This is a genomic window from Bradyrhizobium sp. BWA-3-5 (assembly GCF_032917985.1).
GTDB lineage: Bacteria > Pseudomonadota > Alphaproteobacteria > Rhizobiales > Xanthobacteraceae > Bradyrhizobium.
Genome location: NZ_CP136626.1, coordinates 7,582,677 through 7,639,346, shown reverse-complemented (window position 1 = coordinate 7,639,346; position 56,670 = coordinate 7,582,677). Strand labels below are relative to the sequence as shown.

At 63.6% G+C, this 56,670-nt stretch carries 53 protein-coding genes and 1 pseudogene (2 of these 54 running past the window's edge); 28 read left to right on the top strand and 26 right to left on the bottom strand.

Features of this window, described 5'->3' with window-relative positions:
* The 4 genes from RX331_RS36660 to RX331_RS36645 all read right to left on the bottom strand — a co-directional run.
* Positions 1-1,266, bottom strand: partial view of a benzoate-CoA ligase family protein gene (locus RX331_RS36660; protein ID WP_317254423.1) — the 5' portion only. 348 nt of this gene lie to the left of the window's left edge; 1,266 of the gene's 1,614 nt are visible here — the first part of the coding sequence; its start codon is at positions 1,264-1,266; its stop codon lies off the left edge, out of view.
* Positions 1,263-2,402: an FAD-dependent monooxygenase gene (locus RX331_RS36655; protein WP_317254422.1), complete on the bottom strand. Its 1,140-nt coding sequence runs from the start codon at positions 2,400-2,402 to the stop codon at positions 1,263-1,265. Before RX331_RS36655 ends, RX331_RS36660 begins: the two co-directional genes overlap by 4 nt.
* 227 nt (positions 2,403-2,629) lie before the next feature.
* Complete coding sequence (locus RX331_RS36650) at positions 2,630-2,842, bottom strand: hypothetical protein (RefSeq protein ID WP_317254421.1); 213 nt, start codon at positions 2,840-2,842, stop codon at positions 2,630-2,632.
* A 151-nt stretch (positions 2,843-2,993) separates the two neighbouring features.
* On the bottom strand, positions 2,994-3,218 hold the full coding sequence (locus RX331_RS36645) for a hypothetical protein (RefSeq protein ID WP_317254420.1): 225 nt from the start codon (positions 3,216-3,218) through the stop codon (positions 2,994-2,996).
* A 147-nt stretch (positions 3,219-3,365) separates the two neighbouring features.
* Between RX331_RS36645 and RX331_RS36640 the strand changes: the two genes are divergently transcribed.
* Positions 3,366-3,725 (top strand): hypothetical protein, encoded by a 360-nt coding sequence (locus RX331_RS36640; RefSeq protein WP_317254419.1) that lies wholly within the window; start codon positions 3,366-3,368, stop codon positions 3,723-3,725.
* 41 nt (positions 3,726-3,766) lie between these two features.
* On the opposite strand, the gene RX331_RS36635 is transcribed toward RX331_RS36640, so the two are convergent.
* A complete protein-coding gene (locus RX331_RS36635; protein WP_317254418.1) occupies positions 3,767-4,588 on the bottom strand; it encodes a hypothetical protein in 822 nt (273 codons plus the stop codon).
* A gap of 299 nt (positions 4,589-4,887) precedes the next feature.
* On the opposite strand from RX331_RS36635, the gene RX331_RS36630 reads away from it, so the two are divergent.
* Together RX331_RS36630 and RX331_RS36625 are read left to right on the top strand one after the other, a co-directional pair.
* Positions 4,888-5,994, top strand: coding sequence for an efflux RND transporter periplasmic adaptor subunit (locus RX331_RS36630; RefSeq protein ID WP_317258334.1), 1,107 nt, complete (start codon positions 4,888-4,890; stop codon positions 5,992-5,994).
* Between the two features lie 9 nt (positions 5,995-6,003).
* The gene (locus RX331_RS36625) at positions 6,004-9,168 is read left to right on the top strand and encodes an efflux RND transporter permease subunit (RefSeq protein WP_317254417.1); all 3,165 of its coding nucleotides are present in this window, start codon (positions 6,004-6,006) and stop codon (positions 9,166-9,168) included.
* A 162-nt stretch (positions 9,169-9,330) separates the two neighbouring features.
* Here the strand turns inward: RX331_RS36625 and RX331_RS36620 are convergent, their stop codons facing one another.
* Positions 9,331-10,332, bottom strand: a complete 1,002-nt coding sequence (locus RX331_RS36620) for an NADP-dependent oxidoreductase (RefSeq protein WP_317254416.1) — start codon at positions 10,330-10,332, stop codon at positions 9,331-9,333.
* 223 nt (positions 10,333-10,555) lie between these two features.
* On the opposite strand from RX331_RS36620, the gene RX331_RS36615 reads away from it, so the two are divergent.
* Both RX331_RS36615 and RX331_RS36610 read left to right on the top strand, forming a co-directional pair.
* Positions 10,556-11,845 (top strand): dicarboxylate/amino acid:cation symporter, encoded by a 1,290-nt coding sequence (locus tag RX331_RS36615; RefSeq protein WP_317254415.1) that lies wholly within the window; start codon positions 10,556-10,558, stop codon positions 11,843-11,845.
* A gap of 11 nt (positions 11,846-11,856) precedes the next feature.
* Entirely contained in the window at positions 11,857-12,795 is a 939-nt protein-coding gene (locus RX331_RS36610; protein ID WP_317254414.1) for an amino acid ABC transporter substrate-binding protein, read from the top strand.
* Between the two features lie 115 nt (positions 12,796-12,910).
* On the opposite strand, the gene RX331_RS36605 is transcribed toward RX331_RS36610, so the two are convergent.
* Both RX331_RS36605 and RX331_RS36600 read right to left on the bottom strand, forming a co-directional pair.
* Positions 12,911-14,224: a bifunctional folylpolyglutamate synthase/dihydrofolate synthase gene (locus RX331_RS36605; protein ID WP_317254413.1), complete on the bottom strand. Its 1,314-nt coding sequence runs from the start codon at positions 14,222-14,224 to the stop codon at positions 12,911-12,913.
* Positions 14,224-15,222, bottom strand: coding sequence for a hypothetical protein (locus tag RX331_RS36600; RefSeq protein ID WP_317254412.1), 999 nt, complete (start codon positions 15,220-15,222; stop codon positions 14,224-14,226). Before RX331_RS36600 ends, RX331_RS36605 begins: the two co-directional genes overlap by 1 nt.
* Before the next feature lie 290 nt (positions 15,223-15,512).
* On the opposite strand from RX331_RS36600, the gene RX331_RS36595 reads away from it, so the two are divergent.
* The 4 genes from RX331_RS36595 to RX331_RS36580 all read left to right on the top strand — a co-directional run bounded on the left by RX331_RS36595 (position 15,513) and on the right by RX331_RS36580 (position 20,627).
* Complete coding sequence (locus tag RX331_RS36595; RefSeq protein ID WP_317254411.1) at positions 15,513-16,286, top strand: ferredoxin--NADP reductase; 774 nt, start codon at positions 15,513-15,515, stop codon at positions 16,284-16,286.
* A gap of 233 nt (positions 16,287-16,519) precedes the next feature.
* Positions 16,520-17,407: a patatin-like phospholipase family protein gene (locus RX331_RS36590; protein ID WP_317254410.1), complete on the top strand. Its 888-nt coding sequence runs from the start codon at positions 16,520-16,522 to the stop codon at positions 17,405-17,407.
* A gap of 182 nt (positions 17,408-17,589) precedes the next feature.
* Positions 17,590-19,221, top strand: a complete 1,632-nt coding sequence (locus RX331_RS36585) for an FMN-binding glutamate synthase family protein (RefSeq protein WP_317254409.1) — start codon at positions 17,590-17,592, stop codon at positions 19,219-19,221.
* A gap of 98 nt (positions 19,222-19,319) precedes the next feature.
* The gene (locus RX331_RS36580) at positions 19,320-20,627 is read left to right on the top strand and encodes a hemolysin family protein (RefSeq protein ID WP_317254408.1); all 1,308 of its coding nucleotides are present in this window, start codon (positions 19,320-19,322) and stop codon (positions 20,625-20,627) included.
* 263 nt (positions 20,628-20,890) lie between these two features.
* Here the strand turns inward: RX331_RS36580 and RX331_RS36575 are convergent, their stop codons facing one another.
* The 3 genes from RX331_RS36575 to RX331_RS36565 all read right to left on the bottom strand — a co-directional run bounded on the left by RX331_RS36575 (position 20,891) and on the right by RX331_RS36565 (position 24,608).
* Positions 20,891-22,927, bottom strand: a complete 2,037-nt coding sequence (locus RX331_RS36575; RefSeq protein WP_410708348.1) for a carbohydrate porin — start codon at positions 22,925-22,927, stop codon at positions 20,891-20,893.
* A 471-nt stretch (positions 22,928-23,398) separates the two neighbouring features.
* Positions 23,399-23,665, bottom strand: coding sequence for a hypothetical protein (locus tag RX331_RS36570; RefSeq protein WP_317254406.1), 267 nt, complete (start codon positions 23,663-23,665; stop codon positions 23,399-23,401).
* Between the two features lie 136 nt (positions 23,666-23,801).
* Positions 23,802-24,608 (bottom strand): creatininase family protein, encoded by an 807-nt coding sequence (locus RX331_RS36565; RefSeq protein ID WP_317258333.1) that lies wholly within the window; start codon positions 24,606-24,608, stop codon positions 23,802-23,804.
* Between the two features lie 166 nt (positions 24,609-24,774).
* Here RX331_RS36565 and RX331_RS36560 point away from each other — a divergent pair, with 166 nt between their 5' ends.
* The 6 genes and pseudogenes from RX331_RS36560 to RX331_RS36535 all read left to right on the top strand — a co-directional run bounded on the left by RX331_RS36560 (position 24,775) and on the right by RX331_RS36535 (position 30,303).
* Positions 24,775-25,794: an ABC transporter substrate-binding protein gene (locus RX331_RS36560; protein ID WP_317254405.1), complete on the top strand. Its 1,020-nt coding sequence runs from the start codon at positions 24,775-24,777 to the stop codon at positions 25,792-25,794.
* Positions 25,795-25,800: 6 nt separating this feature from the next.
* On the top strand, positions 25,801-26,613 hold the full coding sequence (locus RX331_RS36555) for an ABC transporter ATP-binding protein (protein ID WP_317254404.1): 813 nt from the start codon (positions 25,801-25,803) through the stop codon (positions 26,611-26,613).
* Between the two features lie 23 nt (positions 26,614-26,636).
* The gene (locus RX331_RS36550; protein ID WP_317258332.1) at positions 26,637-27,398 is read left to right on the top strand and encodes an ABC transporter permease; all 762 of its coding nucleotides are present in this window, start codon (positions 26,637-26,639) and stop codon (positions 27,396-27,398) included.
* Complete coding sequence (locus RX331_RS36545; RefSeq protein WP_317254403.1) at positions 27,398-28,387, top strand: 2-hydroxyacid dehydrogenase; 990 nt, start codon at positions 27,398-27,400, stop codon at positions 28,385-28,387. The genes RX331_RS36550 and RX331_RS36545 overlap by 1 nt, the downstream gene beginning before the upstream one ends.
* Positions 28,387-29,088 (top strand): AprI/Inh family metalloprotease inhibitor, encoded by a 702-nt coding sequence (locus RX331_RS36540; protein WP_317254402.1) that lies wholly within the window; start codon positions 28,387-28,389, stop codon positions 29,086-29,088. The genes RX331_RS36545 and RX331_RS36540 overlap by 1 nt, the downstream gene beginning before the upstream one ends.
* Positions 29,089-29,173: 85 nt before the next feature.
* Positions 29,174-30,303, top strand: a pseudogene (locus tag RX331_RS36535) (threonine synthase).
* A 6-nt stretch (positions 30,304-30,309) separates the two neighbouring features.
* Here the strand turns inward: RX331_RS36535 and RX331_RS36530 are convergent.
* A complete protein-coding gene (locus RX331_RS36530) occupies positions 30,310-30,822 on the bottom strand; it encodes a GDSL-type esterase/lipase family protein (protein WP_317254401.1) in 513 nt (170 codons plus the stop codon).
* Between the two features lie 202 nt (positions 30,823-31,024).
* Between RX331_RS36530 and RX331_RS36525 the strand changes: the two genes are divergently transcribed.
* The 6 genes from RX331_RS36525 (at position 31,025) to RX331_RS36500 (ending at position 36,535) form a co-directional block, all read left to right on the top strand.
* On the top strand, positions 31,025-31,423 hold the full coding sequence (locus RX331_RS36525; RefSeq protein WP_317254400.1) for a YciI family protein: 399 nt from the start codon (positions 31,025-31,027) through the stop codon (positions 31,421-31,423).
* A gap of 31 nt (positions 31,424-31,454) precedes the next feature.
* Entirely contained in the window at positions 31,455-32,729 is a 1,275-nt protein-coding gene (locus RX331_RS36520) for an RNA polymerase sigma factor (RefSeq protein ID WP_317254399.1), read from the top strand.
* A 220-nt stretch (positions 32,730-32,949) separates the two neighbouring features.
* Entirely contained in the window at positions 32,950-34,035 is a 1,086-nt protein-coding gene (locus tag RX331_RS36515; RefSeq protein ID WP_317254398.1) for a cytochrome-c peroxidase, read from the top strand.
* A gap of 27 nt (positions 34,036-34,062) precedes the next feature.
* Entirely contained in the window at positions 34,063-34,383 is a 321-nt protein-coding gene (locus RX331_RS36510; protein WP_317254397.1) for a plastocyanin/azurin family copper-binding protein, read from the top strand.
* A gap of 33 nt (positions 34,384-34,416) precedes the next feature.
* The gene (locus tag RX331_RS36505) at positions 34,417-36,075 is read left to right on the top strand and encodes a methyl-accepting chemotaxis protein (protein WP_317254396.1); all 1,659 of its coding nucleotides are present in this window, start codon (positions 34,417-34,419) and stop codon (positions 36,073-36,075) included.
* Positions 36,076-36,157: 82 nt separating this feature from the next.
* On the top strand, positions 36,158-36,535 hold the full coding sequence (locus RX331_RS36500) for a hypothetical protein (RefSeq protein ID WP_317254395.1): 378 nt from the start codon (positions 36,158-36,160) through the stop codon (positions 36,533-36,535).
* A 12-nt stretch (positions 36,536-36,547) separates the two neighbouring features.
* Here RX331_RS36500 and RX331_RS36495 read toward each other — a convergent pair whose 3' ends face one another.
* Positions 36,548-37,156, bottom strand: coding sequence for a helix-turn-helix domain-containing protein (locus tag RX331_RS36495; protein ID WP_317254394.1), 609 nt, complete (start codon positions 37,154-37,156; stop codon positions 36,548-36,550).
* A 119-nt stretch (positions 37,157-37,275) separates the two neighbouring features.
* On the opposite strand from RX331_RS36495, the gene RX331_RS36490 reads away from it, so the two are divergent.
* Together RX331_RS36490 and RX331_RS36485 are read left to right on the top strand one after the other, a co-directional pair.
* Positions 37,276-37,746 carry an ester cyclase gene (locus RX331_RS36490; protein ID WP_317254393.1) on the top strand — a complete coding sequence of 157 codons (471 nt, stop codon included), beginning with the start codon at positions 37,276-37,278 and terminating at the stop codon, positions 37,744-37,746.
* Positions 37,747-37,766: 20 nt separating this feature from the next.
* Entirely contained in the window at positions 37,767-38,261 is a 495-nt protein-coding gene (locus tag RX331_RS36485; protein ID WP_317254392.1) for a DUF3237 domain-containing protein, read from the top strand.
* Positions 38,262-38,273: 12 nt separating this feature from the next.
* Here the strand turns inward: RX331_RS36485 and RX331_RS36480 are convergent, their stop codons facing one another.
* The 6 genes from RX331_RS36480 to RX331_RS36455 form a co-directional block, all read right to left on the bottom strand.
* Entirely contained in the window at positions 38,274-38,942 is a 669-nt protein-coding gene (locus RX331_RS36480; protein WP_317254391.1) for a DUF6064 family protein, read from the bottom strand.
* Positions 38,942-39,853, bottom strand: coding sequence for an aldo/keto reductase (locus RX331_RS36475; protein ID WP_317254390.1), 912 nt, complete (start codon positions 39,851-39,853; stop codon positions 38,942-38,944). The genes RX331_RS36480 and RX331_RS36475 overlap by 1 nt, the downstream gene beginning before the upstream one ends.
* A gap of 336 nt (positions 39,854-40,189) precedes the next feature.
* Positions 40,190-40,315, bottom strand: coding sequence for a hypothetical protein (locus tag RX331_RS36470; RefSeq protein ID WP_317254389.1), 126 nt, complete (start codon positions 40,313-40,315; stop codon positions 40,190-40,192).
* Between the two features lie 152 nt (positions 40,316-40,467).
* Positions 40,468-41,181: a RadC family protein gene (gene radC, locus RX331_RS36465; protein WP_317254388.1), complete on the bottom strand. Its 714-nt coding sequence runs from the start codon at positions 41,179-41,181 to the stop codon at positions 40,468-40,470.
* A 55-nt stretch (positions 41,182-41,236) separates the two neighbouring features.
* Positions 41,237-42,061 (bottom strand): type I methionyl aminopeptidase, encoded by an 825-nt coding sequence (gene map, locus RX331_RS36460; protein ID WP_317254387.1) that lies wholly within the window; start codon positions 42,059-42,061, stop codon positions 41,237-41,239.
* 121 nt (positions 42,062-42,182) lie between these two features.
* Positions 42,183-43,499, bottom strand: a complete 1,317-nt coding sequence (locus RX331_RS36455; RefSeq protein ID WP_317254386.1) for a mechanosensitive ion channel family protein — start codon at positions 43,497-43,499, stop codon at positions 42,183-42,185.
* A 216-nt stretch (positions 43,500-43,715) separates the two neighbouring features.
* On the opposite strand from RX331_RS36455, the gene RX331_RS36450 reads away from it, so the two are divergent.
* Positions 43,716-45,509: a potassium/proton antiporter gene (locus RX331_RS36450; protein ID WP_317254385.1), complete on the top strand. Its 1,794-nt coding sequence runs from the start codon at positions 43,716-43,718 to the stop codon at positions 45,507-45,509.
* 17 nt (positions 45,510-45,526) lie between these two features.
* On the opposite strand, the gene RX331_RS36445 is transcribed toward RX331_RS36450, so the two are convergent.
* Complete coding sequence (locus tag RX331_RS36445) at positions 45,527-45,751, bottom strand: dodecin (RefSeq protein ID WP_317254384.1); 225 nt, start codon at positions 45,749-45,751, stop codon at positions 45,527-45,529.
* 255 nt (positions 45,752-46,006) lie between these two features.
* On the opposite strand from RX331_RS36445, the gene RX331_RS36440 reads away from it, so the two are divergent.
* The 3 genes from RX331_RS36440 to ilvD all read left to right on the top strand — a co-directional run bounded on the left by RX331_RS36440 (position 46,007) and on the right by ilvD (position 50,382).
* Positions 46,007-46,936: a glycine reductase gene (locus RX331_RS36440; protein ID WP_317254383.1), complete on the top strand. Its 930-nt coding sequence runs from the start codon at positions 46,007-46,009 to the stop codon at positions 46,934-46,936.
* Between the two features lie 269 nt (positions 46,937-47,205).
* Positions 47,206-48,399: a CoA transferase gene (locus tag RX331_RS36435; protein ID WP_317254382.1), complete on the top strand. Its 1,194-nt coding sequence runs from the start codon at positions 47,206-47,208 to the stop codon at positions 48,397-48,399.
* 138 nt (positions 48,400-48,537) lie between these two features.
* Positions 48,538-50,382 (top strand): dihydroxy-acid dehydratase, encoded by a 1,845-nt coding sequence (ilvD, locus tag RX331_RS36430; RefSeq protein ID WP_317254381.1) that lies wholly within the window; start codon positions 48,538-48,540, stop codon positions 50,380-50,382.
* 163 nt (positions 50,383-50,545) lie between these two features.
* Here ilvD and modC read toward each other — a convergent pair whose 3' ends face one another.
* The 6 genes from modC to RX331_RS36400 all read right to left on the bottom strand — a co-directional run bounded on the left by modC (position 50,546) and on the right by RX331_RS36400 (position 55,455).
* On the bottom strand, positions 50,546-51,205 hold the full coding sequence (gene modC, locus RX331_RS36425) for a molybdenum ABC transporter ATP-binding protein (protein ID WP_317254380.1): 660 nt from the start codon (positions 51,203-51,205) through the stop codon (positions 50,546-50,548).
* A 2-nt stretch (positions 51,206-51,207) separates the two neighbouring features.
* Positions 51,208-51,903: a molybdate ABC transporter permease subunit gene (gene modB / locus RX331_RS36420; protein WP_317254379.1), complete on the bottom strand. Its 696-nt coding sequence runs from the start codon at positions 51,901-51,903 to the stop codon at positions 51,208-51,210.
* The gene (gene modA, locus RX331_RS36415) at positions 51,903-52,682 is read right to left on the bottom strand and encodes a molybdate ABC transporter substrate-binding protein (RefSeq protein ID WP_317254378.1); all 780 of its coding nucleotides are present in this window, start codon (positions 52,680-52,682) and stop codon (positions 51,903-51,905) included. The genes modB and modA overlap by 1 nt, the downstream gene beginning before the upstream one ends.
* Positions 52,683-52,882: 200 nt before the next feature.
* Complete coding sequence (locus RX331_RS36410; protein WP_317254377.1) at positions 52,883-53,404, bottom strand: Spy/CpxP family protein refolding chaperone; 522 nt, start codon at positions 53,402-53,404, stop codon at positions 52,883-52,885.
* Between the two features lie 23 nt (positions 53,405-53,427).
* Positions 53,428-54,378: a penicillin-insensitive murein endopeptidase gene (gene mepA / locus RX331_RS36405; RefSeq protein WP_317254376.1), complete on the bottom strand. Its 951-nt coding sequence runs from the start codon at positions 54,376-54,378 to the stop codon at positions 53,428-53,430.
* Positions 54,379-54,468: 90 nt separating this feature from the next.
* Positions 54,469-55,455: a tripartite tricarboxylate transporter substrate binding protein gene (locus tag RX331_RS36400; protein ID WP_317258331.1), complete on the bottom strand. Its 987-nt coding sequence runs from the start codon at positions 55,453-55,455 to the stop codon at positions 54,469-54,471.
* A 129-nt stretch (positions 55,456-55,584) separates the two neighbouring features.
* Between RX331_RS36400 and RX331_RS36395 the strand changes: the two genes are divergently transcribed.
* On the top strand, positions 55,585-56,670 hold the 5' portion of the coding sequence (locus RX331_RS36395) for an FAD-dependent monooxygenase (RefSeq protein WP_317254375.1). The gene runs 126 nt beyond the window's last position; the window shows 1,086 of its 1,212 coding nt (coding positions 1-1,086); its start codon is at positions 55,585-55,587; its stop codon lies off the right edge, out of view.

Below are 56,670 nucleotides of genomic sequence, written 5' to 3'. Positions count from 1 at the left end.
CATGAAACGGTCGCCGGTGTAGATCCAGCCGCCCTCGCGAATGGTCTCGGCCGATTTGTCGGGCCGGTTCCAGTATAGCGGCGTGTTGGAATCGCCGCGCACCCACAAGATGCCTTCCTCGTTGTCGCCGACCTCGCGGCCGTCCTTGTCCTTCAGAAGGATTTCGTAGCCGGGCACGCGCAGGCCGGCGGCGCCGAGCTTTTTCTTCTCCGGCCGGTTGGAGAGGTAGATGTGCAGCACCTCGGTCGAACCGAGGCCTTCGATGATCTCCAGGCCTGTCAGCGCCTTCCAGCCGCCAAAGACTTCCGCCGATAGCACCTCGGCGGCCGACAGCGCCATCCGCAGCGAGGAGAAATCGGTGGCCTCAGCGCCCTCGGCCTTGGTCAGCGAGGTGTAGAGCGTCGGCAATCCATAGAACACCGTCGGTCGGTATTTTTCGATTGCCTCGAAGATCGCGGCCGGCTTCGGCTGGCCCGGCAGCAGCAGCGTCGCCGCACCGACCGAGAACGGGAAAGTGATGGCGTTGCCAAAGCCGTAGGCGAAGAAAATCTTCGGCACCGAGAAGCAGATGTCGTCGGCCCCGAGTTTGAGCACGCTGCGGGCAAAGGCCTGTTCGCTATAGGCCATGTCGTGCTGCAGATGGACGATGCCCTTGGGGCGCCCGGTCGAGCCGGACGAGTACATCCAGAACGCCATGTCGTCCCGCCCGGTGTCGGCTTCCGCCAGATCGGTCGGGAAGCTCTGCAGCCACTGCGCCGCGGTCAGGGTGTTCGGTGCGGCATGCTCACCCGCTGCGCCATTTGCCACGATCAGGGTCCTGAGCGGCGTGTCCTTGCAGGCCTCCGCGTTGAATCGCGACGTAAACTCCGCCTCCGCGACTGCGACCGCAGCATTGGCATCCGAGAGATAGAACTGCAAAAGGTCCGGCGGCGTCAGCGTGTTGATCAGAAGCGGCACGAAGCCCGCGCGCACCGCGCCGAAAAACGCCGCCGGATAGGCCGGCGTATCGTCGAGAAACATCAGGATGCGGTCGCCGCGCTTCAGGCCGAGCGACTGGAAGCCGTGACCCCATTGCGCGGCCTCGGCGCAGAGTTTCGCATAGGTGCGCGTGCCGCCGGGGCCGGTCAGCGCCAGCCGCTCGCCGCGCCCGGCCGCGAGATTGTCGAACAGGATGCGGCTGGCGTTATAGCTTTCCGGAATCGCAAAGCCGATCTCGCGCGCGCCCGGATTGTCGCGGGGGACCAAATCGGAAATGGGTGATGTCATGCGTGGCTCCCGATTGACTTCGCCGCCTCGTAACGCGCCATGAATTCCGGCGACATCGCGCGCAGCCGGGCGTCGGCGATCCGCCCCGAGCGGGTGATGTAGCTGTAGGCAAAGTCCATCAGGTCAAGCTTCATGTGCTCGGGGAAACGTTCGTACCAGTCGGCACTGGTACGCGCCGCCGTCACCAGCTTCTGCACGATCGGCTTACGTTCGGCCTGGTAGCGGGCGAGGCCGGCGGCGATCTCCGTCTCTGCCTCCAGCCCCTTGGTCAGCGCCATCGCGTCCTCGATTGCGAGCCGCGTGCCCGAGCCGATCGAGAAATGCGCGGTATGCAGGGCATCGCCGATCAGCACCATGTTGCCGTGCGACCAGTTCTCGTTCCAGATCCAGGGAAAATTGCGCCACACAGATTTGTTCGATACCAGCGAGTGTCCATCGAGCGTCTCGGCAAAAATCTTTTCGCAGATCGCCTGCGACTGCTCGATCGTCTTGTGCTCGAAGCCGTAGGCCTGCCAGGTCGCGGCGTCGCATTCGACCAGGAAGGTGCTCATCGAGGGCGAGTAGCGGTAGTGATGCGCGTTGAAGAAGCCCAGATCAGTCTTCACGAAGGTCTGTGACAGCGTGGCGAAGCGCTTAGCCGTGCCATACCAGGCGAACTTGTTGGTGGAGTGCGAAACGGTGGCACCGAAGGGCTTCTCAAAGGCGCGGCGCACCAGCGAATTCAGCCCGTCGGCGGCGACGATCAGGTCATAGCCCCTGAGTTCGTCGAGCGACTTGATCGTGGTGTCATAGCGCGCCGCAACGCCGGCGGCACGCACCCGCTGCTGCAGGATGGTCAGCAGTTCGAGCCGGCCGATCGAGGAGAATCCGATGCCGTCGATCTCGACGCTTTGCCCACGCAAATTGAGCGTGATGTTCTTCCAGCTCTCCATCCGCGGCGTGATCGCATCGACGGTCTCCGGATCGTCGGCGCGCAAAAAATCCAACGCCTGTTCGGAGAACACCACGCCAAATCCCCAGGTCGCGCCTTCGGGGTTTTGCTCGAACAGGTCGATATGGGCGTCCGGATGACGCCGCTTCCAGAGATAGGCGAAATAGAGGCCGCCGGGGCCTCCGCCGATGACGGCGATGCGCACGTCTTCCTCCCAAATCGACAGTATACTTACTAATTTGAGGCGCAGACTAATCCGCGCCGAAAATTTGCGCTACAGAAAAATAATGCGGGCGCGCGGCCGGCGCCCGGTCCCGACGACCTCAGGATCGGGCCCGTGCCGCCCGTCACTGCCGGCAAGTTCTATCCGCGAACGGCTGTCCGCTAAGCGGCCCGGCTCCGGCGGACGGGACGGACCAGCAAACGGCTACGTCAGACGCAGCGCCGGACCTTCACACCGCCGACCCATACCCAGCGGCAGGCCACGGCCACCGGCTTGCGGACGACGACCGCGCCGCGCGCTCCGGCGCAGCCGGCGCGATAGACGCCCCTGGCGCATACGGCGGCGTTGGCTTCGTTCGATTCAAAAGTCATCGTGGCGCCGAAGGCGAACAGGGCGGATGCAATGATCAGCAGGTGACGCATGTTGATCTCCCGGACTTCCGTGGTTGAAATTAAGGCTCGAAATTTTCTTATTGAAAGTTTTTTTTGGGGCTTGGCAAAGTTCTACGGATGCCTGTCGCGGCGTGCGCGCACGCCGATCTCGCAGCAGCGGCCGGCATCAGCGCCAGCCGCCTCATTTCTTCTCGGCGGCCGTCAGCACCTTCTTGCAGGCCGCCGTGAGCTTGTCGTTCTCCTTGGCGAGGCAGGCAATGATGCGTCCACCGCCCGGCGTGACGCCTTTGCAGTATTTTTCGTAATCGCCCATGCAGGCGTTGCGCTGTTCGGCCGTCATGTCCTGGGTGAAAGCAGCCTGCGACATGCAGAGCAGGGCAGTGGCGGTCAGGATGACGCGTAGCATCGGTTTCTCCCTTCGTTGTGGCCGGTTGAAGGCGACTATCCGCGGACCAGGTGCCGGCCTTCTTGCTTCTTGATCGCGGACCCGCTGTAGTGAAACTTTCGTTCATTGCTGCAAAGAAAATTCGAGGAAAAGGTCGAGGAAAATTCAATGGCGCAGCTCAGGGCCAAATGGTTGTCGTTCTATGCCGAACGTGTCGAACCGGTCTCAAAAGAAGTATTCGCTCACATCGAAAAGCTGATCATCGGGACGTTGATCGTATCGGCCGGCGCACATGTCTCGAGCAACGAGCCGGCGATCGTTCTGTTCGGCTATCTCAGGCACGGCCTGATCGGCCGCGGCGTCATGCTGTTCGGCGTCATTCTCCTGCTGCTGAACTTCCTCGACGGGCTCTACAAGCTCGCCAAGGTCAACTGGCATATCGCCTACCAGATCCTGATGGCGATCCTCTATGTCTCGCTGTCGGTACGGCTCATTCAGCTCATCCTCGCCTTTCGCGGCGGCGAGTGACCGGCGAGCCCCGGATCGAGGGGGATCGCCGGGCGTGGCGATTAACGCGCGGCGAACTGGGACAGCACGTCCTTGCAGGCCGGCGAAAGCTGGGCGGCGTTGGTCGCAAGGCACTGCACGATCCGGCCGCCGCCCGGCGCGACGCCGCCGCAAATCGCGCGGACGTCGGCGCCGCAGGCCGAGCGCAGCACGAACAGCTCTTCGCGCGGGCGCATCGGCCGCAGCACGATCACGGTCGGCGCAGCCGACGGTGCCGCAGCCGCTCCGGCCGCCGGAGCTGCACCTGCGGCCGGTGCTGCCGCTGCCGCCGCAGCCCCGCCGCCGCCCGCGGCCGAGACGGCTGTCGCGCATCCGGCCGAGAGTTTTGCCTTGTTCTTTTCCAGGCATTGCAGCGCGGGCGCTCCACCGGACGGCACCCCCGCACAAACTTTGGGATAATCGGAGCGGCACGCGCTGCGGATCGCGGAGATCTGTGCGCTGGTCGGTTGCCCCGCGGGTGCAGCGGCCGCGGCCTTTGGCTCACCGGCCGTCGGTGCTGCCGCCGCAGCCGCAGGAGCCGCGGGTTTTGCTGGCGCGGCTTCAGCCGGCTTCGTCGTCGCGGCGGCCGGGGCTTCCACTGCGCGCACCGCGCTCTGGCAACTCGATGAAAGGCTCGACATGCTCTTCTGCAGGCATTGCAGCGATGCCTCGCCGCCCGGCGGCACGCTGGAGCAATGCGCGATGTAGTCGTTGCGGCATTGCGACTTGATGGCGTCGCGTTGCGCCTGGGTCGGCGCTTGCGCGAACGCGGGTGCTGCCACCGCGAGTATTGCGACCGCCAGCAGCGGGCCAAGCTTTCTCGGGCGCGTCAATGCATCGATCATTTGAATAAATCCTTTTGTCGTCGCCGGAAGCCGCCGCTCCAACGGAAGTGAATCTGGAAAGCACTTGGTCGTGAAAAATCGGGATGCATCATTTTCGCTTTCCGGTTCCGCTGCAAGCGGATTGTTGCTATTTTCATGGGGTAGCGAAAAGCCGATTTCTGACTAAAGCCTTTTCCAGAACAGAACCGATTGGGGCACGAAAAATGAAGGCTTCGCGTTCGCCGGCACATTTGAGGTCATGCGGCACTGCCGCGCAAAAAGGCGCGGCGATCGGCCGTACCGGCTTCGCGATCGCCGCGATGGCCGTCTTAAGTGCCTGCGAACAAAATACTTTTGTGCAGCCCCCGCCGGCCAAGGTCGACGTGGCGGTGCCGGTGCAACGGCCCTTCACGCGCTACCTGGAAGCGACCGGCAATACGGCTGCGTTCAAAAATGTCGATCTGGTCGCGCGTGTGCAGGGCTTTCTGCAATCGATCAACTATAAGGACGGCGCCTTCGTAAAGGAGGGCACGTCGCTGTTCACGATCGAGCCCGACACCTACAAGCTCAAGCTTGAACAGGCGCAGGCGGCGGAAACAGGCGCACAGGCAACGGTGCGACAGGCCGAAGCCGACTTCAAGCGCCAGCAGGAGTTGGTGCAGCGGCAAGCTGTTTCGCAGGCGACGCTGGATACTTCCACCTCCAACCGCGACAACGCGCAGGCGAACCTGCTGCAGGCGCAAGTCAATACCAAGATCGCGGCGGTCAATTACGGCTATACCAATGTGGCTGCGCCGTTCGATGGCGTCGTCAGCGCACATCTGGTCTCCATCGGCGAACTCGTCGGTGCCTCGTCGCCGACGCAGCTCGCCACCATCGTGGCGCTCGATCCGATCTATGTGAATTTCAACGTCAACGAACAGGACGTGCTGCGGATTCGCGAAGAGGCGCGGCGGCGCGGGATGACGCCCGACGATCTCAGGCAGCTGCCGGTTGAAGTCGGGCTGCAGACCGAAACCGGATTTCCCCACAAGGGCAAGCTCGACTATGCGGCAGCGACGCTGAACCAGTCGACCGGCACGCTGCCCGTGCGCGGCGTGCTGCCCAACGCCGACCGCGCCTTGTTGCCGGGCTTCTTTGTCCGCGTTCGCGTGCCGGTCGATCAGGTGCAGAACGCGCTTTTCGTGCCCGACGTCGCCCTCGGCGCCGATCAGGCCGGGCGCTACGTGCTGGTTGTGAATGCGGATAATGTCGTCGAGCAGCGCAGGGTGCGGGTCGGGCCGCTGGAAGGCGAGCTCCGCGTCATCGAAGAAGGCCTGAAGGGCGATGATCGCGTGATTACCGCCGGGCTGCTCCGCGCGATCCCGGGCCAGAAGGTCGATCCGCAAATCAAGACCGTCGAAGCGCAGCCGGCGTCGGCCAAGTAGGAGCCGGCCATGATTTCAAAATTCTTCATCGAGCGGCCGGTCCTTTCCAACGTCATCGCCATCCTGATGATCCTGATCGGCGGCGTCTGCCTGTTCCGGCTTGCTGTCGCGCAATATCCCGAGGTCGTGCCGCCCACAGTGCAGGTGACAACCCGCTATCCCGGCGCCAGCGCGAAAACCGTGATCGATACGGTGGCGCTGCCGATCGAGCAGCAGGTTAACGGCGTCGAGGACATGCTTTACATGCAGTCCTACAGCGGCGCCGACGGCTCCTATTCGCTGACGGTGACCTTCAAGATCGGCACCGATCTCAACTTCGCGCAGGTGCTGGTGCAGAACCGGGTGTCTAGCGCGCTGGCGCAATTGCCGCAGGCGGTGCAGAACCAGGGCGTCACCGTGCAGAAGAGATCGACGTCGATCCTGCTGTTCGTGACGCTGACCTCGCCGAAATCGACTTATGACAGCCTGTTCCTTTCGAACTACGCCACCATCAATATCCGAGACGAGCTGTCGCGCTTGCCCGGCGTCGGTAACGTCACGGTGTTCGGTGCCGGCCAGTATTCGATGCGGGTCTGGCTCGATCCGAACAAGCTCTATGCGCGCAATTTGATGCCGCAGGACGTCATTTCGGCGATCCAACAGCAGAGCCAGCAGGTCACGGCCGGACAGGTCGGCGCACCGCCGGCGCCTGCCGGACAATCCTTTCAATATACGCTGAATGTCGCCGGACGGCTCGACGACGTCAGCGAGTTCGAGAACGTGATTGTCAAGACCGGCAACAGCGGCGACGTCACGCGGGTGCGCGACGTCGGCTGGGTCGAGCTCGGCGCCCAGACCTACAGCCAGCAGTTCTCGCTGAACAACAAGCCGGCGACCGGCATCGGCGTGTTCCAGTCGCCCGGCGCCAATGCGCTCGAGGTCGAGCAGGCCGTCAAGAAGAAGATGGAGCAGCTCGCGAAGTCGTTCCCGCAGGACGTCGTCTACGACACGCCGTTCGACACCACCAAATTCGTCTCCGAATCGATCAACGAGGTCTACAAGACGCTGATCGAGGCCGGCTTTCTCGTGCTGATCGTGATCCTGGTCTTCCTGCAGGACTGGCGCGCGATGCTGGTGCCGGCGACCACGGTGCCGGTGACGATCATCGGCGCCTTCGCGGCGATGGCCGCGCTCGGCTTCACCGTCAACATCTCGACGCTGTTTGCGATCGTGCTGGCGATCGGCATCGTGGTCGACGATGCCATCGTCGTGGTCGAAGGCGCGGCCCACAATATCGAGAAGGGGATGTCCGGCCATGATGCGGCGATCAGCGCGATGGATGCGCTGTTCGCGCCGATCGTCGGCATCACGCTGGTGCTGATCTCGGTGTTCCTGCCGTCGGCGTTCCTGCCGGGATTGACGGGGCGGATGTACGCCCAGTTCGCGCTGGTGATCGCCGCGACCGCGCTGCTCAGCGCCGTCAATGCGGCAACGCTGAAGCCGACACAGTGCGCCCTGTGGCTGCGCCCGCCCGCGCCGCCGGAGCAGCGCAACTTCTTCTATCGCGGCTTCAACGCGGTCTATAACCGCATTGAGGCCTGGTATAGCCGGCTGATCGGCCGCCTGGTCGCGCACAGTAATGTGTCGGTGATCTCAGCGCTAATCCTGATCGCGATCGGTGGTTACGGCCTGTCGCGGGTGCCGACCGGCTTCATCCCGATCGAGGATCAGGGCTATCTCCTGGTCGCCGTGCAGCTGCCCGACGGTGCTTCGCTGGATCGAACCCAGCGCGTGCTGACGCGTGTCAGCGAGATCACCGGAAAGTCGGCGGGAGTAGAGCAGGTGATCACCATCGCCGGCATCTCCGCACTCGACAATTCCTCCAGCCTCGCCAATGCGGGCGTGGCCTACCTCATTCTCAAGGAGTGGAGCGCGCGCGGGCAGGGCGAGGACCTGCGGTCGCTGTTCGTCGGCTTGAACGAAAAGCTGTCCGTCATCGAGGAGGCGCGCATTCTTGTCGTGCCGCCGCCGCCGATCCAGGGCATCGGCAACGCCGCGGGGTTTGCCATGCAGGTGCAGCTCCGCGACGGCAATTCCGATTTCAGCAAGCTGCAGGCGATTGCCGGGGCGATCGTCACCAATGCCGGAACGCAGAGCGCGCTGCAGCGGGTCTCTTCGCCGTTCCGCTCGATGGTGCCGCAGTTCGATGTCGAGGTTGACAGGGTCAAGGCCCAGACCATGCACGTCACGACCGACCAGGTGTTCTCGACGCTGTCGTCTTACATGGGGTCGAGCTACGTCAACCAGTTCAACAAGTTCGGCCGCACCTTCCAGGTCTATGCGCAGGGCGACGCGCAATTCCGCCTGACGCCGCGCGACATCGAGCGGTTGACGGTGCGCAACAGCCAGGGCGACATGATCCCGCTCGGCGCGGTCGCGAAGATCACGCCGGCGGTCGGCCCATCGTTGATCAGCCTGTATAACCTCTATCCGTCGGCGACCATCATCGGCCTGCCTGCCACCGGCTACAGCTCGGGACAGTCGATGACCCTGATGGAAGAGATCGCCGCCAAGACATTGCCACAGGGCACCGGCTTCGAGTGGACGGCGATGTCGTATCAGGAGAAGGTGGTTGGCGGCCAGATCTACTGGGCGTTCGGCCTTGCCCTGCTGCTGGTCTACCTCGTACTGGCCGGCCAGTATGAAAGCTGGTACGCGCCGATCTCGGTCATTCTCGCGGTGCCATTGTCGCTGCTCGGGCCGATGCTGGTGCTGACGGGACTGCGGATCGAGAACAACCTCTATACCCAGATCGGCATCATCCTGTTGATCGCATTGTCGGCCAAAAACGCGATCCTGATCGTCGAAGTGGCGCTGGAGCTGCACGTGCGCGACCGCAAGCCACTATTGGAATCCGCCGTCAACGCCGCGCGCGCCCGCTTCCGCCCGATCCTGATGACGTCGTTCGCCTTCATCCTCGGCGTCGTGCCGCTGGTGCTCGCCACCGGCGCCGGCGCCAATGCGCGGAAGTCGATCGGCATCACGGTGTTCTCGGGCATGTTGGCCTCGACCTGTCTCGCCGTGCTATTCGTGCCGACGTTCTTTGTCGTGATCCAGCGGTTCGAGAACTGGCTGAAGGAGCGAAAGGCGAAGAAGGCTGGGGTGAAGGCGGCGCAAGCGGAAGCGGCGCGTTAGCGCGCGGTCGAATCTCCCTCGCCCCGCTCTTCGCGGGGAGAGGGTCGGGGTGAGGGGCTCTCTCCGCGAGCCGTGGACGATGTGAGACCTGTACCCCCTCACCCGGATTGCTTCGCAATCCGACCTCTCCCCGGCAAGCGGGGTGAGTTTAAGGAAACGCCGCTATACCTTCACCATCCGCTTGCCCCGATTCTCGCCGGCCAACAAACCGATCAGCGCTTTGGGCGTGTTCTCAAAACCGTCGATCACGTCTTCCTGCACCTTGAGTTTGCCGGAGGCGACCCAGGACTGCAGATCTTTTAGCGCTGCGGCGCTCTGGTCCATGTAGTCCATCACGATGAAGCCCTGCATGATGAGGCGCTTCACCACGATCAGGCCGGGCACGCCGCGCGGGCCGTGGGCCGAGGGCGTGCCATCATATTGCGAAATCGCCCCGCAGCAGGCGATGCGGCCACGGTTGTTCATCAGCGACAGGCAAGCCTCAAGAATATCGCCGCCTACATTGTCGAAATAGACGTCGATGCCCTTGGGCGCGGCGGCGCGCAGCGCCTTGAAGGTGGCGCCGTCCTTGTAGTCGACCGCGGCGTCGAAGCCGAGTTCGGAGGTGAGCCACTGGCATTTGTCCTTGCCGCCGGCAATGCCGATGACAGTGCAGCCCTTGATCTTGGCGATCTGGCCGACGATCGACCCGACTGAGCCGGCGGCTGCCGAGACCACTACCGTTTCTCCCTCCTTCGGCTTGCCGATGTGTAAGAGACCAAAATAGGCGGTGAGACCGGCGATGCCGTAGACGCTAAGCAAATGCGTCATCGGCTCCATTCTCGGCATCTTGGTGAGATGCTTGACCGGCACGGCGGCATAATCCTGCCAGCCGGTATCGCCGAATACGATGTCGCCCGGCGCGAGGCCCGGCGCCTTCGAGGCGACGACCTCAGCGATGCTGCCGCCCGCCATCACCGTGTTGGCCTCGACCGCGGCTCGATAGGTCGCGCCGTGCATCCAGGCACGGTTGGCGGCGTCGAGCGAGATATAGCGCGTGCGCACCAGCGCCTCGCCGTCCTTCGGCTCGGGCAGCTCGCCCACGACCTGCTTGAAATGCTCCGGGCCGAGCTTGCCGGTGGGCTTCTCGACCAGCAGAATTTGGCGGTTCACCGTGTCGCTCATGATGTTGTCCCCTCCGAATGATTTTCCTCGTGGCATTTCCGATGCAACGGGCTGCGCATGAAGTGATCATCTGCACAGATTGTGCGCTGCATGAACGGTAGTCGGCGTGTGCGCTTTCTACAACAGAAACCTTCCCGCAACGCCGCCGAGCTCCGACGGCTGTTGCGCCGTTCCTGAAATCTGCCAGACTTACCACCGCCGGTTGCCAAGAAACGGGGGCACGATGTCCAACAGGTTCACGCAACTCATTCTGATCGCGATGGCGCTCGGCATCGTGATGGGCTCGCTGGTCTACAACTACATGCCCGACAGCCGCGTCGAGATCGCGGCGTCCGTCAACCTGATCGCCATGCTGTTCCTGCGCCTGATCAAGATGATCATTGCGCCTTTGGTGTTCGCAACGCTTGTCGGCGGCATCGCGCATATGGGAACCGGGTCCAAGCTAGGACGGGTGTTCGCCAAGACGATGGGCTGGTTCGTCAGCGCCTCTTTCGTTTCGCTGCTGCTCGGCCTCGTCATGGTCAATCTGCTGCAGCCGGGCGCGAACTTCCCCGGTACGCTGCCGGACAAGGGCCAATCGACCGGCTTGCCGGTCTCGGCCTTCTCGATCGAAAAATTCCTGACGCATCTGATCCCGACCTCGATCGCCGATGCGATGGCGCAGAACGAAATTCTGCAGATCGTAGTGTTTGCCGTGTTTTTTGCGGTGGCGCTCGGCGCACTGCCTGAACGCGCCAAGTCGATGCTTTCGCTGATCGACGACCTCGCTCACATCATGCTGAAAGTGACCGGCTACGTGATGCTGTTCGCGCCGGTCGCGGTATGGGCGGCGATCATGGCGACCGTGTCGAAGAACGGCCTTGGCGTATTGTGGAAGCTGATCGTGTTCATGGGCGGCTTTTATCTGTCGCTGCTGATCCTGTGGGCGATCCTGGTCGTGGTCGGCTTCGTCGTGCTCGGGCCGCGATACAGCAGTCTCCTGCACCTGATCCGCGAGCCGCTGATGATCGCATTCTCCACGGCGTCGTCGGAAGCTGCCTATCCGAAGACGCTGGAAGGGCTCAACCGCTTCGGCGCCTCGCCGCGGATTTCGGCTTTCGTGCTGCCGCTCGGCTACTCGTTCAACCTCGACGGCACGATGATGTATTGCACCTTTGCCGCAGTCTTCATCGCGCAGACCTACCATATCGACATGTCGCTCGGCACCCAGCTGGCGATGCTGGCGACGCTGATGATCACCTCCAAGGGCGTGGCGGGCGTGCCGCGCGCCTCGCTCGTGGTGATCGCCTCGACGCTTAGCCAGTTCGGCATTCCCGAGGCCGGCTTATTGATGATCATGGGCATCGACACCTTCCTCGATATGGGACGCAGCGCTACCAACGTGATCGGCAATTCGCTGGCGACCGCCGTGGTAGCGAAATGGGAGGGCGAGCTGAAGCCCGAACACGAGCTGGGCTCTGACGACGTCGTGCCCGAAGATGCCGTCCCCGGTGATCCCCTGCCGGCCCATTGAGGGAGGGACGCATGGACCGGTCCCCGAGAAGGACGACAGGGCGGTCGGTGGCGGCGGGATGCCTTGTGCTGGCAGCCTGTCTGCTGGCGGCGCCAGCGTCCGCCCAGACCGCCGGCGAGGGACTTAGCCCCACGCTTGCCAACATCAAGCGGACGCATGTCGTGCGTCTCGGCTATCGCGAGAGTTCGCCGCCATTCTCGTTCCTGGATCAGGCGGGCCGGCCGATCGGCTACAGCCTCGAACTGTGCGAGGCGATCGTCGAGGAAATCGGCGTCGAGGTCGATGACGCCACTCTCAGGATCGAATACGTCAAGGTCACCTCCGACGACCGCATTCCCGCGGTGACGGACAACAAGATCGATCTCGAATGCGGCTCGACCACGGCAAATGCCGAGCGCGCCAAGGTGGTGGCGTTCTCGCCGCTGATGTTCGTCGCCGGCACCAAGCTGATGGTGCCGAAATCTTCCACCATCTCCGCGCCAACGGACCTGAAAGGCAAGGCCGTGGTGGTGACAAAGGGTACCACCAACGAGCAGGCGATGCACGTGATCGACAAGAAGTTCTCGCTCGGTCTGAATATCGTGACGTCGCCCGATCATGAGCAGTCCTACCAGATGCTGGTGGACGGCAAGGTCGACGCCTTCGCGACCGACGACATCCTGCTCTACGGCCTGATCGCGCGGCACAAAACGCAGGACAAGTTCAAGGTGACAGGGGAGTATCTGTCCTACGATCCCTACGGCATCATGTTCCGCAAGGGCGAGCCGCAGCTCAAGGCCGTGGTCGAACGCACCTTCCGCAAGCTCGGCTCGGGCCGCGACCTCGTCCCGCTCTATAACAAATGGTTCGTAGGCCGGCTGCCGACCGGCGAGAGGCTCGGCGTGCCGATCTCGTTGCAGCTTGAAGAGGCGTTCAAGGCGCTCGACGATACGCAGGGGTCGAGCAATTAGGCGCCTCGATCCTCATGGTGAGCAGCCGCAACGCGGCGTGCAGGCCGGGTGTGGCCTCATCCTTCGAGACGCGCGTTCCGCCCTCCTCAGGATGAGGATCGATGCTGGCGGGTGCTCAGAAGAAGTCCAGATTCTCCGCTCGGCCGCCCTTGACGACGGTCGCGTATTCGGCCGCCAGAAACAGTCCGCCGGCCACATACACCCTTCGTTTTTCCGCCCTCGCCATCTCCTGCGACCGCCGCACGGCGTCCGCGATCGTCGCGGCGACATGGACGTTCGCAGCCGGATTTCCGCGCCGCGCAGCGGCGGCGATGGCTTGCGGCTCAGTGCCCTTGTGATGCGCGGCCGTGCAGATGATGGTGTCGAAGGCGGGCGCCAGCGCGCCGACGATTTCGTCGGCCTTCTTATCGCGCGACGCGCCGGTGACGAGAATCCAGTCGTCGGGGCCATGGGTCGCGGTAAGGCCCCGGAGCGCCTGCCGGATGCCATCGGGCGTATGGCCGACGTCGATCACCGTGAGCGGCTCGCGCCGGATGATCTCGAGGCGGCCGGGCCAGCGCACATTGCGAAGGCCCGTACGTATCGCCGCCTCGGTCTTGCTGAGGGCGCTCTGAGGCTGCTCGTCCTGCAGCCATAGCAGGAACAGCGCGATGGCGATGGCGGCGTTGTTGATCTGGAAGGGGCCGGGCAGATTGAGTTCGACGCGCTGAAACTGCCGGCCGCCGAACCCGTAATCGAACTGTTGTGCTGATCGGGACTGGGTCTCGTTGCCGACAGCGATCTCGTCGCAAACGAACAGCGACCTGCGCCCCGGTCCGCGGTTGAATTCAGCGAGATGCGGCCGCAGGGATCGGCAGTTCTCGCCATAGATAATCGTGCCGCCGGCGGCGCAGGCGTCGCTCTTGTCGGAGGCGATCAGTTCAAGCAAATGTCCGAGCAGCGCGACGTGCTCGTAGTCCACCGAGGTGACGCAGGTCGTGCGCGCGCTGACTAGGCGCACCGGATCATAGCGGCCGCCGATGCCGGCCTCGAGCACGATAAAATCGCACTGGCTCTCCTGGAAGTGCAGGCAGGCAAGCGCGAACAGCGCTTCGAAGGCGCCGAACTTTTCGCCGCGCTTGGCGAGGGCGGCAATGGCGGCCTCGACCTGTCGCTTGAGCCGGGCGAGGGCGTCGTCATCGATCTCCGTCGCATCGACCTGGATCCGCTCGTTGAAGCGAAAGAGATGCGGCGAGGTGAACAGGCCGGTGCGCAGGCCATGCGCGTGGCCGATGGCGGCGCACATCGCGGCCGTGCTGCCCTTGCCGTTCGATCCCGTCACCACGACCGAATGGCGCTGCAGCCAGGCGCGGTCGATCGCCAGCGCGTCCAGCAGCGCCGCCAGTCGCGCCAGACAGATGCCGTCGCCATATTTTGGCAGATCGAACATCACAGCAGACCCATGGCTACGAGAGTGTGATGCCAGATTCTTAGAATGAGGTCGCCGCGGCCGGAGTCTTCCAGGAGCCTGATCGATGGATTGGAATTGACCTCGATGATTTCAATTGCATCCGGATTGCCGCCGACATCGACGAACAGGTCGATGGCTGCGACGTGGAGCCCGATCGCATGGGCGGCCCGTCGCGCCAGGGTGACGGCCTTTTCGGACGGCGCCTCTGCCAGCACCATCGTGCCGCCCGCGCTCAGGTTCATCCGCCCGGGAATCTCGTGGGGCTCGCCGCTGGCCGGCATGGCATCGAGCGATGGATCGTTGGCCGGCAGCGAAACGGGCGAGAGGCCGCGCCCGCGCAGGGCATCGTTATGGGCGGTGAGCAGTTCGCGCAGCGTGCGCACGCCATCGCCTGTGACCTGTGGCGGATATTTTCGCGCGCAATAGAGCGGCTCGTTGTCGAGCAGGAAGACGCGATATTCGATCCCATCCACGATTGGTTGGATCAGAACCGCGTCGTAATACTTCATCACCTCGTCGAGATAACGAACGAGCGCGGCCTCGCCGTGCACGGCTTGCGCGAAATCGCCGCGCGATCCCGTGAGCGGCTTGAGGAAGGCCGAGCCGCCCAGTGTCCTGAAGCAGGCGATCGCATCGCTGCGCTCATGCCCGCTCGGGCGATGCGCGCGGTGACGCTCGTGCAGGAAGAAATATTCGCCGCCGAGCGCCGGCACGCCGGCCCGTCGCAAAATCCGGCTCGCAAACGACTTGTCGGATGCCAGCGTCGAGGCGGTCGCGCTGTTCTGCGGATACCAGGAGCAGCGGCCGGCGCCGAAATGAACCAGCCTGTCGCGCGAGGCGATGCTGAACAGCAATCCCGATCCGCCATCGAGATCGCAAAACGTGAGCCCAAATTCGGCAGAGGCGTATTCCGCATAGACCGCCTGGTCCGGATAAAAGCCCGGTTTTCCCGTTCGAAACTCGTTTGGGTTTCGCATGTGATCTCTTTTGAAACGTTCTTAATCAGGCGTAGTCATTTATTGCCAGATCGACGCCGAATTCAGCAAGTTAATTGCGCGAAGATAGCGTTAACGAAGACGATCGAACCTTTTTGCAAATTGGACCGACTGCCATTCCGAGTTATCGATTGTGCTGCAGGTCATATTGACTATGTGTGTGCCGTGCGCAAATGAAGCGCCAAATCGCCGAGAATTTCGCTGATTTTTGGCACTTGAGGCCTGAAAACTGAAACGTTCTACACCGAGCCGTCAGGAAAAACGAAAACACCATGAGCGCGTTCTACAGAGAGAAGGTTCTTTCCGTTCGTCACTGGACGGATACGCTGTTCAGCTTCCGAGCCACCCGCGATTCAGGCTTCCGCTTCCAGAACGGCCAGTTTGCGATGATCGGCCTCGAGGTCGAGGGCCGGCCGCTGCTGCGCGCCTACAGCATGGCGAGCGCCAATCACGAGGAAGAGCTGGAGTTCTTTTCCATCAAGGTGCCGAACGGTCCGTTGACGTCCAAGCTGCAGAAGATCCGCGAAGGCGACGAGATCCTGGTCGGCCGCAAGGCGACCGGCACACTGATTACGGACAATCTGATTCCTGGCAAGCGCCTGCTGCTGCTGTCGACCGGCACCGGCCTTGCGCCGTTCGCCAGCCTGATCAAGGACCCCGACGTCTATGATCGCTACGAGACGATCGTGCTCGTGCATGGTTGCCGGCAGGTCTCCGAACTCGCCTACGGCGAGGATCTGGTCGCCAAGCTGCGCGACGACGAACTGTTCGGACCGCTGCTGTCGGAGAAGCTGCTGTACTATCCGACCGTGACCCGCGAGCCGTTCCGCAACCGCGGTCGCATCACCGACCTGATCTCGTCCGAACAACTGTTCAACGACATCCACCAGGCGCCGCTCGACATCGAGACCGACCGCATCATGATGTGCGGCAGCCCGGCGATGCTGGAAGAGCTGAAGCAGATGTTCGAATCCGGCGGCTTCATCGAAGGCAGCGGCAACACGCCCGGCCATTTCGTGATCGAAAAGGCGTTTGTCGAACGCTGATACTTTCTTGTCCCGGACGCGGCGCAGCGCTCGTTGGCGGTGCGCCGCAGAGCCGGGACCTCCCGCGGATGGACCCCGGCTCAGCAGCGCATCACGCCGCAAGTGCGGCGCGCTGCGCGGCATCCGGGCAACGCCACCAACAATGTCGTTGGCGCCCCGCATCCCCCCACTGCTATAACAACTCCCGAACGCCGCGCGGCCTTCGCCGACGTGGCGATTGAGGGAGCGTTTGCGTGCCGGTGCGTGATGAGATCGGTCCGGGCAAGACCGCTCCGGGCAAGACCGCCTTCGTGTTCGCGGGCGGTGGCAGTTTTGGAGCCATCCAGGTCGGTATGCTGCATTCGCTGGCCGCGCACGGCGTGACCGCCGACATGGTGGTCGGCTGCAGCGTCGGGGCACTGAACGGCGCCTTCTATGCCGGCGATCCCACGCTTGAAGGCGTTGCGCGGCTCGGCGTCATCTGGCGCGCCTTGCAGCGGCACGATGTCTTTCCAATCACCTGGCGCGCCGTGCTGAGTTTTCTGTGGCGGCGCGATTTTCTGATTCCCCATGACGGCATCCGCAAGCTGATCGACGACCACATTCCCTATCGCAACCTCGAAGAGGCGAAGCTGCCGCTGCACATCGTCGCCACCGACATCATTTCGGGCGACAGCGTGGTGTTGTCAGAAGGCTCGACCGCCGAAGCAATCGTGGCGTCGACCGCGATTCCCGGCGCGTTCTCGCCGATCCGCTATCGCGATCATTTTCTCGCCGACGGTGCGATCTCCTCCAATACGCCGATCCAGGTAGCCGTGAAGAAGGGGGCGACACGGCTGATCATCCTGCCGACCGGGCATGCCTGCGCCAACCAGGCCCCACCAGTCGGGGCGGTCGCCAACGCGCTGCATGCATTGACGCTGCTGATTGCGCGGCAACTGGTCAATGAACTGGAAGCCCTCGGGCCGGACATCGAGTATTTTGTGGTCCCACCGCTATGCCCGCTCGTCGGCTCGCCTTACGACTTTTCGCGAACCGCCGATCATATCGACCGCGCCATTCTTTCGACGGACGCCTGGCTGACCCAGCACGGCCTGCAGCAAGGCAAGATTCCGCACGAGATGCGGCTACACAGCCACTGAGCGGCGGGGCGCCCGCTACGCTGCACTGCAAAAGGCCGACGATTATTTGCCCGGTGACGCCTGAAAATTTATTCAAGCCGCTGTCACGTTCCCTTATGCCGGCCCGTATATCCGGAGTAGCGCTTGCGTTGGCGGTTGGACTAAGCTGCTGCCGGCGACGCGACAATCCGCTGAGGGATTCCATGGATACGCTGCTGCTTCCGTTCTCGCCACGCTACATCGTGCTGACTACCTGCGCCGTCGTAACGGCCTTGCTGCTCGGCATCGGAACTTTCGATCACAATCCGAAGATATGGGAAATTCTGCTGGTTCCGATCGGGATTTTCGGCGCGCTCACGCTGCTCGGCATTCGCGATCTCCTGCAGAAGAATCACGCGGTCCTGCGCAACTATCCGATCTCGGCGCATATCCGCTTCCTGCTCGAGGAAATCCGCCCCGAGATGCGGCAGTACTTCTTCGAGAGCGAAAAGGACGGCATGCCGTTCTCCCGCGATACCCGCGCGCTGGTCTATCAGCGCGCCAAGATGCAGCTCGACAAGCGGCCGTTCGGCACCCAGGAAGACGTCTATCGCGAGGGTTACGAATGGATGCATCATTCAGTGGCGCCAAAGGCTAAAGGCAGCGCGGAATTCCGCGTCACGATCGGTGGCCCCGATTGCACCAAGCCGTATTCGGCATCGGTCTTCAATATCTCCGCGATGAGTTTTGGCGCGCTTAGTGCAAACTCCGTGCGTGCGCTGAACGCTGGTGCCAAGAAGGGCGGCTTTGCGCATGACACCGGCGAGGGCGGGGTCAGTCCCTATCACCGCGAGAATGGCGGCGACATCATCTGGGAAATCGGCTCCGGCTATTTCGGTTGCCGTAACCGTGACGGTTCGTTCAATCCGGAGGAATTCGCCCGCGTCGCGGCCGATGACCAGATCAAGATGGTCGAACTCAAGATCAGCCAGGGCGCCAAGCCCGGACATGGCGGCGTGTTGCCGGCGGCCAAGGTGTCGGAGGAGATTTCCAGGATCAGGGGCGTTGCGATGGGCGAGGATTGCATTTCCCCGGCCAATCATAGTGCGTTTTCGAACCCGCTTGAGATGATGGCATTCATCGGCGAGATGCGCCGGCTGTCCGGCGGCAAGCCGGCCGGATTCAAGATGTGCATCGGTCACCCCTGGGAATTCCTGGGGATCTGCAAGGCGATGCTAGAGACCGGCATCTATCCTGACTTCATCGTCGTCGACGGCAATGAGGGCGGCACCGGCGCGGCGCCGCTGGAGTTCATGGACCATCTCGGCATGCCGATGCGCGAGGGCGTAAGCTTCGTCCACAACGCGCTGATCGGCATCAACGCGCGCGACCGCATCAAGATCGGCGCCGCCGGCAAGATCGCGACCGCCTTCGACATGGCGCGCGCGATGGCGATCGGCGCCGACTGGTGCAATTCGGCCCGCGGATTCATGTTCGCGCTCGGTTGCATCCAGTCCCTGAGCTGCCACACCGATCGCTGCCCGACCGGCGTATCCACGCAGGATCCGATCCGCGCCCGGGCGCTGGTGGTGCCACTCAAGACCGACCGCGTCTACATGTACCATCATGCGACCCTGCACGCCCTCGCCGAGCTTCTCGCCGCCTCCGGCCTCGACCATCCGAAGCAGCTGCGGCCGATCCACTTCTCGAAGCGGACGTCGAGTACCGAGGTGATGTCGTTCGCGAAGCTTTATCCGTCGCTGCGTCCGGGCGAGTTGATCGAAGGCACCCAGGATCCGCGCTTCCGCGATGCCTGGGCGATGGCGCGCGCGGATTCGTTCCAGCCGGTGGGATAAAATCTTCGCCGGGTTCCCACGGTGTGTTGAGCCTTGCTGTGACGGCTTTCTGATACGGTTCCGCAGCGAATTGCAACGGGATCAATAAGTCAGCGACAATGCTCACCTTAGAACTCGGGATCGTCACGATCCTGATCGTCACCAATGGCCTGCTTTCGATGTCGGAACTGGCCGTCGTCTCGTCGCGGCCGGCGCGGCTGGCGGCCTTGGTGGAAAAGAACGTCAAGGGCTCGCGCCGTGCGCTCGCGCTGGCGTCCGATCCCGGAAAATTTCTCTCGACGGTCCAGATCGGCATCACGCTGATCGGCGTTCTGTCGGGCGCGTTTTCCGGCGCCACGCTCGGCGCGCGGTTGAGCGGCTTTCTGGTCGGGGCCGGATGGTCGCAAGGCCTCGCCCATACGATCGGCGTCGGCACGGTCGTAACCGTGATCACCTATGCCTCGCTCATCATCGGCGAACTGGTGCCCAAGCAGATTGCCCTACGCGACCCGGAATCGGTTGCGGTGCGGGTGGCGCCCTACATGATGCTGCTTGCGAAGATCTCGTTGCCGGCAGTCTGGCTTCTCGACCGGTCCGGCAAGGCGCTGTTGTGGCTGCTCGGCCACCGCGGACCGGCGGGCGGCAAGGTCAGCGAGGATGAAATCCATACGCTGGCCGTCGAAGCGGAGAACGCCGGCGTGCTCGAACCCGGCGAGAAGGAAATGATCGCGGGCGTCATGCGCCTTGGCGATCTTCCGGTCGGCGCCGTCATGACGCCGCGGCGCGAGGTCAGCATGATCAACCTGAGCGATAGCCTGGAGGCCATTCGATCGGTGCTGGCGGGCAGCAACCACTCCAGTCTTGTGGTGTTCGATCAGGCGGCCGACGCCGCGGTCGGCATCGTCAAGGCCAAGGACATGCTGGATTGCTTCCTGGCGGGGGACACGCCTGATATCGGCAAGCTGGTCCGCCCGGCACCCGTCATTCCGGAATTTCTCGATGCGCGGGACGTCGTCGCCATCCTGCGGGATTCCGCCGTCCATATGGGCCTTGTCCATGACGAGTATGGCGAGTTCCAGGGCGTGGTGACCAGCGCTGATATCCTGGAATCGATCGTCGGCGGCTTCCACACCGAGGAGGGACCGCCTGAAGCGGCCGCCGTCAAACGCGACGATGGCTCGTATTTGATCTCGGGTTGGATGTCCGCCGTCGAGTTTGCCTCGCTGCTCAGGTTCGAATTGCCTCCGTCGCGTCACTACCAGACCGTCGCAGGCTTTCTGCTCAGTCAGTTCGGGCGGATACCTGAGGTCGGTAACCACATCGAGGTCGAAGGCTGGCGTTTCGAGATCATCGATCTCGATGGCCGGCGCATCGACAAGGTGCTTGCCGCGAAGATCGGCGAGGCTCCGGCCAAGGAAGATGCGTAGCAACCGCGTAGTGATGTCATTCCTGCGTTCGCAGGGACCACGAAGTATCTCTAGAGCATGAGGAGATGAGGCTTGGTTGTTGCCACAACGGAGATGCGCTCCCTCTCCCGCTTGCGGGGGAGGGCTGGGGTGGGGGTGTCTCCACGGAGAGACTGCCCAAGAGGACAGAGCCCCCACCCGGCGCTTCGCGCCGACTTCCCCCGCAAGCGGGAGATGTTGAGTAAGTCCGTGGTCCAATCGATTTAACCTAATCCCATCGCGCTTTAGAACTCGCCGTGCAGCCTGCCCGAGAACACGTGAACCGGCCCACGGTCGGCGTTGAAGGCGGGATTGGTGACGAACTGGTAGTCCGCTGTCAGCGTGACCTGCTTGGTGAGCGCGTAGGCGTAGTAGGTCTCGAGAATCCGCTCCTTGCGGTAGTTGAGCTGACCGTCGCCGACCAGCGGGCCGAGCCCGCCGGCGGCGAGGAAGTCGCGATGATCGCGCGATATCGCGTTGATCGCGCCGGCGATGCCGATGGTGTCATCCGGCCGGCCCCATGCGGTGCCCTTGATCGAGGTGCCGAGCGACAGCGAAGCATCGATATCGGTGAACGACATGATCTCGGTCTTGCCGTTGTTCCAGCTCCAGCGGCCGAACAGGCCGATATCGTCCGTGACCGATTGCTCGACGTTGAAGACATAGCCGTATTTGGGGCGGCCAGTGCGCTTCAGCGCGATGTCCATGTTGAGCGAGGGATCGTTCAGCGTGTCGCGATAGCTGCCGGAATTGGCGCTGCTCACCCAGCCGATGGTGCGCAGCTTGCCCGGACGCGAGAAGATGGAGTAGCGCGTCTCCAGTTCGGCGACGTACTGGCCGCGGCGGAAGACCTGCGTGTCGAAATTGTTGGAGTTGGAGACCGCGCCGATCAGGAAATAGCCGGCGCGGAGCGCCCATTGCTTCTGATTGAGTTCGGCGGTGAAGCCATAGGTCAATCCGAGCTTGTCGGCGGCGTAGTCGAAGGCGCCGGGCGCCCAGATCGACCAGTTCATGAAGTCGCGCCGTGCATCCTTGGCGTAGGAATTGCCGTCGAAGACATCGCCGACCGAGAACTTGCCGGCCTGCAGCGTCAGGCGGTTGATGTCGGCCTTGCCGGCAAGCTGCTGCTGGCCGCTGGCAAGCTCCTCCTGCTCGCCGCCAAATCCGAAGGTCTGGCGCACATAGAGCCGCGAAGTGTTGTAGTGAGGGTAGGGGAAGTTCGACTTCTGCGCCTCGCCGCTGGGAAAACCGGCGATGCCGACGGTGTCGCTGAGGCCAAAGCCCTGCAGCAGTTCGGGGTTGTAGTAGACCTCGCCGCCGTCCCAGAGCCTGGCGTTCAGATAGAGGCTGTTGCTCCAGGTCGCCTGCGCCTGCCGCGCCGGCGTCAGGCTGTTGGTGCCGGTATAGGGGGCGCGGAACGCCGGATAGCCCTGGCCCAGATAGGTGGTCTGGCCGTGGATTTCCCAGCGATCGGATTCGGTATCGGTGATGTCGGTCTTCGGAGTCCAGCCCTTCGATCCCGGCAGGTCGATCTTGCGATTGAGCCCGATGCGCAGCGTATGAAAATCGAGAGTCGAGCTGTACTGCGTCCCTGATGGGAAGCGGACATCCGCCCGGTCGAATTGGGTGTAGAGGTATTCAAGCCTTGCGGTCCAATGCGGTGCGAAGGCGTATTCGAATCCCGCGCCGGCGGCCCAGCCCGGGCGGACGTTGATATGCTTCTCCTCGATGTCCAGTCCGGTCGGCGTATTGAGGAAGCGTTCGCCGGCAAAGGCGAAACCGGCTGTGGCGTAGGCCAGCCAATGCCCGCTGGCATAGCCGACGCGGCCGCGCACGGTGCCGAAATAATCCCAGCGTTCTTCGGCATCGGAGCGCGCTGTGGGGAATTTGGTGAGCACGTGGTTGGTGGGCAGATAGTTCGGGAAGGTAAGGTCGGTTTCGACGCCGAACAGCAGCCCTGAAGACAGACGATAATTATATCCGGCCTGTACCCCGCCGATTAGGCCACTCGCCACGCCGTTGCTTGCGGCGAATGCGGGGTCGGCGAACGTCGCATGCGAAGAGCCGCGGCTGTAGCCGGTGTGCGCGCCGATATAGAAGCCGCTCCAGTCGAACGCGGGGGGAAGGTAGGGCGCCTTCAGCGGCAGGTCGGCCGCAATGGCCGGGCTGCCGAGCGCCAATGCACCGAATGCGGCACCGGCCAGCGCATGTTTTGGATATCGGCGGTTGCAGTTCACAGGGCTGATATTCCCGGCGCGACGCCGGCCGTCGCTGCCCACCATCACCGCAGATTCGAATGCCTGCCGCCACCCAACAAATGAAGTCATCAACCCCGTCGTCCCTAATCGAATTCGCGCAGGCCGCCCGGCCAGGCCCGCAGGCCGGAGCGATCCGCCATTTACCGTTCGATCCTTATTGCAAGTAATTCGCAATAGCAAGAAGCAGCCGGGCTGCCAGGGCTGGATGGCACCATTACGTGACGGGGCTGCAACAGCCTCAGACAGGGCGGCCGCCGTTCGGACACATCGCTGACAGCTGTTCGGAGACATGGCTGACACGTCGCGCGCGCCCCGACGTTGCTGGCCTCACCAAAAAGGTGACCCGCCCGGGGGGACCTCCGGGCGGGTCGGGTTCAGCACGGGGTGGATGAGGCGCCCGTGCTGGACCCAGATCCACGAGAAGCGTTTTCAGGTCTGAAGTGGCTTGCTTGAAAGAAGACGCTTCTCAAACAGAGACCAGGTCAGCCGCAGAAATCAGTAAGCGCAGGTCCGGACGCGGCCGATGTAGTTGCCGAAAGCGTCGAACTGGCGAACCCAGCCACAGCGGCGATAGCCGTCGTAGTAGTAACCGTCATTGCTGGCGGCGATGGCGCTGCCGACGATGGCGGCACCGACGAGACCGGCACCAACACCCCAGCCCCAACCGATCGGCTTGGCTTGCGCCTGGGTAGCGGAAACAACCGTGCCGGTGACGGCAAGGGTAGCAAGAGCGAGAGCGGCGAACTTGGTCTTGAGGGACATTTCAATCTCCATCCTGTGTTGCGCGGCCGTTGTGGTCCGCATGCCAAGTTGGACGGAGCGCCCGCTAAAGCGGTTCGAAAAGACACCTGGAAATATGGTTTCGTCGATTATTTCTTAGTAATATCAGATAGATAGATTATTGCTGAGTTGTCCGATGAAACATTTCGACGTCGAATGTGTCGACATCCCCGAGCAATTCGCAGAACGCGCGGGCGCCGTGGTCGAGCAGTTGCTCGCCCTTCTCGGCCGAGGCTTTGGTGGCGTCTCCCACTGCGCCGCTTTCATGGAGATCCTGCGTCTGCCATGCAAACGGCACCGGCCGGTGCGCGGAGAGCCAGCGAAACTTCTGCTCCATCGCGATGCTCGTGGGGCGAAAATCGGCGATCGCTTCTTTGCGCACGCTGTGCGGATAGCGCGCCAGCATGATCGACGTCTCGACCGCGCCGCCATGAATGCCGTGACGCAATTCTTCCGCGGAGAACAATCCGTCCGGCGCGCCGAAGCGCGACCAACTCGTGGTGACGACGAGCAGCTTGTGGTGCGCCCGCAGGTCCTGCGCGACCAGCGACATCGCCGCGCTGTTGCCACCATGGCTCGTCACCATCACCAGCTTGCGGATGCCCCATCGCGCGACGTCCTCGCCGATCGCTTTCCATTCCTTCAAGGCAACATCGGTCGGAAGCGTCTGGGTGCCGGGATAGTCGATATGCTCGGTGGAGATGCCGACCGGCTGCAGCGGCAGAAAGGTGACGGGAAGTGCGGCAGGCAACAACTCGCGCACCCGCGCCAGATAGGCCTCGCCGATCAGGATGTCGGTTTCCAGCGGCAGATGCGGGCCGTGCTGCTCGGTGGCCGCCAGCGGCAGTACCGCGATCCAGCGCGCGGCATCGGCTTTGGCGATATTGGACCAGTTGATGTCGGTCCAGTTGCGGGGCGGAACGATTGAGGCCATCGAGCGAATCGTTTCTTTGGATGAATTTGCCGGGTAGTTTGCTAGATATTCCGGGGACGGGGCCAATCCTGGATCAGATCCCTGATAAATTCCGTTGGGACGTGGTCGACGTCCATAGAATCCCATCATGGGCCAGAACAAGAGACGGAGTCCAACCATGAACCCGGCCTTTTTTGCGCGAGCGTTAATCGCAGGTCTTCTGGTGTTGCCGGCGGGACTGATGCTCGCCCGCGCAGAAACCCTAGACAAGGTGTCGTTTGGAACCAACTGGGTGGCGGAGGCCGAGCATGGCGGCTTCTTCCAGGCGGTGGCCGATGGCACCTACAAGAAATACGGCCTCGACGTCACCATCGTTCCCGGTGGGCCCAACATCAACAACCGCATCCTCCTGACCGCCGGCAAGCTCGATTTCTTCATGACCGCGAACACGCTGCAATCGTTCGACGCGGTCACCAACAATGTACCGGTGGTCGCGGTCGCCGCCGTCTTCCAGAAGGATCCGCAGGTCTTCCTGACCCATCCGGAAACCAAGTTCACCAAGCTCGAAGATCTCAAGCCGCTCACGCTGTTCGTGTCCAAGGAAGGCGTGACGAGCTACTTCCAGTGGCTGAAGTCCGAATACGGGTTCAGCGAGAGCAAGGTCAAACCCTACACCTTCAATTCGCAGCCCTTCATCGTAGACAAGCAGAGCGCAATGCAGGGCTACGTCACCTCCGAGCCCTTTGCCGTCGAGAAGGCGGCCGGCTTCAAGCCCGGCGTGGTCCTGCTCGCCGACCACGGCTTCAACGCCTATTCGACGCTGATCGAAACCCGCCGCGAGATCGTCGACAAGAAGCCGGACCTTGTGCAGCGCTTCGTCGATGCCTCCGCGATCGGATGGTACAATTATCTCTACGGCGACAATTCGGCCGGCAACGCCGTGATCAAGAAGATGAACCCGGAAATGACCGACGAATTGCTGAGCTATTCCGTCGCCAAGATGAAGGAATACGGCATCGTCGATTCCGGCGACGCCTTGCGCGACGGCATCGGCGCGATGAGCGATGCGCGCGTCGCCAGCTTCTTCGACAAGATGGTGCGGGCGGGCGTGGTTCGGCGCGATATCGATTATCGCCAGGCCTACACGCTGCGCTTCGTCAACAAGGGCGTCGGCGTCGATCTGCGGCCGAAGAACTGACGTGAGATGGCCGAGCTGGCCCTGCCCGAGACCGATATCGACACTGCGGGTCTTGCGGTGCGCCTGCGCGCCGTGACCAAGACCTATGATAACGGCGTGACCGCGCTCGGGCCGCTCGATCTCGATGTGGCGAAGGGCGAGTTTCTTTCGCTGCTCGGGCCGTCCGGCTGCGGCAAATCGACCGCATTGCGGCTGATCGCGGGGCTCGCCGCGCCGAGTTCAGGCACGGTGGAAGTCTCCCATCGCGCCAGCAAGGCGGATGGGCGTCATCCCATAGGCTTTGTGTTTCAGGAGCCCACCTTGATGCCGTGGGCGAATGTGCACGATAACGTGCGCCTGCCGCTGAAGCTGGCGCATGTGGCGGCGGATGACGCCGACCGGCGCATCGACGAGGCGCTGGCCCAGGTTGGCCTTGCTGAATTCGCCGGTGCATACCCCAGAGAACTCTCCGGCGGCATGAAGATGCGGGTCTCGCTGGCGCGCGCGCTGGTCACCGATCCGGATATTCTGCTGCTGGATGAGCCGTTCGCGGCGCTCGACGAGATTACCCGCTTCCGGCTCAACAACGATCTGCTCGATCTCTGGCGCAAGCTGCACAAGACCATCATCTTCGTCACCCATTCGGTGTTCGAGTCCGTCTATCTGTCGCAGCGGGTGATCGTGATGACGGCGCGGCCGGGCCGCCTCGCACGCGAGTTTCGTATCGTCACATCAGAGCCGCGCGGCGAGGAATTTCGCACCTCGGCGGAGTACGCGGCCCACTGCCGTGAGGTCTCCGGCGCGCTCGCGCCGTCCTATTCCGGGCCGCGCGGCGCATGACGTCGTTGCAGAACATCGGCCGCATGCTGCTGCCCATCGCCGTGGCTGCGGCAGCGCTTGGGCTGTGGGAGCTCTTGGTGCGTGTCAACGACATCCAGCCCTATGTGCTGCCGAGCCCCTACGTGGTGCTGCAGACGCTCGTTGCCGACTGGAGCGTGTTGTCGGAATCGCTTGGCGTCACCCTGCTCACCACGCTGGAAGGTTTCATGGCGGCCGCCATCGGCGGCATCGCGCTGGCGCTGTTGTTCAATCAGTCGAAGTGGCTGGAATATTCGCTGTTTCCCTATGCGGTGATCCTGCAGGTCACGCCTGTCATCGCCATCGCGCCGCTGCTTTTGATCTATCTGCCGCAGCAGACCGCGGTCATCGTCTGCGCCTGGATCGTGGGCTTTTTTCCGGTTCTCGCCAACACCACGCTCGGGCTGAATTCGGTGGACCGCAATCTGGCGGGGCTGTTTCAGCTCTATGGCGCCTCAAGGCTGCAGACGCTGCGGTACCTGAAACTGCCGGCGGCGCTGCCCTATATTCTCGGCGGCCTTAGGATCGCCGGCGGCCTGTCGCTGATCGGCGCGGTGGTTGCCGAAATCGCCGCGGGCACGGCCGGCGCCGGCTCAGGCCTGGCGTTCCGGATCGCAGAATCCGGCTATCGCCTCAACATTCCCCGAATGTTCGCGGCGCTATTGTTGCTGTCAGTGGCCGGGATTGTCATCTATGGGCTGCTGGCGCTAGTTTCGCACCTCGTGCTACGCCGCTGGCACGAAAGCGCGCTTGGAAAGGAAAATTGATGGCCGCCGCTAATAATTCATCCGAGAAGATCGATCTCCTGATCTATGGGCCTGTCCGGCCGATCCTGGAAAACGGCTTTTCGGATCAATACGTCCTGCATATGGCGGAGAGCCGCGCCGACCTCGAGCGCTTGACGCCTGATACGGTCGCCAAGATCCGCGGCATGGCCGTGACCTATCACATGGTGCCGGCGGACGCGAAGGCGCTGTCGCAATTTCCGAAGCTGGAAATCGTCGCAAGCTTCGGCGTCGGTTACGATCACGTCGACTCGGCTTACGCGCGCGAGCACAATATCGTCGTCACCAACACGCCCGACGTTCTGACCGAGGAAGTCGCCGACGTCGCAATGGGGCTTCTGATTTCGACCCTGCGCGAATTCGTCAAGGCCGACCGCTACCTGCGCTCCGGCCTGTGGCAGGCGCAGAACTATCCCTTGAGCGCCGGCTCGCTGCGCGACCGCAAGGTCGGCATCGTCGGCATGGGCCGCATCGGCCAGGCGATCGGACGCCGGCTGGACGCCTCGCTCGTGCCGGTGGTCTACCACTCGCGCAACAAGTCTTCGGCCGTCTCCTACAAGCATTATCCCGACCTGATGGAAATGGCCAAGGACGTCGACACGCTGGTCGTGATCGTGCCCGGTGGCGCCTCCACCGCCAAGATGATCAATGCCGATGTGCTAAAAGCGCTGGGGCCGCGCGGTGTCCTGATCAACGTCGCGCGCGGCTCTGTTGTCGATGAGCCGGCGCTGGTCGCCGCCTTGAAATCCGGCACCATCCTCGCGGCCGGGCTCGACGTCTTCGCCAACGAGCCGAACGTGCCGGACGAGCTGAAGGCCATGCAAAATGTCGTGCTGTTGCCACATATCGGCTCGGCTTCCGTGGTAACGCGCAATGCCATGGACCAGCTTGTCGTCGACAATCTGAAGAACTGGTTTGCCGGCAAGGCGCCGCTGACGCCGGTGCCGGAAACCGCGGTGAAGGGACGCTGATGTCGCTTTCGCGTTCGGGTATCGCAGCGGCGGCGCTGACGGCGCTGCTCCTCTCTGCGTCGCCGCTGGCGGCGCAGGATGCTTCGAACCTGAAGAAGGACATGATCGGGCAGTGGGAGCTTGCCACCACCGAGCGTGGCAAGACCTGCGTCGTCACGCTGAAGGGCGATACGACGCAGCAAGGGTTCAAGCTCGAGCTTGAGCCGAACTGCCCGAAGGCGTTGCCGTTTACCAAGGACATCACGGCCTGGAACATCAAGGGACTCGACATCGTGCGGCTGCAGGATGCGGCCGGCCAGCCGGTGATCGATTTCACCGAAGTCGAAAGCGGCATCTTCGAGGGCCTGCGCACCGGGGAGGGCGTCTACATCCTGCAGAACCTCGCCGCCGCCCGCTCGCTTGCCAAGTCGATGGATCAGATGATCGGCGACTGGTCCATGGTGCGCGGCAACGGCCGGCCGATCTGCGGCCTGACGCTGACGAACACCGAGGCCTCGGGCGATAATTTTCAGGTGTTCCTGAAGCCGAAATGTGATCCGGCGGTCGCGACCTTCGCGCCGACGGAGTGGCGGCTGGAACGCGGGCAGATGATCCTGATGTCGAAGTCCGGCGAGAGCTGGCAATTCGAGCCCGACGACAATGCCCAGTGGCGGCGGGTGCCCGATACCGCCGATCCGCTGATCATGATGCGGGGACAGTAGCTGCAGTCGTCTATGGGCGCAAAGACGATGCCGGCCTCCGACGGCAAAGCGGAAAGTCATGCGTCGAGCACTCTCTGGAGCTTTCATGGCTAAGGCGAGTTATGTCGACCCGCGCAATGGAACAACCTATCCACTGGACGTCCCGCGCTGGTGCTCCGACGATCGAATGCCTCTGCTCGTCACGCCGAGTACGGGTATTTCGCGCGATGAAATAGACGCACGAACCCGTTCGCTCTGGCGTTACCGGGCGGCGTTGCCGGTTCATATCGATAAGCCGATCACGTTGGGCGAAGGCTTCACGCCGCTCGTCGAGCGGACCTGGGGCGATCTGCGTCCATACTTCAAGCTCGAATGGTTTAATCCGACCGGCAGCTTTAAGGACGGCGGTTCGGCTGTGATGCTGTCGTTCCTCCGGCAACTTGGCATTGATGCTGTGCTGGAAGACAGTTCTGGCAACGGCGGATCATCGATCGCGGGGCTCGGCGCGGCCGGAGCGATGCGCGTGACGATTTTCGCCCCTGCATCGACCTCGCCTGCGAAGATCGCTCAAGTGCGTGCCTATGGCGCGCAAGTGAAGCTGGTCGAGGGGCCGCGCGAAGCGTCGGAGGCCGAAGCGATCCGACAGTCGAACGAGACGTTCTATGCGAGCCACAACTGGCAGCCCTTTTTTCTCGAGGGCACGAAATCGTTTGCCTACGAGCTCTGGGAGGATTTTGGATTTCGCGCGCCCGATAACGTCATTATGCCGGCCGGCGCAGGTAGCAGCCTGCTTGGATGCGCGTTCGGGTTCCGAGAACTCAGGAAGGCTGGTCAGATAACCAGGCTCCCGCGTTTGTTTGTAGCGCAGCCGCTAAATTGTTCGCCGATTGATGCGAGCTTCCGCGCGGGCGTTGATACGCCGGTTCCGCGCAATGTTCACAAAACCATCGCCGAAGGAACGGCGATCAAGCATCCGATGCGCCTGCGCGAGATCATCGCCGCGCTGCGCGAAAGCGGCGGCGGCACCGTTGCGTTGACGGAAGACGAGATCGTCACCGCCCTACGTCGATTGGCCCGAGACGGATTGTTCGCAGAACCGACAAGCGCGAGCGGAGCTGCCGCTTTGGATAAACTAGCTGCCGCCGGAGCAATCAAGTCCAACGAAAATACAGTTGTTATCCTGACGGGCACTGGAGCCTCAAAGCCTCCTCGACCGTCGCTGATCTGGTGGGCTGACGCGCCCTAGCGCCCGATCACGCCTGCCACCTGGGACGCAACTTGTTCAGCGAGCATGCGATAGCCCTCCGGTGTCAGATGCTGGCCGTCGGCCTGATGCGGCAATCCGCGAAAACCGCTGTTTGGAATCATGATCACCGGGATGCCGCGGGCGCTTAACTGACTCTGAATTTCCGATGTCCGGTCGGGCGAGCCCTTGCGGCGGTCGTTGCCGCCGGGCTGGAGGATGACGGCGCTGGTGCCTTTCGGCACGGCCTGACCTAAACGCCGCAACATGCCTTCCGTGGTGTCGCCGTTGATGCCGGCGTTGACGACACGGACGTTGGCCCCTTTGGCCCGCAATATCGCCTCGAGCTGTGCGGGGTAGGCCTGGCCGCGCGAGACCCCCTTGCCATAGGTGTTGCTGGCGCCGAGCGCCACGATGGTGGCGGCGCCAGCTGGCGCGGTGGCGAAAATGCAGATGGCCGCCAGGAATGCCAGGAAACCCGGGAAGCCGGGCCGGAATGGGCGCGGTTTCATGCTTGCTCCCGTTGCATCAGTGCAGGAAACCTCCAGGGCCGATACCCCCCGGCGCAACCAGCTGGGCCGGCCGATCCGGAGAAAGCCGGATTAAATTAATTCAGGAGCCCTGTCGATCCGGCCCCCTCCCGTTCGTCGTCTCCCATAGCGAGACAGTTTCGCGGCGATTGCCGCCGCGGCTCGCCTCAACGGGAGTTTTTCGATGCGCTTCATGTCTATCGTTACCTCACCGCAGCCGGATAAAGGTCCGACCCCCGCCCTGATGGAAGCGATGGGGAAGCTCGCCGAGCGCGAGATAAAGGCCGGCCGTATGATCGATATGGGCGGGCTGATGCCGATTGCCATGGCCGGCGCGCGGGTCAGGATCACAGACGGCAAGCTCAGTGTAACCGACGGTCCGTTCGTCGAAAGCAAGGAGCTGATCGGCGGCTACGCGATCTTCGAATTCCGCGACATGGACGAGGCGCTGGCGGCGGCGAAGGAATTCATGCAGTTGCACCTCGAGCATATGCCGGGCTGGGAAGGCACCTGCGAGGTCCGCTTGATGGCGACGCCGGGCGTCGACGGCGCGTGCGAGGCCGCCATCCGCGCCCACGCCTGATGCGGACGTTCGTCAGAAGCAATCGGCGGCGATGACGGCCGCCGATGTCAATCGCACCATCCTGGCGGTCTGGCGCATCGAGCAGCCGCGCCTGCTCACCAGCCTGTCCAGGATGCTGCGCGACGTGCCGCTCGCCGAAGACCTGACGCAGGAAGCGCTGCTGGCGGCGCTCGAACATTGGCCGAATAGCGGCGTGCCGGAAAAGCCCGGCGCGTGGCTGATGGCGACTGCCAAGCGCCGCGCGCTCGATGACCTGCGCCGGCGCAGCATGCTCGCCCGCAAGCACGAGATGCTGATACGCGATTTCGAGCAGGAACAGCAGACGATGCCCGACCCGGACACCGCGCTCGACGACGATATCGGCGACGAACTGCTGCGGCTGATCTTCACCGCGTGCCATCCAAAATTGTCGCGCGAGGTTCGTGCGGCGCTGGCGTTGCGGATGATCTGCGGCCTGACCACGGAAGAGATCGCGCGCGCCTTCCTGCAGCCGGAGGCGACCATTGCCCAGCGCATCGTGCGGGCGAAGCGGACGCTGTCGGAGTCCGGGCTTGCCTATGAAACGCCGCGCGGCGCGGAACTCTCGGAACGGCTCGCCTCGGTGCTGGAGGTCGTCTACCTCATATTCAACGAAGGTTATACGGCCGCGCGCGGCGACGAATGGCTGCGGCCGCAGCTCTGTAACGATGCGCTGCGCATGGGGCGTGTGCTGACGCTGGTGGCGCCGCAGGAAGCCGAAGCGCACGGCCTACTCGCGCTGATGGAGCTGAATGCGTCGCGAGCGGCGGCGCGTACCGATGCTTCAGGCGATCCGATCCTGTTGATGGACCAGAACCGCGCCCGCTGGGACCGGCTTCAGATTCGCCGCGGGCTGGCGGCGCTGGCGCGCGCGCATGAGCTCGGCGGCGGGCGCGGCTTTTACGCGCTGCAGGCGGCGATCGTCGCATGCCACGCCCGAGCCGCCACGCCTGATGAGACGGAGTGGCCGCGCATCGCGGCGCTCTATGCTGAACTGTCAGCGCTGGTGCGTTCGCCGATTATCGAGCTCAACCGCGCTGTGGCGATCGGCATGGCCGAGGGACCAGCGGCGGCACTTGCGATTGTGGATGGGCTGGCCGGTGAGCCGGCGCTGAAAAACTATCATTTGTTAGGAAGCGTCCGCGGCGACCTGCTCTGCAGGCTCGGCCGGCATGCCGAAGCGCACGCGGCATTTGAGATCGCCGCGGCGCTTGCGAGCAACAGGCGCGAGCAGGAACTCTTGAAGCGTCGCAGCATCGAGGCGGCTGAACGCAGCAAGTCCCGCTGATTTCTGAATGAGCGGTTTCAATCGCGCACGTCAGGATTGCTGAAACCCCTTGAATGGCAGTGTTTTTGCGATTGGTAGTACTACGGATTTCGAAGCGGCCGTTCCAAATACAGTGATTAACTTTTGGCCAATAGCGTAACGCCGACTTTTACGAAATCAGCCTTCGCGCCGTTACGCATCATCCGCATGCATCTCAACGGCGCTATTTCGAGAACGTGGCATGTCACGATTGTTTCCTCACCGATCATTCCTCTGTACGGCGATTGTTGCTGCTGTCAGCCTTGGTGCAATCGGCTTTGCTGGCATCAGCTTCGGTGCAGTTGTCGTCGGCGAGACGCGCCGCATCGATCTCGCGCCGAAAGCGGCCACCGGCGTGGATGCGATGAAGGCGCTGTACAAGCGCCCGACGACGATTCCTTTCCCGAAGGAAAATCCCTACACGCCGGAAAAGGCCGCGCTCGGCAAAAAACTCTATTTCGATACGCGGCTCTCGATCTCCATGGCGCAGTCCTGCGCGAGCTGCCACAGCCCTGGCTTTGGCTGGGGCGATGGCCTTGCGGTCGGCATCGGCCACGGTATGGTGAAGCTCGGGCGGCATTCCCCTACCATCGTCAACGCCGCTTGGGGCGAAATCTTCATGTGGGACGGGCGGCTGGCGACGCTTGAGGAACAGGCGCTCGGTCCGATCCAGGCCGCCGGCGAGATGAACATGCCGCTTGAGCAATTGATGTCCCGGCTGACGTCGATCGCCGAATACAAGCCGCTATTCGCTGCGGCCTTTCCCGGTGAAGGCATGAACGTCAAGACGCTGGCCAAGGCCATTGCGACCTATGAGCGGACCGTGGTGTCCGAACGGGCGCCCTTCGATGCGTGGATCGAGGGCGATGAAAAGGCGATCTCGGAAGACGCCAAGCGCGGCTTCGCGGTCTTCAACGGCAAAGCCATGTGCTCCGCCTGCCACGAAGGCTGGAACTTCACCAATGACGGCTTTCAGGATATCGGGCTGCCGAGCGCGGATATCGGGCGCGGAGAGTTCGTGCCCGGCGTGATCAAGATGCAGCATGCGTTCAAGACGCCGGGGCTGCGCGAGATCGCACGCCGCAGCCCCTACATGCATGACGGCTCGGTCGCCACGCTGGAAGCGGTGATCGACCATTACAATCAGGGCGGCGTCGACCGGCCCAGCCGTTCCGATCTGATGAAGCCGCTCGGCCTCACCGCCCAGGAGAAATCCGATCTGGTCGCCTTCATGAAGACGCTCACCAGCAATCTCAGTCCGACCGCCGTGCCGGTCCTCCCTCGCTGATCTCATCCGCACCGACAAGGAAACCCCATGCGCACCACCATCCTGTTCTCTTTCGTGATTCTCTCCGGCCTGTCGGTCGGCGCGCTCGCCGCCAACCAGGTGATCCACCAGCAGGGCCGCGCGTTCTCTTCCGAGAACGTCAGCATCAAGAAGGGCGATGCACTGACCTTCGTGAATGACGACAGCATTCCGCACAACATCATGTCGGCGACCAAGGGCAGCGAGTTCAATCTCGGCTCGCAGGCGCCGGGGATGTCGACGGATGTGACCTTCAAGGAAGCGGGCAATGTCCAGGTGATCTGCGCGATCCACCCGCGAATGAAGATGACGGTGAACGTCACGGACTAATCGCGCGCCAGACGGCCCTGCCGGAGATTTGTGATGTCGATCCGCTACAAGATTTTCGGCGCCTTCAGCGTTGTCATCCTGCTTGCCTGCGGGCTCGCATTCTATGGCATCCGAGGCATCTCGACCTCGGGCGATCTGGTAGTTCGTCTCTATGACGGGCCGCTGATGGGAATCAGCCACGCCCGTTCGGCGCATGCGGCGATGAACGAGGCGCGTCTCATCATGCAGCGCAGCCTGACGGATGGGGCGACGAGCGAAGCCGTTGCCCGGTTCGAGAAGCTGGTCCGCAACATTTTCGAAGATCTCAATGTGGTGAGGGACAGGGTCGAGAGCGCGACCGTCAAGGCCGCTCGGGAGAAGGCCGAAGCCGGCGTTCGTGCCTGGTCCGGAGCCGGACTGAAGATTCTCAAGCCGGCGCCGGGCGGGTTGACGGAGATCCCAACGACTTTCTCGCTGTTGCGCCAGGGCGATGAGGCTATCACGGCGCTCGACGATCTCGTGGAATTGGTGGCGGCGTATGGCTTCGACTACCGGACCGAGGCCGAAGCGTCGGTCGCCGCGGCGCGCACCGCCATGCTGGGGATCGCGATCGGCACCGCACTCGTCGGATTCATTATCGCGATGGGCTTTGCCTATTCGCTAAGCAAGCCGATTTCCACGGCGGTGCGCGTTGCAGAACGCGTGGCCGCCGGCAATTTTGCCGACGATATCGCGATCCGGCGGCGTGACGAATTGGGCAGGCTTCTGAAGTCGCTGGCCGTCATGCAGGCGAGCCTGAAGGCCCGCGCCGATCAGGACCTCGCGCTGATGTCTTCGAAGGACGAGACCCATGCGCAGCAGGTCAGCCGGCGGCAGCGCATCGAGGCCGAGATAGAAGCCTTCCGCTCCACCTTTACCGCCGCTCTTGCCAACACTGATCGGATGACCGGCGAATTGAAGGATACCGCGCAAACCCTTTCCTCGATCGCGCACGCCGCCGGCAAGCAATCGGTCGAGACAGCGTCTACCGCAGGCCAGACCTCGGCCAACGTTCAGACCGTGGCGACCGCCGCGAGCCAGCTCGGCGATTCCGTGCAGGCGATCAAGAGCCAGGTCAACGATGCCACGGCGATCGTGCACCGCGCTTCCGGCATGGCCGGGACCGCCAATGAAACGATCCGGGCCCTTGCCAGCTCGACGCAGCATATCGACGAGGTCGTCGGCTTTATCCGCAACATCGCCGGCCAGACCAATCTGCTCGCGCTCAACGCCACGATCGAGGCCGCGCGCGCCGGCGAGGCCGGGCGCGGATTTGCCGTGGTCGCCTCTGAGGTCAAAGCGCTCGCCACCCAGACCGCCAAGGCGACCGAGGACATTTCCTCCCAGATCGCCGAGGTCCAATCCGCGACGAAGCAGGCGGTCGACAATGTCGGCGCCATTGCTTCGATCATGGATGAGATCGACCGCTTTACCGCGGCGATTGCCGACGCCGTCAGCCAGCAGAACGCCGCGGCGAACGAGATATCGAGAAGCATCGGCCACGCCGCCGCCGGGACGGAAAGCGTCGCGCGGAGCATTGCCGGAACGGCCACCGCGACCGAGAACACCAATCGCTCGGCTGACCTCGTGCTGGCCACCGCGCGCGACCTGTCGGGTCAGGCCGCCGATCTGCGCGCCTCGGTCGATCGTTTCCTCGCGAACGTGGCCGCGTAGCGCCTGGCGGCTGCGATGTTGGAACCCGGCTGACGATCGACGCGTTGGGCAACCTGCCTCCGCTTTGAAATGGAGCAGGTCCATGGCGAAAAAGACCGTGCTTGCGATCGGCATCGAACCCTCACTCGTCGACTTCAGCGCGTTCCCGGGGCTCACGGCCGAATTGGTGACAAGCTACATTGGCGCCCAGATAGAGCAGCTTCGCGCCATGGGATATGACGCCGACAGCTGCCTGATTGATCTCGGCGACACCGCCGAAGCCGTCGCTTCGCTGGCGCTAGGCGCCAAGCATTATGATTGCGTGGTGATCGGCGCCGGCCTGCGCGAGCCGAGGGAGCGGCTGGAACTGTTCGAGCGGATCGTCAATCTGGTTCATCTCGCCGCGCCGCAAACCCGCATCTGCTTCAACACCACGCCGGCCGACACCGTGCATGCCGTGCAGCGGTGGGTCATGCCGTGAGGGCGCCCGCGGTTAGTTCGGACGGAACGAGCCGAGCAGGCTATCGATGATCTTTTGACCGCGGACACGAAGCTTCTTCGGGTTCTCGGCCCCGGGCAGCAGCAGCGCCATCTCGCAGATCATCGCATCTACCATCCGGCTCAAGAGTTCGATGTCCTCGAAATCGAGCTCGCCCTGGCGCTTCAGCGCCGCCAGCGTCGCCGTGAGCAAGGCCATCGGGTAAGCCTCCTCGATCTCGCGATAGCGCGCATTGCCGAGCACTGCCGGCGCTTCCTGGATCACGATGCGCGCATAGGCCGGCTCGAGACAGACATCGAGATAGGCCTCGATGCCCTCGGTCAGGCGATCCCGCACCTTGCGCTGTGTCTTCGCGCGGGCCTCGATCTTGGCGGCGGCCTCGATCTGCAGGGCGACGACCACCGCGTCGAACAGCGCCTTCTTGTCCTCGAAGTGGTGATAGAAGGCGCCCCGCGTCACCCGCGCCGCGCGCGAGATCGTCTCGATCCCGGCCGCCTGATAGCCCTCTCCCGCAAAAGCTTCGCGGCCGGCCGCCAACAGCGCCTGCCGCGTGGCCTCCGTGTACTCCTCGCGGCGGGTTCGTTCGCGTCCGGTGTCCTGCATCGCTCCGACATACCACTTGACGCGATGAATACCATCAACATATAACATACATACGGTATGTAAAAATCATTCAATACGGATGCACGCGTGGGTTTTGGCCCTTCGCGAGGGAGGAGCCCATGAATAGCGACCGGATGTTCGAGCGCGTCCAGGCGCTGGCTGCTGCCAAGAGCCGGCAGGACGTGCCGGCGGCGTTGCAGGTCCTGCATCCGGACATGCTGCTGGAAAATCCGGCCTTCGGAACGCGCGCCCGCGGCCTTGCCGAGAACGAGAAGGTGCTGGGCCGGTTCTTTGCGGCGTTCCCGGACTACAACGTCGTTCTCGAAGGCCATGCCACCAATGACGAGACGCTGGTTTGCTGGGGGTACGTCCAGATGACCATGACCGGCGACCGCTTTGGCGTCGTCCCCAATGGCGCGCGGGCCGAACTGCCGGTCTTCATTCAGTTCGCCTTCAAGGACGATCTGATCGTCCATGAGCGCTTCCTCTTCGATCTGTCGGAGCTGTGCGCGCAGTCGGGCGTTTCGACCGATGCCGTCAGGAGCCGGATTTTCGGCGCCGCCACCGCCCGGCCCGTCGCCGCCGAATGACGCCAGGAAGGAATTTGGACATGACTATGGACCCGCGCGTCAAACCGGTCGCAGCGATCAGTACAACGCCGCTGTTCGACATCGTCGTCGATCTCAATCCGCGGCTGAATATCGGCGATGGCCCGTTCGGCCGCCGCATCCTGTTCGGCGCCGCCGGCGGACGCTTCGAAGGCCCGCGGCTGCGCGGCGACGTGGTGCCCGGCGGCGGCGACTGGGCTTTATTTCGCGCCGACGGCGCGATGTCGCTCGACGTGCGCCTAACCTTGCGCACCCATGACGATGCGCTGGTGCATATGACCTATGGCGGGCGCTGGATCACGCCGCCTGAGCTGCGCGCCGAGATGGCTGACTCTGTGAGACGATATCAGGTCGATCCCTCGCGCTATTACTTCCGAACGAATCCATTGTTTGAGACGGGAGCAGCGCAATATGCCTGGTTGAACGACATCGTCTGCGTCGGGTCAGGCTATTTGGTGGAAGGAGGCGTCGCCTGCCACATTTCGCAGGTCGTCTAACGGACGCGCTTGCTATCCTGCCCGGCGGATCATCCTCCAGGTCCAAGCCGCTGCGACGAGCGCCAGTGCGACATAAGGCGTCCAGGCCTGCGGCTCTCCCATGGTCTGCAGCGTCATGCCGCTCAGCAGGCACCAGAGAACGGGGATCGGCAGCAGCCAGGGCAAGAGCCGGCCGTGGGCGAGCAGCAGAAGGCCGAGCGTCGCCATCGCGGTTGGGTCCGGTGCGATGCCGAACACTTCGGACGGGGTCCAGCCGCGTCCCTGCAGCGGCGCGAGCAGTGGTTGCCCGAGCAGTGCGAAGCCGAGAACGAGATATGCAATCCAATCGGCAGCCCGCCGCTTCTCGAAGCCGAGCGCACCATGCACAGATGCGGCGAAGAGCAATACGCCCTCCACGAAAAACGCCGGCGCGATGTAAACGGCGGCCCAGTTGATGGTCGAATAGCGATTCCACAGAAAGAACCAACCAACGAAGATCCAGAGGATGGCCAGGATAAGTGTGATCCAGCGCGTCCGTATGTTCGGCCGTCCCGCGATGAGCAGGACAATGGCGAGGCCGGCGGCGAGCGTCACGAGGTGCAGCGGCCATAGCGCGGCATTGTGCGACTCGAACAGGCGCCAATAGACGCGCGGCGAAAACAGCAGGAAATCCTCGGGCCGATAGGTCCACCACTCCGACATCAAAGCGCCTTCACATGCGCGGAGATGCGTTGCCGCATGGCGGCGTCAGGCATGGGGCCGGCGGCGGCCGCGAGGTTTTCGCGGACGTGGTCGACGCGGGTGGTCGCGGGAATGGTGACGGTGACGGCCGGATGGGCGAGGATGAATTTTAGCATGAGCTGCGCCCAGCTTGATGCGCCTGTTTCAGCCGCCCATTCGGGCAGCTTCTCACGCTTGAGCCGATCGGTCAGCGCGCCCTGCCGGAACGGCCGGTTGACGATGACGGCGATGCCGCGCTCCGCGGCCAGCGGCAGCAGCCGTGCCTCGGCCTCGCGGTCGACGACGTTGTAGGAGAACTGCACGAAGTCGATCGGCTCGCTGCGCATGATCTGTTCGAGCAGGTCATGACGGCGGCCTTCGGATGTGGTGATGCCGACGTATCGGACCGTACCGGCGGCCTTCATCTGAAACAGCGTCTGGAGGTGCGGCTTCCAGGTGAGGAGATTATGAACCTGAAGCAGATCGAACTTCGGCACGCCCCAGAAGCGACGCGATTGCTCGATCTGGGCCGGGCCTGCTGATGCCGAGGGGGTCCAGACCTTGTCGGCCGAGAACAGCGCGGCCGGCCGCCCGAGCTTCTGCAGCCCATAGCCGACCACCGGCTGCGACGAGCCGTACATCGGCGAGGAATCGATCATGCGGCCGCCGGCCTCGAAGAAGGCAGCGATGACGGCGGCGCATTCGTCCTTGAGCGCTGCGTCTTCGCCGACATTGAAGGTGATCCAGGTCCCGAGGCCGACGATTGGAATCTCCTCGCGCGTGGAAGGGACAGCACGGCGGACGGGCTGACCTTGCTGCGCACGCAACGTGCCCGGCAAGGACGCAGCCACGGCCAGGGAGGCGTGCAGGAAGGTCCGGCGGGTCGTCCGCATCCGGGGCTCCATCAGCGCGGCAGGACCGCGCCGCCCGAGCTAAACACCGCTAGATCAGCTTCAGTCCTCTCAAACTTGCGTGACCGTTCTTGCCGATGATGGATATGGTCGTGGACGTAGATGCCGGGTGGGGCAGCGATATCTATGATGGCTGTCGGCGTGCGATGGTGAGGGATCGTATGTCGCGCGACAAGAGGCTTCGCATAGACCTCTCCGATGCGACTGTGCCCTACGAGCAAGGGCCGCCCCATTTGAGGCGGCCCTTTGTGCCATCGAACCCGGCCATTAATATAGCGCGATGGCGTTCGATCGTGCCATCGCGCTAGGGTCGCCGAATCAATCGAACAGCATCCTGGTTCGCAACTCGTTGCGGACCAATCTGTCGGTTTCAGCAAGCGACATCGCGCTCCTCAGTGCCTCGATCCAGTCGAGAAATTCGTCGACCAGATGCTCCGGGCTCATCAAAAGAGTCGCGCCCCTATCCGCCATGCCAGCTGAGTTATCATGGATCCCCTCTCATTCGAGAATGAGCGACCCCTCTCCGCTGAACCACTCTCTCACGCATTCACTAAGCGCGAAGCACAGAGTTAATAAATGGTAAATGCAGGCGACCGTTAGATCAGCCGCATCCCCTTCAGGCTCGCGTGCCCGTTCTTGCCGACGATGATGTGATCGTGCACGGAAATACCGAGTGGGGTGGCGATCTGGATGATCGCCTTGGTCATGTGGATATCGGCCTGCGAGGGCGTCGGGTCGCCGGAGGGGTGGTTGTGCACCAGGATTAGCGCGGTCGCCGATAGTTCGAGCGCGCGCTTGATCACCTCGCGTGGATAGACTGGAGTGTGGTCGACGGTGCCGGTCTGCTGGATCTCGTCGGCGATGAGCTGGTTGCGCTTGTCGAGAAACAGCAGGCGGAATTGCTCCTTGTCGCCGAATGCCAGGCCGGTCCGGCAATAATCGATCACGTCATTCCAGGACGACAGCGCGACCTTGCGCTTGATCTCGCCCTTGGCGACGCGGTGGGCGGCTGCCGCCAGCAGCTTGATCTGGTTGATCGAGGCTTCGCCGATGCCGTCGACTTCGCGCAGGCGCGCGATGGGGGCGTGAATGACTTCGGCGAACGAGCCGAATTTATTCAAGAGCGCCTTGGCCAGCGGCTTGGTGTCGCGGCGCGGCAGGGCCGGGAACAGCGCCATCTCCAGCAGCTCGTAATCGCTCAGCGCCTCCGGCCCGGCCGCATGGAAGCGCTCGCGCAGGCGTTCGCGGTGCCCGTGATAATGCGGCGTCTCGGCAGGTTGGTCCGGGGGAGTGCTGGGCTTGGCGGGCATCGGCCGTAACCATGCCGATCCGGCGGGCTTTTGCAACTCTAAAGTGCTGGCCGGCCTACGTCGTAACCAGCGGCTTCTCGCCGTGGCGCTGCGACAGCGTGAAGATCTCGACACCATCGGCGGTCACGCCGACCGAATGCTCGAACTGTGCCGACAGCGAGCGGTCGCGCGTCACTGCCGTCCAGCCGTCGGACAGAATTTTCACATGCGGCTTGCCGAGATTGATCATCGGCTCGATGGTGAAGAACATGCCGGGCTTGAGCATCACGCCCTCGCCGGGCCGGCCGATATGGATGATGTTCGGCTCGTCGTGGAACATGCGCCCCAGCCCATGGCCGCAGAAGTCGCGCACCACGCTCATGCCCTGCGGCTCCACGAAGCTCTGGATGGCGTGGCCGATATCGCCGGTGGTGGCGCCGGGCTTCACCGCGGCGATGCCGCGCATCATGGCTTCATAGGTAACCTCGATCAGCCGCTCCGCCTTGCGCGGGATCGGGCCGATCACATACATGCGGCTGGAATCGCCGTACCAGCCATCGACGATGAAGGTGACGTCGATATTGACGATGTCGCCTTCCTTCAGCGCGCGATCGCCCGGCATGCCGTGGCAGACCACGTGATTGATCGAGGTGCAGGTCGAGTAGCGGTAGCCGCGATACATCAGCGTCGCCGGGTAGGCGCCATGGCTGAAAGCGAAGTCGCGGACGAATTCGTCGACCCGCGAGGTCGGGACGCCCGCCTTGACGAGATCGGTCAGCTCATCCAGGCATTTGGCCACCAGCGCGCCCGCCTTGCGCATGCCGGCGAATCCGCTCGGACCGTGCAGCTTGATCTGGCCGGTCTTCCGTAGCGAGGTCTCGGACGCTTCAATATAGCTCATGGGCGGTCATGCTTTGGTGGGATCGGAACGGTAATGGGCTGATTTGAGTACCTAATTTAATGATCGGAACGGTCAGTGCAAGCCGAGCTTGGGCCGCAGGCCGGCTATAAAACGCTTTCATCTAGCCGGAAACTTCCACCACCGGCTCGACCGGCAGCGCGCCGCCGCGGATGCGGATTTCTCGGACCGGATAGGGAACACGGATGCCCTCGCGCTTGAAGGCGTCCCACAGCGCCAGCATCACCTCGCTCTTCACATTGTCCATGCCGTCGGGGTCGGCGATCCAGAAGGTTAAGGAAAACTTCATGCCGGCCTCGGCGAACTCGGTGATGATGCAGTTCGGCGGCTTGTTCTTGATGGCCCGCGGGGCGGCCGCAGCCACCTCGATCGCCAGCTTGCAGACGAGGCGGGGATCGGCGTCGTAATTGGTGCTGAACAGCACCTTCAAGAGCGTGTTCTTGTCGGTATAGGTCCAGTTGACGACCTTCTGCGTCACCAGATCCTCGTTCGGGATCAGGAACTCGCGCCCGTCGCCGGCGGCGACCGAAATGTAGCGCGTCTTCATCGCGCTGATCCGTCCCGAACTGTCGCCGATGGTGACGAGGTCGCCGGGTTTTACGGATTTGTCCGCCAGCAGGATGATGCCCGAGATGAAATTGGCGACGATCTTCTGCAGGCCGAGGCCGATGCCGACGCCGGCCGCGCCGGTAAAGACCGCCAGCGCCGAAAGGTTGATGCCGACGGCGCCGAGCGCGATGGCGATCGCCACCACCATCAGGCTGATGCGGATTATCTTGACCAGCAGCACCTGCACCGACGGCGTCAGGTCGCTGGCGCGGGTGATCCTGCTTTCGATGAAGTTGGCGGCGATATTGGTCAGCCATAGCGCCGCGATCAAGAGCGCGCCGGCCTTGATCAGGAGCAGCGGCGTCAGCCGCAGGCCGCCGATCTCGATCGCAAACGAATCAAGCGTTTCCGCCGCGGGGTCGAGCTGGCCGAGGATGCTCAGCGCCGCGACGAACCATGCCGTGATCGAGACCAGCTTGACGATGAAGGCGTTGCGGATCACCGACGTGATGAGCCGGATTACCAGCCAGGCCAGCGCCAGCTTGGCGGCGACCATTAGGAGATAGCTGCGGCTTGGCCACGTCAGGTGATACATCGTGACGCGCTCGGCGATCACCAGGATCGCGAACACGGCGGTCGACGCGCTGCCGACCAGTACACGGACGAAATGCCGGAGCGGCAGCGGCCAGCGCATCGCCAGCGACGTCATGTCGACCCGCGCGCGGAGCGCCGCATCGGCGGCATAGGCGATGCCGGCCGCGGTCAGGATCAGCCCGAACTGCAGATAGAACCATGGCGAGGCGACCTCCGCGCCGACCGACCGCGCCGTCGATTGCAGAAACTCAATGACTTCCTTTGGGGCCATGTCCATCGGCAAATCTCATCAGGGGAGCGCGAGGCAGTGATTCGAACGCTGGGCAGATTTCCACAAACCGGGCAGGCGGACCATCGGTACCTGGACCGGCGACGCCGGTTTGGCCCCTTAAAACAGGGCACATTGCCGCTATCGCAGAAATGGGTTGGCGTTCAACTATGGCAACGATAAGGATGCAATTGCAGGTATTTGCGCGCGAATTATCGGAGGTTCATGGCTTCTCTCGACTCGGTCAGCATTGCCATCTTTCTGGGCGCCGTTCTGGTAATGGCGGGCATCCTGTCGAGCCTGCTGGCGCTGCGGTTCGGGGCGCCACTGCTGCTGGTGTTCCTCGGAATTGGCATGCTGGCCGGCGATGCCGGACCGGGCAAGCTCAGCTTCGACGACGTCCGCACCACCTATCTGGTCGGATCGGTGGCGCTGGCGCTGATCTTGTTCGACGGTGGCCTGCGGACCAAGTTTCAAAGCATTCGCACGGTGCTGGCGCCGTCGATGGTGCTGGCGACGATCGGCGTCCTGCTCACCGCGCTGGTCACCGCGCCGGCCGCCCGATACGTCCTCGATCTGAACTGGACGGAGTCCCTGCTGGTCGGCGCCGTGGTGGCGTCGACGGATGCGGCGGCGGTGTTTCTGCTGGTGCACACGCAAGGCCTGCGCCTGCGGCCCCGCGTCGGGGCAACGCTGGAAGCGGAGTCCGGCACCAACGATCCGTTCGCGATCTTCCTCACCCTGATGCTGGTCCAATTCATTTCGATCGGCGAAGGCTCGCCCTCGTATGTCGTGTTCGAACTGGCCCGTGAAGGCCTGCTGGGCGCCTTCGTCGGTGTGATCGGCGGACGTCTGGTTGTGCTGGCGCTGAACCGCATGGCGCTGCCGCAGGGCCTGCATGCTCCCTTCGTCACGACGGCGGCCGTGGTGATATTCGGCACGGCGCAGATCGCTCATGCCTCCGGCTTTCTCGCGGTCTATCTCGCCGGCATCATCATCGGCAACCGGCCGACCCGCGCGCACAATTCCGTGGTCACCTTCCTCGACGCCGCGACCTGGCTGGCGCAGATCGTGATGTTCGTGTTGCTCGGGCTATTGTCATCGCCGCAGCGCATCCTGGACAGCGCGCGGCCTGCGGTGATCGTGGCGCTGGTGCTGATGCTGGTGGCGCGGCCGCTCGCGGTGCTGCTGTGCCTCGTGCCGTTCCGCTTCAACTGGCGCGAAAAGATCTTTATCGCCTGGACCGGCCTGCGCGGTGCGGTCGCGATCTTCCTGGCCGCGATCCCGATGCTGATCGGATTGCCAAAGGCCTATCTCTATTTCGACGTCGCTTTTGTCGTCGTCATCATCTCGCTGCTACTGCAGGGCTGGACTCTGGCGCCGGCGGCGCGGTGGCTGCACGTGGCGCTGCCGCGCGCCGACCGCGGCCCGCGGCGTGTCGAGCTCGATCTGCCCGGCCAGCTCGAGCAGCAACTGGTCGGCTATCCGGTGCGGCCGAAGAGCCTCTACTTCCGCCGCGGCCTGCTGCCGTCCTGGTCGAAGCCGACGCTGGTGATCCGCGACGAGCGGATCTTGTCGCCCGCGGAGGCCGACCCGGTCGCCGCCGGCGACTATCTCTACCTGCTGGCGCCGCCGGAAAAGGCCGAGGCGCTGGACCGCTTCTTCGTCGACATGGCGCCGAGCTCGGCGCCCGATCCGCATCTGCTCGGCGATTTCATGGTGTCAGGCGAGCACACGCTCGGCGAGCTGGCCGAGATCTATGGCGTCTCTGTTGCGGAAGACCAGGCCAAACTGACGCTGGCGGACTATTTCGACATTCACCTCGACCACGCGCCAAAGGAAGGCGCCGAGCTGGCGCTCGATCCCATCGTATTGGTCGCGCGCAACATCGGCGGCGGACGGGTCAACGTCGTCGGCCTGCGATTGCCGGAAGAAGAGGAAGTGGTCGTGCCGCTGACGCGCCTGCAGCGGACGCGGCGCAAGCTGGCGGAGGTCTGGGCGTCGGTGGCCGGCGTCTGAATCGCCGCGGCCCGGAATTACTCTTCCAGGGTAAAGCCGACCCGCAAGGTGACCTGGTAGTGGCGAACCGAGCCGTTTTCAATATGGCCTCTGGTCTGTACGACTTCGAACCATTTCATTTCGCGAATGGTTTTTGAGGCGCGCGCAATAGCGTTCTGAATCGCATCCTCGATGCTTTTTTCGGACGAGCCGACGAGATCCAGGATCTTGTAGACGTGATCGGTCATTCCGGTGTCGGCCATGGCTAACCTCCGTTGCGGTCATTGCTGCTCGGGTGTGAACGAGTTATCGACCGCTCCAGTTCCAAGACTTTCCGTCGGCGGTGCATCCCGCTGACCGCAATGCGGCCGAACCTGGATGACGGCGCCGCGCAACTGGCATGCATCATGCGGGCCTTCCTGGGCATTTTCCGTTGTTGAGGAATAGCTAAACTATCATTAGCCTAGCCGTGGGCCACTTGCTGGCCTCACGGTGGAAACGCAAGGAGAGACAGAACAATGTCCGGCCCCTCTGACGAACAGCTCGGCTTTGCGCCCGACTATGATTCTCCCGTGCCTTATATGCAGCGGACCCGCGACTATTACGCGGCGATCGGTTACACCACGCCCTACCGCTGGGCGCACTACGTCGACGCGCCGTTTCAGCCGCTGAAAAAACCGCTCGCGCAATCGCACGTCACCATCATTACGACGGCCGCGCCATATGATCCGGCCAAGGGCGATCAGGGTCCGGGCGCGGCGTATAATGGCAGCGCCAAATTCTATAAGGTCTATGACGGCGACACGTCGAAGCAGCATGATTTGCGGATCTCGCATATCGGCTACGACCGCAAGCACACGACAGCTACCGACAGCGGTACCTGGTTTCCATTGCCGCAGCTTCTGAAAGCCAAAGCCTCGGGCCGCATAGGCGAGGTGGCGCCGCGCTTCTTCGGCGCGCCGACCAACCGCAGCCATCGCGTCACCATCGAGACCGATGCGCCCGACATCCTCGCCCGCTGCCTTGCCGACAAGGTCGACGCCGCCGTGATCGTGCCGAACTGCCCGGTCTGCCATCAGACCTCGGCACTGGTGGCGCGTCATCTCGAAGCCAACGGTATCCCCACCGTGGTCATGGGCTGCGCAAAAGATATCGTCGAATACGCCGCCGCGCCGCGCTTCTTGTTCTCGGATTTTCCGCTCGGCAATTCCGCCGGCAAGCCACATGATGTGGAATCGCAGGCGCTGACGCTGGAGCTCGCGCTCCGGCTATTGGAATCAGCTCCCGGCGCGCGCACCACAATGCAGTCGCCGCTGCGCTGGAGAGCAGACGCTTCCTGGAAGCTCGACTACAACAACATCGCGCAGATGAGCCCCGAGGAGCTGGCGCGTCGCCGCGCCGAATTCGACAAGCAAAAAGAGATTGCGCGGGGCAATAGGGCGGCGTGACGCCTAGAGAATGATGGAATTTGGTTAGATCGCGTTCGCCGCAGGCGCGCTTCACCTCTCCCGCTTGCGGGGGAGGTCGGCGCGAAGCGCCGGGTGGGGGCTCTCTCCACTCGGGCAGCGTCGCCCGCGGAGACACCCCCACCCCAGCCCTCCCCCGCAAGCGGGAGAGGGAGCGCACCGTGCTCGTGGCTGCGATCACTAATCATCATGCCTAGTGCCGGCTGCGAGCGAACAGGATAATTGAGAAGCCTTTTTGGGAGGATGCCGCTTTGACCAGACCGTTCGAAGGCGTGAAGATTCTCGACTTCACGCAGGTGCTGGCTGGCCCCTATGCGAGCTACCAGCTCGCGCTGCTTGGGGCCGATGTCATCAAGGTGGAACGGCGCGAGGGCGAGGACATGCGCCGCACACCGCTGAGCCGCGAATGGGCCGAACGGGGCCTGGCGCCGGGCTGGCAGGCGATCAACGGCAACAAGCGCAGCCTGACGCTCGACCTCTCCAAGCCGGAGGCGATCACCATCGTCAAGCAGCTCGCCGCGCAGGCCGACGTGGTGATGGAGAATTTCCGGCCTGGCGTGATGGACAGGCTTGGCATCGGCTATGCCGCGCTGTCGGCGATCAATCCGCGGCTGATCTATTGCGCCATTTCCGGCTTCGGCCAGACCGGGCCGGGAAAATCGGGCGCCGGCTATGACGGCAAGATCCAGGCGCTATCAGGCATCATGTCGATCACCGGCCATCCCGAGACCGGACCCACGCGAGCGGGCTTTGCGGTCTGTGACGTGCTGTCGGGCGCGACCGCTGCTTTCGGTGTGTCGAGTGCGCTGTTCCAGCGCACCCATACCGGCAAGGGCCAGCTTGTCGACGTCTCCATGCTGGAGGCGACGCTGGCGTTCCTGTCGGGTCAGGTCGCGGACTATTCGGTCGCCGGCCACCGCCAGCAGCTTTCCGGCAATCAGGCCGTCAGCCGCCGGCCCACCGCCAATCTGTTCAAAGCCGGCGAGGGCTACCTCCTGCTCGCCGTCAACAGCGAGAAGCAATACCAGGCGCTGATGACGGCGCTCGGCCGCGCCGACGCGCTGGAGGACCCGCGCTTCGCGGACTGGTTCGCCCGGCAGGACAATGAGCCGGCGCTGCGGGCCATCATCGAGGAGGCGCTGGCGAAGAAGGATCCGCGCGAGTGGGAGACGATCCTCGAGGCCGCAGGCGCGCCCTGCGCCAGCATCTGGAAGGTCGAGGAGGTGATCGACCATCCGCAGATTGTCGCGCGCCGCGCCATCCAGGAGCTCGATACGCCCTATGGGCGGCTGCGCTTTGCCGGCAGCGGCTTTCAGCTCGCCCATGGTGGTGGACGGCTCGACCGTATGGCGCCCGCGCTGAGCGCCCATACCGAGGAGGTGCTGGCCTCGCTCGGCTACGACGCACGTGCGATCGGGGAACTGCGGGCACGCGAGGTGGTGTAGCGGACGCCGGGGCAGGGCATCCGGTTCCTGTCCCGTTTTGGGCTAGGCGCGCGCATGGCGACCCTGCGCCAAGCCGCTTTGAGCGGCAGGGCTTACCGTCTAAAAGACGCCTTTTCCCGATCCCAAGAAGGACAGATCATGCCCGCCTACCGCTCCCGCACGACGACCCACGGCCGCAACATGGCGGGCGCCCGCGGCCTCTGGCGCGCCACCGGCATGAAGAACGAGGATTTTGGCAAGCCGATCATTGCCGTGGTCAATTCCTTCACCCAGTTCGTGCCCGGCCATGTGCACCTCAAGGACCTCGGCCAGCTCGTCGCCCGCGAGATCGAGAAGGCAGGCGGCGTCGCGAAGGAATTCAACACCATCGCGGTCGATGACGGCATCGCGATGGGCCATGACGGCATGCTCTACAGCCTGCCGTCGCGCGAGATCATCGCCGACAGCGTCGAGTACATGGTCAATGCGCATTGCGCCGACGCCATGGTCTGCATCTCCAATTGCGACAAGATCACGCCCGGCATGCTGATGGCTACGCTGCGCCTCAATATCCCGACCGTGTTTGTGTCGGGCGGTCCGATGGAATCGGGCAAGGTCAATCTCAAGGGCAAGATCCGCGCGGTCGATTTGATCGACGCCATGGTCGCGGCTGCCGATAGCAATGTCAGCGACGCCGATGTCGAGGTGATCGAACGCTCCGCCTGTCCGACCTGCGGCTCGTGCTCGGGCATGTTCACGGCCAATTCGATGAACTGCCTGACCGAGGCGCTCGGCCTGGCGCTACCGGGCAACGGCTCCATTTTGGCGACGCATGCCGACCGCAAGGGACTGTTCGTCGAGGCCGGCCACCTGATCGTCGACCTGGCGCGGCGCTATTACGAGCAGGATGACGAGACCGTGCTGCCGCGCACGATCGCGAACTTCAAGGCGTTCGAGAACGCCATGACGCTCGACATCGCGATGGGCGGTTCGACCAACACCGTGCTGCATCTTTTGGCCGCCGCCTACGAAGGCAAGGTGCCGTTCACGATGCAGGACATCGACCGCCTGTCGCGGCGCGTGCCCGTGCTCTGCAAGGTGGCGCCGTCGGTCGCCGACGTGCATCTGGAAGACGTCCACCGCGCCGGCGGCGTGATGGCGATTTTGGGCGAGCTCGACCGTGCCGGCCTGCTCAACCGCGGCCTGCCGATGGTCCATGCCAAGACGCTGGAGGATGCGCTCAGCCGATGGGACATCATCCGCACCAAGAGCGAAAGCGTCAAAAAGTTCTTCACGGCCGCGCCGGGCAACGTGCCGACGCAGGTCGCGTTCAGCCAGGAACGCCGGTTCGAGGAGCTCGACACCGACCGTGCGGCCGGCTGCATCCGCGATGCCGAGCATGCCTTCTCGAAGGACGGCGGCCTTGCCGTGCTATCAGGCAATCTCGCGCTCGACGGCTGCATCGTGAAGACCGCCGGCGTCGACGAGAGCATCTTGAAGTTCGAGGGCCCGGCGCGGATTTTTGAAAGCCAGGACGCCGCGGTCGAAGGCATTTTGGGTGGCAAGATCAAGGCCGGCGACGTCGTTGTGGTCCGCTATGAGGGCCCGCGCGGCGGTCCGGGCATGCAGGAGATGCTGTATCCGACCAGCTACCTCAAATCGAAGGGGCTCGGAAAGGTCTGCGCGCTGGTCACCGATGGACGCTTCTCCGGCGGCTCGTCGGGCCTGTCGATCGGCCATCTCTCGCCGGAAGCTGCCGAGGGCGGCCTGATCGGCCTCGTCGAGGACGGCGATCTGATCAAGATCGATATCCCCGCGCGCTCGATCAACCTGGCGGTCGATGACGCCACGCTGGCGAAGCGCCGCGAGGCCATGCTGGCCCGCGGGGCCGACGCGTGGAAGCCCGCCCAGAAGCGGAAGCGCAACGTGACAATGGCGCTGAAGGCCTATGCGGCGCTCACCACCAGCGCCGCCAAGGGCGCGGTGCGCATCGTGCCGGAGTGAAGATCTGAAACTGCCTGCGGGCGAGGTCGGATCGCATCGATAGATGCGATCCGGGTGGGGGCTCTCTCCACACGGGCAGTTTGACTCGCGGCGAGACTCCCACCCCGGCCCTCCCCCGCAAGCGGGAGAGGGGGCGCACTGCATTCGCGGATGCCGTATCGCCCTACGTCAACACCTTCACCCCGCCGAGCGCGGTCACCCTTCCGCCCTTGAGCATCACGATCTGCGTCGCGAGCTGGCGCAGTTCGGCGGCGTCGTGGCTGACATAGACCATCGGAATACCCTCATCGCGCAGCCGCACCAGATAGGGCAGGATTTCCTCCTTGCGCCCCTCGTCAAGCGAGCCCAGCGGTTCGTCGAGCAGCAGCAGGCGAGGCTTTGACAACAGCGCGCGGCCGAGTGCGACGCGCTGGCGTTCGCCGCCGGAGAGTTTTCCGGGGCGGCGGTCGAGCAGGCCGCCGATATCGAGCAAATCCGTGATGCGGGTGAACTGCCCAGGCTCCGCTGCGACCCCGTTCATCCGCCGGCCGTAATCGAGGTTCTGCCGCACGTCGAGATGCGGAAACAGCCGCGCGTCCTGAAAGACATAGCCGATGCGGCGCCGGTGCGGCGGCAGGTGAATGCCCCTGGCTGTATCGTCGAGTGTTTCACCGTCGAGCGCGATGACGCCGCGGTCGGGCCGCAGCAGGCCGGCGATCATGTTGATCAGCGAGGTCTTGCCGGCGCCGGACGCGCCGAACAGGCCGGTGACGCGGCCCTGGCTTTCGAATTTGGCTTCCAGCGAGAACTCGCCGAGCTGTTTTGTCACGTCGACGCGCAGCATGGTCAATTCCCGTGCAGGCGCTTGGTGGCGCGCCGCGCGAACCATTCGGAGGCGATCAAGGCCCCCATTGCGATCACGGTGGAGACGACGACCAGCCGCATCGCGGCGGTGTCGCCATCGGGCGTCTGGATCAGCGAATAGATCGCCGATGAAATGGTTTGCGTCTCGCCGGGGATGTTGGAGACGAAGGTGATGGTGGCGCCGAACTCGCCGATCGCCTTGGCGAAGCCAAGCACCATGCCGGCCAGCACGCCTGGCAGCGCCAGCGGCAGTGTGACCGTCGCAAACACCTGCCACGGCGCGGCGCCCAGCGTGCTCGATGCCTGCTCCAGCCGGCGGTCGATCGCCTCGATCGACAGCCGGATCGGCCGCACCAATAGCGGAAACGACATCACGCCGCAGGCGAGCGCGGCGCCGGTCCAGCGAAACGCGAACACGATGCCGAGATTATCGGCCAGCCACGCGCCGACCAGGCCGCGGCGGCCGAACGTCAGCAGCAGGAGATAGCCGGTGACGACCGGCGGCAGCACCAGCGGCAGATGCACCAGGGCATCGACGATCGATTTGCCCCAGAACTCACGCCTCGCCAGCAGCCACGCCAGCGCGATGCCGAACGGCGTCGCCACCAGGGTGGCAATGACAGCCACCCGCAGCGACAGCAGGATGGCCGTCCATTCGGCGGGCGAGATCTCGAACATCAGGTCGAGGGGCTGACGAGAAACTTGAAGCCGTATTTCTCGAGGATGGTTTTGGCAGCCGTCGAGCGCAGGAAGGCGAGATAGCCGGACGCTTCCGGCTTTGCCGTCACCGTCGCCGCCACCGGATAGATGATCGCCGGATGGGAATCGGGTGGGAAGGTGCCGACGATCTTGACGCCGGGCTCGACCTTGACGTCGGTGGCATAGACGATGCCCAGCGCAGCTTCACCGCGCGCCACCAGCGTCAGCGCGGCGCGCACGCTTTCCGCCATCGCGAATTTCGGCTCCGCCGCCCGCCACGCGCCGAGCTTTTCCAGCGCCGTCTTGGCATACTTACCGACGGGCACGGACTTGACGTCGCCGGTCGCGATCCTACCGTCGCCGACAAGCTTGGCGAGATCGAAGCCGGCGCCGATGCTGACATTGTCGATCTTGGACTCCTTCGGCGCGATCAGCACGATACTGTTGCCGAGCAGGTTGACCCGGCTCGTTTCGTTGATGGTCTTCTTGGCCGTAGCATAATCCATCCAATCGGTATCGGCGGAGATGAATACGTCGGCCGGCGCGCCCTGTTCGATCTGCTTTGCCAGCGCCGAAGAGGCGGCATAGCTGACGGTGATCTTGACGCCGGTCTTGGCGGTATAGGCCGCATCGATTTCGTCGAGCGCGTTCTTCATCGAGGCGGCGGCGAACACGGTCAGAGCCTTATCCTGCGCGGTCGCAGGGGCCGCTGCGAGCAACGCAGCAATGCTCAGAAAAAGGCCGGCAAGGCGATTCATCGGGCGCTCCATGCATGTTGCGAGCGGCAGATTCCGCGCGCAAAACAGGCGGTGGTTTGGATAAGGCGACCATCGGAAGCGCCGTTCCGGTATTCCCCGATGGACTTGCGGTCGATCGGTTTGTCGCCAGCTCCGACAATAGTCAGGTTAAGCGAAGAGGTAAAGGCGGCTGCATCGTCTTGCAAAGTGCAGCCGGCCCGTCAGTGGTGACGGTGACCCTTGTGGCCGCCGCCATAGCCCCGCAATTCCGCATACTTCGTCATCTGCGCGGGGGTCAAAATGCTTCCCGTGGACAGGTGATACTTCAAATGGGTCTCGCGGAGCATTCCCTGGGTGGCGGCAAGGGCCGCTGTGGACGCTTTCAGGCTCTCCGACGTGACGGTGCGGGCGGCAAACTGCCTGTCGAGCTCGGCCTCCTGCTCGATCAGCCTGGCGCCAAGCGGCATCGCCTCGGCCTTCATGGCATCGAACAGGCGCTGCATGTCGGCGCGCTGATCGACGGAGAGTTCGAGCTTGTCGGCAAGTTCGAGCACGTGGGACGGGCCGGGATATCCGTTCAGCTCGGCGGCGAGCGCCAGCCCCATGCCGCGGCCGGCGTTGAGGTCCGCGACCTGCTGCTCGGAAAGCGCCTTGATCGAACGCGACTGCATCCCGGCATACGGGGTTTGCGCGTGCACGCTGGTGACGAGGGCGAGGGATGCAATCAGGGGCCAAATCTTCATGGGTTTGCTCCGGTTGGCTGTTGTCATCGGTATTTCACGTCGGGTGCGTCCAGCACCGCCTTGCAGGCTGGCGGTAGCTGCGCCATCGTCATCGGCGGCTTCGGCTTGGGCGGCACTTTGGGCGGCTTGGGATGCAGCACTGCGTCGCTGAACCAGTAGGCGAGGTCGCCCGTGCTGCAGCCTTCACCTTCGTTCGGTTCGGGCTGGCTCTCGCAGTCGCTGCTGCCTGCCGGGCATTTGATGCGGATGTGGAAATGGTAGTCGTGGCCGTACATCGGCCGCACCTTGTGCAGCCAGGATCGATCGCCCCTTGCTTCGCGGCACAGCGCTTTCTTGATCGCGGCGTTGACGAAGATGCGCTGCACGCTCGGCTCCAGCGCGGCGGCGCGGATCACGGCGAGATGCGTCGGCGTCCAGCTATGCGGATCGATATCGAGCCGGTCGTTGCGCACCATCATCACCGCCGACATTTCCTCGCGCTCGTTGCGCGACAGTTGCCGGTTCGGCATCGGCGTCAGCCAGATGTCGGCATCGAGCCCGACCTGGTGGCTGGCGTGGCCGGTGAACATCGGCCCGCCGCGCGGCTGTGACATATCACCGACCAATATGCCCGGCCAGCCGGCGTCCCGGTGCGCCCGCGCGGCCAGCCGCTTGACCAGCGCGACCAGATCCGGATGTCCCCAGTAACGATTGCGCGACAGCCGCATCACCTGCCAATTGTCGCCATTGATCGGCAGTCCTTCCGCGCCCGCGATGCAGCCATGGGCATAGAAACCGAACACGCGCGTCGGCATCGCCGCCGGCAGCACCTTGCGGCCGAACAGCTCCTTGGCGGCGATCTTGGGATCGTGGGGATCGGCAAGCGGCGGCAGCGGCTTCGGATTCACCGTGCCCTTGTCCTGCGCCCATGCGCTGACGGCATTGGCGGCGGCGATCAAGGTGATGAGCGGGATCAGAATCGGGCGAGGGTTCATCGGATCACTCTGTTCGCGCAAAAAATAGCATGAAATCGGCAGGAGGGAATAAGCGCCATTGCCGCGCGATCATGTCCGCTGGAACGCGACCTATTGCAGCTCGATATTGGCTGACTTGATCACCGCGGCCCAGCGGTCGATCTCCTCGCGCATATAGACGGAGGTCTTGTCGACCGGACCGCCGAAAATTTCGGCGGAAAGCTTCTTGAGCTGATCGCGTATCTCGGGTTGACGCAGCGCCTCGTTGACATCGGCGTTGATCTTGGCGACGATATTTTTCGGCGTTTTCGGCGGCGCCACGATTCCGTACCAGGCGACGGCTTCAAACCCCGGCAACGTTTCTGAAATCGTCGGCACGTTCGGCAGCGCCGGGAGCCGTTTGGAAGAGGCGACCGCGAGCAGTTTCAGCTTGCCGGCCTTAACCAGCGCCAGCGAAACGCCGAGGTTGTCGAACATCACGTCGACATCGCCGGCGACCAGCCCTTGCAGCGCGGGCGCCGAGCCGCGATAGGGAACATGCCGCAGCTTCACCTTCGCTTTCAGCTGAAACAGCTCCGACGTCAGGTGCGAGGTGGTGCCGTTACCCTGGGTGGCGCAGAGCGTCTTGTCGGAATTGCGTTTCAGATATTCGATAAGCTCCGGCACGCTCGATGCCCTAATGCTATCCGGATTGACCATCAGCGCGTTGGGGACCTGGGCTATCACGATGACGGGCTCGAACTTGGTCGGATCGAAGCCAAGCTTTCGGTACAGATTATGATTGATCACGAGCGGCGGCGGCGGTGACGCGAGCAGGGTGTAACCGTCGGGCGCCGAATGAAACACCTGCTCGGCGCCGATGTTGCCGGCGGCGCCGGTGCGGTTCTCGATTACTACCGGCTGGCCCCATTTACGTGAAAGCCAGTCGCCGACAATGCGCGGAACGGCATCGGCCGTTCCGCCGGCGGGGAAGGGAACGACGATCTTCACCGCGCGGTCCGGATAGTCGGCCGCCAATGCCTGCGTATGAAAAAGTACGATTGAAGCCAGAATCAGCGGCAGCGCCGCTCTACGGCAGACGGCAAGCAGAGCAGGCATGAAGCCGTGCATTGAATTCCTCCCGCCGTCGTTATTCGTCCGAGCCGGCCAATGGCGCCGGCACTTGTGTTTGCAGCTTGGGAGGATAGCTTGAACGCGCGAGCTTCCAAGCATTTTTAGCGTGAGACGATGACCCGGCCGCAGCTCAACATTGTGATCATTGGTGGCGGTATTGGCGGATTGTTCGCCGCCAACGCGCTTATTGCACATGGCTGCAATGTTTCCGTCCATGAGCAAGCTCCCGCGCTCGGCGAGGTCGGGGCAGGGGTCTTTCTGACGCCGAACAGCGTGCGGCAATTGCAGCGGCTGGGCCTTGCAGATCAGGTGGAAAGATGGGGCGCCAGGGTAGGCAAGGCGTCGCACTATTTCCGCCACGACGGCGCGCCGATCGCACCGGTGCAGGTGACGGATACGGCGGGCTGGAACGCGACGTTCGGCATGCATCGCGCGGATCTCGTGGACATTCTGGCCAATGCACTGCCGTCCGCCGTTATCAGCACCGGCCATCGCGCCACGGGCTTCGAGCAGACCGACGAAATTGCGCGTGTGACGTTCGCCAATGGTGCTGTGGCCGAAGGCGATATCGTCGTTGCCGCCGATGGCATCCATTCCGAGCTCCGCCGCTTTGCAGCGCCGCCGTCCCGGCCGGTCTTTCACGGCTCCGTCGCCTATCGCGGGGTGCTGCCGCATCAGCGCATTCCGCACTGGCCGGTCGATCGCTGGCAGATGTGGCTCGGCAGGGGAAAACATTTTCTCAGCTTTCCGGTTCGATCGGGCGAACTGATCAACTATGTCGGCTTCGTGCCGGCCGACGCCGAGATGAAGGAATCCTGGTCCGCGCCCGGCGATCCCGACATGCTTCGCCGCGAGTTCGAGGGCTGGGATCCCCGCATCGGGACGCTATTGAATAAAGTCGACAAGACGTTCCGTTGGGCGCTGTACGATCGCGAGCCGCTGCCGGCCTGGACGTGCGGCCGGCTGACGCTGCTCGGCGATGCCGCGCATCCGATGCTGCCGCATCTCGGCCAGGGCGCCAACCAGTCGATCGAGGACGGCATGGCGCTGGCTACAATCCTGTCGCTGGCCTCGCGCGCCGATGTGCCGGCGGCGCTGCTGGCCTATGAGCGGCTGAGGCGCGAGCGTGTCGCGGCGGTGCAACGCGGCGCGCGCGAAAACGGCATGCGCTACGACTCGTCCTATGCCGATCTCGGGGTG

Coding starts and splice junctions, on each gene's coding strand:
- RX331_RS36650 (WP_317254421.1), bottom strand. CDS start 2,842: ATGCGTCACCTGCTGATCATTGCATCCGCCCTGTTCGCCTTCGGCGCC.
- RX331_RS36645 (WP_317254420.1), bottom strand. CDS start 3,218: ATGCTACGCGTCATCCTGACCGCCACTGCCCTGCTCTGCATGTCGCAG.
- RX331_RS36640 (WP_317254419.1), top strand. CDS start 3,366: ATGGCGCAGCTCAGGGCCAAATGGTTGTCGTTCTATGCCGAACGTGTC.
- RX331_RS36635 (WP_317254418.1), bottom strand. CDS start 4,588: ATGATCGATGCATTGACGCGCCCGAGAAAGCTTGGCCCGCTGCTGGCG.
- RX331_RS36630 (WP_317258334.1), top strand. CDS start 4,888: ATGGCCGTCTTAAGTGCCTGCGAACAAAATACTTTTGTGCAGCCCCCG.
- RX331_RS36625 (WP_317254417.1), top strand. CDS start 6,004: ATGATTTCAAAATTCTTCATCGAGCGGCCGGTCCTTTCCAACGTCATC.
- RX331_RS36620 (WP_317254416.1), bottom strand. CDS start 10,332: ATGAGCGACACGGTGAACCGCCAAATTCTGCTGGTCGAGAAGCCCACC.
- RX331_RS36615 (WP_317254415.1), top strand. CDS start 10,556: ATGTCCAACAGGTTCACGCAACTCATTCTGATCGCGATGGCGCTCGGC.
- RX331_RS36610 (WP_317254414.1), top strand. CDS start 11,857: ATGGACCGGTCCCCGAGAAGGACGACAGGGCGGTCGGTGGCGGCGGGA.
- RX331_RS36605 (WP_317254413.1), bottom strand. CDS start 14,224: ATGTTCGATCTGCCAAAATATGGCGACGGCATCTGTCTGGCGCGACTG.
- RX331_RS36600 (WP_317254412.1), bottom strand. CDS start 15,222: ATGCGAAACCCAAACGAGTTTCGAACGGGAAAACCGGGCTTTTATCCG.
- RX331_RS36595 (WP_317254411.1), top strand. CDS start 15,513: ATGAGCGCGTTCTACAGAGAGAAGGTTCTTTCCGTTCGTCACTGGACG.
- RX331_RS36585 (WP_317254409.1), top strand. CDS start 17,590: ATGGATACGCTGCTGCTTCCGTTCTCGCCACGCTACATCGTGCTGACT.
- RX331_RS36580 (WP_317254408.1), top strand. CDS start 19,320: ATGCTCACCTTAGAACTCGGGATCGTCACGATCCTGATCGTCACCAAT.
- RX331_RS36575 (WP_410708348.1), bottom strand. CDS start 22,927: ATGGTGGGCAGCGACGGCCGGCGTCGCGCCGGGAATATCAGCCCTGTG.
- RX331_RS36570 (WP_317254406.1), bottom strand. CDS start 23,665: ATGTCCCTCAAGACCAAGTTCGCCGCTCTCGCTCTTGCTACCCTTGCC.
- RX331_RS36560 (WP_317254405.1), top strand. CDS start 24,775: ATGAACCCGGCCTTTTTTGCGCGAGCGTTAATCGCAGGTCTTCTGGTG.
- RX331_RS36555 (WP_317254404.1), top strand. CDS start 25,801: ATGGCCGAGCTGGCCCTGCCCGAGACCGATATCGACACTGCGGGTCTT.
- RX331_RS36550 (WP_317258332.1), top strand. CDS start 26,637: ATGCTGCTGCCCATCGCCGTGGCTGCGGCAGCGCTTGGGCTGTGGGAG.
- RX331_RS36545 (WP_317254403.1), top strand. CDS start 27,398: ATGGCCGCCGCTAATAATTCATCCGAGAAGATCGATCTCCTGATCTAT.
- RX331_RS36540 (WP_317254402.1), top strand. CDS start 28,387: ATGTCGCTTTCGCGTTCGGGTATCGCAGCGGCGGCGCTGACGGCGCTG.
- RX331_RS36530 (WP_317254401.1), bottom strand. CDS start 30,822: ATGAAACCGCGCCCATTCCGGCCCGGCTTCCCGGGTTTCCTGGCATTC.
- RX331_RS36525 (WP_317254400.1), top strand. CDS start 31,025: ATGCGCTTCATGTCTATCGTTACCTCACCGCAGCCGGATAAAGGTCCG.
- RX331_RS36520 (WP_317254399.1), top strand. CDS start 31,455: ATGACGGCCGCCGATGTCAATCGCACCATCCTGGCGGTCTGGCGCATC.
- RX331_RS36515 (WP_317254398.1), top strand. CDS start 32,950: ATGTCACGATTGTTTCCTCACCGATCATTCCTCTGTACGGCGATTGTT.
- RX331_RS36510 (WP_317254397.1), top strand. CDS start 34,063: ATGCGCACCACCATCCTGTTCTCTTTCGTGATTCTCTCCGGCCTGTCG.
- RX331_RS36505 (WP_317254396.1), top strand. CDS start 34,417: ATGTCGATCCGCTACAAGATTTTCGGCGCCTTCAGCGTTGTCATCCTG.
- RX331_RS36500 (WP_317254395.1), top strand. CDS start 36,158: ATGGCGAAAAAGACCGTGCTTGCGATCGGCATCGAACCCTCACTCGTC.
- RX331_RS36495 (WP_317254394.1), bottom strand. CDS start 37,156: ATGCAGGACACCGGACGCGAACGAACCCGCCGCGAGGAGTACACGGAG.
- RX331_RS36490 (WP_317254393.1), top strand. CDS start 37,276: ATGAATAGCGACCGGATGTTCGAGCGCGTCCAGGCGCTGGCTGCTGCC.
- RX331_RS36485 (WP_317254392.1), top strand. CDS start 37,767: ATGACTATGGACCCGCGCGTCAAACCGGTCGCAGCGATCAGTACAACG.
- RX331_RS36480 (WP_317254391.1), bottom strand. CDS start 38,942: ATGTCGGAGTGGTGGACCTATCGGCCCGAGGATTTCCTGCTGTTTTCG.
- RX331_RS36475 (WP_317254390.1), bottom strand. CDS start 39,853: ATGCGGACGACCCGCCGGACCTTCCTGCACGCCTCCCTGGCCGTGGCT.
- RX331_RS36470 (WP_317254389.1), bottom strand. CDS start 40,315: ATGAGCCCGGAGCATCTGGTCGACGAATTTCTCGACTGGATCGAGGCA.
- radC (WP_317254388.1), bottom strand. CDS start 41,181: ATGCCCGCCAAGCCCAGCACTCCCCCGGACCAACCTGCCGAGACGCCG.
- map (WP_317254387.1), bottom strand. CDS start 42,061: ATGAGCTATATTGAAGCGTCCGAGACCTCGCTACGGAAGACCGGCCAG.
- RX331_RS36455 (WP_317254386.1), bottom strand. CDS start 43,499: ATGGACATGGCCCCAAAGGAAGTCATTGAGTTTCTGCAATCGACGGCG.
- RX331_RS36450 (WP_317254385.1), top strand. CDS start 43,716: ATGGCTTCTCTCGACTCGGTCAGCATTGCCATCTTTCTGGGCGCCGTT.
- RX331_RS36445 (WP_317254384.1), bottom strand. CDS start 45,751: ATGGCCGACACCGGAATGACCGATCACGTCTACAAGATCCTGGATCTC.
- RX331_RS36440 (WP_317254383.1), top strand. CDS start 46,007: ATGTCCGGCCCCTCTGACGAACAGCTCGGCTTTGCGCCCGACTATGAT.
- ilvD (WP_317254381.1), top strand. CDS start 48,538: ATGCCCGCCTACCGCTCCCGCACGACGACCCACGGCCGCAACATGGCG.
- modC (WP_317254380.1), bottom strand. CDS start 51,205: ATGCTGCGCGTCGACGTGACAAAACAGCTCGGCGAGTTCTCGCTGGAA.
- modB (WP_317254379.1), bottom strand. CDS start 51,903: ATGTTCGAGATCTCGCCCGCCGAATGGACGGCCATCCTGCTGTCGCTG.
- modA (WP_317254378.1), bottom strand. CDS start 52,682: ATGAATCGCCTTGCCGGCCTTTTTCTGAGCATTGCTGCGTTGCTCGCA.
- RX331_RS36410 (WP_317254377.1), bottom strand. CDS start 53,404: ATGAAGATTTGGCCCCTGATTGCATCCCTCGCCCTCGTCACCAGCGTG.
- mepA (WP_317254376.1), bottom strand. CDS start 54,378: ATGAACCCTCGCCCGATTCTGATCCCGCTCATCACCTTGATCGCCGCC.
- RX331_RS36400 (WP_317258331.1), bottom strand. CDS start 55,455: ATGCCTGCTCTGCTTGCCGTCTGCCGTAGAGCGGCGCTGCCGCTGATT.